The sequence below is a fragment of the Methylophilus sp. 14 genome (assembly GCF_015354345.1).
Taxonomy (GTDB): Bacteria; Pseudomonadota; Gammaproteobacteria; order Burkholderiales; family Methylophilaceae; genus Methylophilus.
The window spans coordinates 1-55,932 of the sequence record NZ_JADKYS010000001.1; the positions used below are offsets into that span (position 1 = coordinate 1).

Sequence of the window (55,932 nt, forward strand, 5' to 3'; positions counted from 1 at the left end):
AATCTGACCGCTTCTTGTTTGAATTCCTCAGTGAATCTTTTATTGCTCATTTAATACTCCTGTTAACCTCAATTATGAGGCTAAAAAGTATCTAATGCAGCCGGGGCGATTCAGCCCAATCGCAAAGACAGTACCAATAATGCTTAAGAAAATCGCTACATTCAGCATGGTTGGCACTCCCTTTCAACAGAATAAATTATTAATATAATCACCTTATCAAGGTAGTCATTTATTGCAAATACAATTAACTCAGCGCAGAAGCTTCTTTAAGGGCGAACATATCTGGCAGATATGAGTTGTCGAGGGGTAAAGAGGTGGCCTCTAACCGTCTATTTTGAGTTGCAGCTTATGTGTAATAAGGTTTGGATTAGTTGCAACTTATTTATGAATTTCGTTGTATCTTTTGCAGGCTTAATGTGAAGCTAAAGTACTGATTTAACTTGATTGCAGATTGCGATATTTGGGGGCAATAACAGCTACTAACTTTTGTATCAAATTTGCGGGAGCGTGTAATTGCTACTACTCATGCAAATGGTGTTACTGCATGGGCATTAGGTGTAGCAATCCTTTATCTGCTTGTTCAAGCATTTCCTAGTATTTCAAGGTTGGTTTTTTCGTTAATTGACCTAAATACATTCATATTATTTTTGGCGCATACACTTGGCTTACTAATAGGTTTGAGGTGGCTGCATATTGGTCTAAAAGGGGATTCTAAGTTTTCTAAGTTTGATTATAGATTTCTAAAGCGTAATCCGACTCAAATAATATCCATTGCATTTAGTTTTCTTTTGATAGAGGGTGTTTATTTTTTATGTTCAATTATTATTGTTTGGACAAGGTTTTCAATAGAGGTAAATGGGTATGAAAAGTGGTTGTTTTTAGTAAGCGCCTATTTTTTTGGAGTTTGCATTGCGGCATTTATTTACTATCTTTTTGAGTCAATAAATGATTATTCGAGAAGTGAAGCACATCCGACAGCTTTTTCATTAAGAACAAGGGCTTACAATACTTGGAAGATTGATTGTGTTTTGATACCGTTGCTTTTATCAAACTTCGTGTATCTTATCTTCCCTACTTCCATCCTAGATATTGAGCAATATAAAGAGCTAGTATTGTTATCTTTTCAGATTGGATTATTACTTTGTTGTGTATCGTATTATCTTAGTAATTTTAATAACTCAAATACTCTTCAGTTATTAAATAAGCTAGAGCGAGACATCGTTTTACATAACCTAGGTGAAAAGGAAATTAAGAAAAGATTACAAGAAGAGTATTTTGGAAATGAGTTTCATACATGGCTCACAGATCAGTTTAATGAAATAAACGAATTGGTGTCGGTTTTAGAAGCTAAACTAAGTAGTTTTAATACTTTTGAGTCGGAGTTGGATCTCATCGATAAGGGTTTAAAGTTTGAGCGTGTAGGTAGAATTGGCAACTACCAAGACGATTTAAATGAAAATCTAAAATCCTTAAATAAGCTCAACACAGAACTAACTAACAGTTTGAGGAATTGTTTATTATCCGTGCGTCGCGACAACTATTTGAAAAGCGTTATAAATGAAAAATTGACTGAGTCTGAGATATTAAATAAGAGATTAAATTCAGAGGTCGAGGCTGTACATTTCAAATTGAATGCTATGCTTTAGCTAATCAATTGGGGTCAGGCTCGTGTTCAGTGATGAGAAGTGCCGCTTTTACCAGCTTGTTTCAATGATAAATGCCCACTTTGGTATCAGGTGTTGGCAAGAAAAACCAAGCATTTGTATATTTGCTTTTAAGTCGAATAATTGGGGTCAGCGAATAATTGGGGTCAGAGTAAATTAATCCTCACAGAAGCCTAATGCCAATGCCTGCAGAATTTTCCCCGTTGCTGAGTTCTGCACAAAAGCTACAACGTTGAGATCACGTTGGCTCCAACCTGATTGAAGTTGTATTTCACGACTTTGATTTATTTTTCCATCCGCCCCAACCTTAAACTCCCCTAACCACTGGCGCACGACATAATCGTGGTGCAACATCTCGCTATGGTTTTCACCGACTGTTGTAAGCATAGAAAAGCTTATTTTATTTTTAGATGGTTTTTACTCTGCCTCATTTATTCTGTGGGGCTTGAAAGAGATTAAATTGCGGAAAGGGGCGTAATGACTGGGCTGTTTTTAATTTTTATTTTGGCTTTGTGGTTTCTTTTTGCTAGGGCAATTTCAAGGTTTATCACGAAAAATATTAGCAATTTCCCTTTAAAGGCGCTGACTAAAACAGTGGTGTTTATATTGATTTTTGTTTGCCCTTTTGCGGACGAGATTATTGGGAGAGTTCAATTTAGAGAAATTTGTGCGACTGATGCTGTTGCTGTTTATGATGAAGTAAAGGTCCGTGGCAAGTCGGTTATATCTAAACCTGGAATTTTGACTAAATACACCAACACCATTCTGCCAATTTATAAGGATACATGGAGTTACGAAGACCCAATTTCTCATGAAGAGATAATTAGCTTTTCAGTGTTACATGCAGACGGTGGTTGGTTAAGCAGGTTGATCAACTTCAATAGTATTCATAGGCCATATACTTTTCACGGTGTGTGTGGTGGTCAATATAGAGAGTATTTTTTCCAAAATTTAAGAGTCAAAGATTTAAATTAGAGGACGGGAATCATTGGGGGTGGAGTAAAGTTAATCTGCACACAACCCCAACGCCAATCCCTGCAAAATCTCCCCGGTTGCTGAATTCTGCACAAACGCAACCACGTTCAGATCACGCAGCTTCCAGCTTGGTTGGAGTTGAATATCATGACTAGCACTTATTTTTCCATCGGCCCCCACCTTAAACGGCCCTAACCACTGGCGCACAACATAATCATGGCGCAATTGCTCGCCACGGTTTTCACCTGCATTGACGGTGGATTGCAGGTTGTTTTCTTGTAGCGCGAGGTAATAGACCAATGGCCCTGCCTCGGCGGTTTTGATGTTTGTGGCTACTTGTACTGACTTAGCTGTTTGTGCGTTAACCATCAGCCGAATCTCGGCTTTGGCTGGTATGCGATTAATGCTGGCGACTTCACTTTTAAAGCGCGCATCGTTTAACCAGCTGCGCGTATCTTGCCCATTAATAGCGAGTTGCGGGGTATATACGCCACGGGCACGCCCTAAGGTGGCCATTTCACGTTGCCGTTTGGCAAATTCAGGGTTGGCAAAGTTGTCTTTCCAGCCGATGTAATCCCAATAATCCACATGCAAGGCAATCGGCACGATGTTGCCAATCGGTTTACTTTGATTTTTTAAGCGGCTTAACCATTGGTCGGCGGGTGGGCAGCTACTGCATCCTTCTGAAGTATAAAGCTCAACCAGCGCATTGGTTTGCGGGCCGCTGACGGCGCTGCATTGTGGTTGTGCAATGGCGTTTGACGTAAATACGATTGCGCATAAAGCGGTGAGCAGGGGGTGTTGTTTCATCACAGGACTCCAATTGGCTGGAGTGGATTGGTCGTGGCAGTGGTGGATGCCTTACACGTATTCCTGCTGGTACCGAAAGGCGTGAATCAATAATTGGGGTCAGAGTACAATAATTGGGGTCAGAGTAAATTAATCCTAATAATTGGGGTCAGAGTAAATTAATCCTCACAGAAGCCTAATGCCAATGCCTGCAGAATTTTCCCCGTTGCTGAGTTCTGCACAAAAGCTACAACGTTGAGATCACGTTGGCTCCAACCGGATTGAAGTTGTATTTCATGACTTTGATTTATTTTTTCATCCGCCCCAACCTTAAACGGTCCTAACCACTGGCGCGCGACATAATCATGGCGCAACAGCTCGCCACGGTTTTCACCTGCATTGACGGTGGATTGCAGGTTGTTTTCTTGTAGCGCGAGGTAATAAACCAATGGCCCGGCCTTGGTTGTTTTGATCCCTAAAGATACTTGCACTGACTTAGCTTTTTATGAGTTTGCTGTCAGGCGAATCTCGGCTTTTGTAATGGCTGTGGTTTGGTGCATCATAACGCGTAACAATAGTCGACACCCCCATTCGAGGGGTGTGTTTTTATTAAACATCAAGATAAATTATGCTATTGTATGCTTTGTGATAAGCGGTAAAATTTAAGGTATATTTCTTTAACAACACTGTTTTTCAAGGGGGTAAGGAAGTGAATACATTTAAGCTAACTTTAATGGCAACACTATTTTTGTCCACCCATTTTGCGCAAGCTGGTGTGCTGGATTTTTCTGGAAACATCTGTGGAGATGGCTCTCAAGCATGCGTGAATTATTCAGCCATCAACCAATCATATGGCGATATTGCAGGGCAACTGGACGTCATTTATGACGGTAATATCAGCGCTCCTTCAACCAGTAATCTTTCATGGTGGGATAACTATAGCGGTCAACCAGGCGTGGCATGGGGTGATAATGGAGCCACTTCAGAAATTTTCTTGAGCCCACTTGCTGGTTATCAGGTGACACTGACCAGCCTGACGTTCGGTTCATATAATAATGCCACCAGAAACAGTCAGTTCACATTGCTGGACGGTAACAATAATGTTTTAAGTGCCAGCAACACTTTTAGTCTTTTGAACCCATTAACTTTTGCATTGAATGTGACCAGTACGAGTGGTATCAAGATTCAATGGGGGCCTGATGCTTATAATGTTGGGATTGATAATGTCAACTTTACAATCACCGCAGTGCCTGAAGCTGAGACCTATGCCATGATGTTCGCTGGGTTAGCGTTTATGGGCTCTCTTGCGCGTCGTCGCAAAGTCTCTTAGCGCGCGGGGATGTTGGGTCCGGTCTTGTCACATCACATGTTTAAATAAATTAAAGCCGCGAATTGCGGCTTTTTTTATTTGAAAATTTCATCTTTTAGTTGTTGAGTAAGTTTATTGTGGCTTGATTGCGATGCCATCTTGAAATAATTGGGGTCAGAGTACAATAATTGGGGTCAGAGTAAATTAATCCTCACACAATCCTAACGTTAATATACGGCGCACCGTAATCGGGTGCGCCCTACATTTTTATGAGTCTGCCGTTGCAATACCATTGTATTCCCCTTGGGATCAGGTCATTGCAAACGACGTTGCTGCCTAAACTAAAGCCGCAAATTGCGGCTGTTTGTTTCACGGGATTGATTGGGGGGGCGTGGGCTACTCAGTGGAAAACGATTTGGGATTCACTTTAGCTTTGATAGAACAGATGCCTGGTGTCAGTTGATCGCGCTTTGTTGGTGAGTCATTCAGGGATGGTCACTGCTGTTTAAGACTGCTTGCATCAGCGCTTGCCTGGTCGGGGCATTGAAGCGGGCAAGCAGTTCGTTGGTATAGCTTTTGAGTGTGCCAACCGAAATGTTGAGGTTTTGTGCGATCTGCTCTTGGCTGTTGTTGCGAGCTGAAATAATCAAGATACGCTTTTCTTGCGGTGACATCGCCCAGCCCCATAGCTTTCTGGCGATGGCGATATCTAATGGTTCGTGGTGACGAATGGTGATGTTCATCACGTCTTTAAGCGTGGGGTGGCGTGCCTGCATTTTCTCAAGCTGAAAATCAAATTTTCCCCATGGCAGCTGATGTGACACGGTTGTTTGTTGAAACGGCTCTGGGTGGTTAAACAAGGCCTGGGCGGCTTGAGTCACGGCTTCTGGCAAGGCGTGCCAATCATCCCGTGCCCATAGTGGCGGCCCCATGCCGGTTTGTCTGGCCAGAAATAATATGTTTTTGGTTGCCGGGCTTTGCGCCAGCATGCTGCCATCGGCGGTTAAGCACAGGCTGGCTGTCACGGCTTCTCTGCGCGCCGGGGGGGCGGTTTCGTCGCCTGATGGCTGCGTGTGCTGGTGATCGTCGAGGGCAGTTAAAATTTCACCCGCGCTGGCCAGCGTTTGCCAGTCTTCTTCTGGGTAGGGCCCAAGCTCGGCTTGCCGATAGAGTGTGATAAACCCTAACCATTGCTTGGTGGTGATGGGGCATGATAATCCCCAGCGCGCACCATAGGCTTGCAACATATCTTTGTAGATGGGCGCCTGTTCATAGCCAGGCGAGGCTTCAATCATTTGCAAAAAACGGCCATGGCTGTCGCGCATCGCCTTAATTGGCACGTCGTCAAAAATATCTTGTGGGTTTGCCAGAAACTGCTCATAGACGTGCGGTTTAAGCGGATATACCCAGGTGGCGAGCGGATGTAGGGTCAGCAAATCGGCCCAGCCAAAATTCATGACGGCACAAGGGAGGTGTGAACGAACAATGGCGCCTATGGCGGGCATCAGTGCCCAGCTAGGGTAGGCCAACTCGACCATCAATCTGAGCTGGTCAAGCCAGGCTCGCTGAGAAAGATAGTAGGAGTTGTGGGGAGTATTTGCGTGGGGGATTGTGCCTGGTGTCATCGACCGTTCCAACCAACTAACTAATCTAACCGGATTGTAGAGTAAGTTCTACGACGCTGCTATCCCCACCCTGGGGTGGGTGTGAAACCAGCTAAACAGCGATGATAATTCTGCTGAAACATGCTGGCATTGCGTATGGATAAGGCATCGTGCAACACAAATGCCATCGGTATTACAGTGTTTAATCAGGAGGGGAGAGAGAAATGGTACAGCAGTGTGTGAAATGGTTATTGATCGCAGCGTGCTACTTGCTTGGCACCGGCAGCGCGAGCGCAGGTGTGGTGACTGCGAGCTTGCCTCTGTTTAATGGCAGTGGCATCAATGAAACGCAAACCTGGGGAACGCTGACATTTACCATCCCGGCAGCAGAGTTCATCAACCCTTTGACGGACACCGCCATGTTCAGCGGGCAGTTTGGGAACGATGATCCATTGTATGGCCCTGTTGGCCAAATCTCTGGCACGTCGATTCATCAAGTCTTTGCCGATGGGATTGAGATTGCGCGTTGTGATTATGCAGACGCCTGCTACACCGGCCCTGGCTATATGTGGAACTATATTTTGAGCGGGGCAAATTTGTCGATTCTGGATGATGGCGAGGTGGTCATCACGACCACGCAGACGGATTGCTGCATTGTGCGTCAGGGGCCGTTGACCTTGATGATAGGCACGACCAGTGTGGTGCCGGAACCGCATCAGTCAAGCCTGTTGTTGGGCGGGTTGCTCATCTTTTATTTACAGAGAAAAAGGCTGGCGGGCGCTCTGTCTCTGTTTCAACACTGAGGTGTCAGGCGGGCCATGTTGGATATTTTCTTGGTGAATTTTTTAAGATAGGTGGTTGATGATGAAAAAAGCCGTCCAAATTTTAATTGTGTTAGTCACGTGTTTGCTGGGGTCTGTGCATGCCTTCGCCACCGTCACTTATGATTATCTGGGGACCCCATTCACCGATGATAATGACCCTATCGGCATGCTGGGAGCCGCCTCACAGCTTTCAGGCTATGTTGTGTTTAAGCATGCGGTGATCAATGGTGTGAGTAGCTTTGGGAATATTCAGGAAATATATTTCACTGATGGTCAATCGATAGCACATTTATTTGACACCGGGTCAGCAGACGGCACCAGCAGCATGACCTCTTATTTTACTTTTGCAGGGGGCAATATTGTCAGTTGGGAGCTGATGCTCAGTCGCCCGTTTGTGGCGGGTAGCTACGGACTGGAATTTGCTACTTTAAATAACGCTGCAGCCCCGCCTGTGAGCGATTACACAGGCTTTACAGATAGTGTGAGTGCAATGAATTACGCTAAATCTAATTTCAACGCACCTGGCGTGTGGACGCAAAGAACGGTAGTCACGCATGTTGTTCCAGAGCCTGGGACGTGGATGCTCATGTTAACCGGCGCATGGGTAGTGTGTCTGCGGCGACGCAATATGGCGTAGGTGCCGCTGCATCCTAGCAGCCTTTGAGCTGCTGGCTATTACATTGCACGGCCAGTTGTTTGGCTACCGTTTTCTGTTCCTCGGTCATTTGCGCAGAAACATAATTGAGCATTTTGGTGTGGCGATTGATAAAGCGTTTGTCTTCGTTTTGGGTGGCGATCATCAGCCACATAGCGGCTTTGACGCTGTCTTGTTCAACGCCAGCGCCTTGTTGGTAGAGTTGGGCCATATAGCCTTGGGCTTCACTATTGTTGTTGCTGGCAGCCAGGCTTAACCATTGCACCGCGGCAGACAGGTCTTGCGCGATGACGTCACCCCGAAAATACAACATGCCTAAATTAAGCTGCGATTTGACGTGCCCCTGTTGGGCTGCTTGCTCGTAATAGGTGACGGCTTGCGGGTAGCTGATGCTGTGAATCTGCCGCTGAAACACCAATGCGCCCAATGTGTATTGCGCCTCTTTATAACCGAGCTCTGCCGACTTGGTGTACCACTTGACCGCTTCGTCCAGGTTTTTGGCCACGCCGTCGCCATCTTGGTACATCAGGCCTAAGTTGTAGCAGGCTTTGGCATCGTTTTGATTAGCGAGTGATAAGTAAATGGCATGGGCGGCGGCAAAGTCTTTTTCGGCGAGTTTTTGCTTGGCCCCTTCTAACGTGTTGGCTTGCGTCAGGCTCGTTGATAGCAGGGCGCATAACATCAAGCATGTGGATATTGTTCTCAATACTACACCCGCCAAACTCATTTTCGCTGCTGGTTTCATGGCTGCTCCTTATGCGTGGTGCGATGGGTCACAATCAATATCAGATATCTTAACGCTTAATTAGGCCAAACCCATCCATTGCGCTGCGCCACGCGATGAGGCTTGCACTGCTTGTTGGTAGGTGGACATGGCTGGCAGATGGTCGGCGAGCTGGTGTAGCGAGAGATAGCCGGGGTCTAAACGAACATCCTTTTCGCGGAAGATGCTGTGCTCTTGGGCATAGGTTTCCGCTAGCGCTCTGAGTGATTCGGCCAAAGGCTTGTCAGGGTCGCTAGGGGTAAAGTCACCTAGCAGCCACAGGTGCACATCTTCTTCCTCGGTATAGCCATTTTTCGGGTCGGCGAGCTGGTAGGCATGCGCGATGTTTGCCTGGTTTTCTACCTTTGTTGGGTCGCCATAGGCCACCTCAAAATATTTCACCGCCTTGGTCAGCAACGAGGTTGGGCCATCAATCGGCACATTGCCAACTGCATAGTAGCCAGCAATCGCGCGCACGCTTTGCAAATGGTGCTCTTTGCCCACAAAGTGGATGGTTTCACCGCCGGTTTGAAGTTCTTTAATGCCAGCCGCCATGTCTTTAGTGGCGGCGTAAATAAGCGCGGCGTAGCTAGGGACAGAATGGTTGCCAGCATCTTTGCGGGCCAGGCTGTAGTTGATCATGGCCGTGCCATTGCGATACAACTCCATTGCGCTGGTGGCGGCCACCTCGCCTTGCGCATCCAGCACCACCGAGACCGCCATTTTGGTGCCGTTGCTATTACTGCCCGCCAACGCTGCAAGCCAGTTTTGCAATTGCTCGGCTGGCCATTCTGGGTATTGTTCTCTAGCCAATGCAAACACTTGCGGCAACAGCCTGGTTTGTTCTGGCACGCTGAGATTTTGTAGCCGAGCTGTTGTGTAGGTTGGCGGTAGGTTGAAGTCGTAGGCCACTAAAATGCCGTCCTCATCTGGTTTTACTTCTTATGCAATCTTGCATTCAACTGATCAATTACCTCTGCCCAATCAGCATCTTTCAAAATCTCTTCACGCAAAAAGGCGGCTTGTGCTGGTGTCCAGTAGGGAGCGTCAGCCAGTGAAATGTAGCCTGCCAAATGGCTATGCGTTTGAATAAAGCTGTCGATTTCTGCATTACTGGCAGGCAAACCAAGTTGGGCGAAAAGGTTGTTCAGTGTGTGTAATGAAGCTTCCATGAGGCTGACTCCTAACGCGGTTAATGCTCAAAGTGGTGAATGTGAGGATTGATTCATTCTGCTACGCATTGCTTTTTATCACAACCAAAGCTGCAAATCGTGGCTTTCTATATTTGAAAAAGCCACTACAAAACCTTATCCACGGCTTGCAAAGATGCGTGTGATGGTTGTTGTTGCAAGCGATTTTCAGCATTGTTTTGAGAGCTCGTTTCATAGGCTCGCCAAGGGTTGAGCACTGACAGGCCTGCCGCTAAAAACGGCGCCGTATCGCGCGTGACGATGATGAAATTGTGAGCGGCAGCGATGGCGGCGATATAACCATCAGGGACAGGGAAACCCTTGCCATGCTGACGGGCGAGCGATGCAAGGGGGCCGTAGGCATCGGCGGCGGCTTGGTCAAAAGGCAGGATACGGCCATGAAACAATTGGGCAATACCATCTACCGCTTGTGATAATGTTTGTTTGCGTTTGCCTTCTGACAGGACGGCAATACCAAAACGGAGTTCTGCCAGTGTGATGCTGGTGAGATGTAGCGACTCGGCTGTCTGATTGTTTAGCCAATCCATCACCTGCGCATCAGGGGTGGGGCGCATGGTTTCGGAGACGACATTGGTGTCGAGAATAATCATGGCTTACTCAAGCGACAGCGGTTGGGCGGGTGCGTTGTTTTGCTGTTGCAAGAGGGTGTCTATGTCGGCATCGGTGATACCTGCATCGCGGGCGAGTTGCATCATGGCATCGCCCATCAGTAGCCGCGAGGGTGGCTTAACCGCTTGTGCGATGATCTCTCGTACCTCTGCCTCTGCACTTCGACCATGTTTCGCCGCTTGGAGCTTGAGCGCCCGGTGAATGTCGTCTGGTAAATTACGGACGGTTAGCATTGCCATGATCATACTCCTCGAGCAGTTAATGCATGCATATTATGATTGTGCATGCATTTTGGCAAGGATATTGTGAGTGCTAACCAGGCCCTAGAGCAATTCTTCCACGTGTTTTTTAATATTCGCGGCCATTTTTGGCGTCGGCAGGTCGTTGGTGTCTGTGCCAAACGGGTCTTCAATTTCTTCGGCGATGAGTTCCAGGCTGGCGAGTACATAGAAAATAAACACGACGACCGGAATCACGTAATAGCCGAGGCTGAACACAAAGCCAAACGGTAAAGTCATCACATAAAAGAAGATGAATTTTTTGATAAACGCGCTGTATGAATAGGGGATGGGCGTATTTTTAATGCGTTCGCAGACACCGCATACGTCGGTAAACGATTTGAGTTCTTCGTGAATAATAAACAACTGGTCGCCAGTGATTTTGCCGCTGGTGTAAAGCTCGTTGGCTTTTTGGAAGATGCGTTGCGCGATCTGGTTGGGGTGGTGTTCGTGGTGGTCGATTTCTAGATCGAGGCCATCAAACAGCATTTTGCTGACGTCTTCATTCATTAAATGTTTCGACAGCACGGCGGCGTAGGTCGGGATGATTTTTTTAAAGAAATCGCGGTCGCTTTCGTCGGTCAAATAAGCCGATAGCTTAATCGACAGGTTACGGCTGTTATTGACCAAGGCACCCCAGGCTTTGCGGCCTTCCCACCAGCGGTCGTAGGCGGTGTTGGTGCGGTAGGCGAGCAATAACGAGAGCACAAAGCCAACGGTGGTGTGGATCAATGAGAGGTTTTTCACATGGCTGCTGTCGGCCAGCTTCCAATACTCGATTTCAAGGTAGGCAATGCCACCTGCGTAAGCGCCGATGAGTGCCATCATGGGCATGAGTTGGCGGAAGGTATCTGACTCGTGAAAGCGGAAGATAAAGGTGAGCCAGTCTTTGGGATTGTATTGAATCATGGTTCTTGTTTGGTTTAATAATGGACTTGAGTGTAGCACGACAGGCGGACAACACTTGTTGCTGCGATTGAACTGACGCTGAAATGTTATGTTTAAGGCAGGCTACGCTGATAAGTGGCAGGGTTGTGCTGGTTTAAAAAAGCGGCAAAGTCATCCGGTGACAGTGGTTTGGCAAACAGGTAGCCTTGCAGCATATCCGCGCCTAGCTCGCGGCACAGGCTGGCTTGTTCCAGGGTTTCTATGCCTTCTACAATCACGTCGAGATCCAGGCTTTTTGCCATGACGATGAGGGCTTTGAGGATACGACTGTCGGCTTCGCTTTCTGGCACGTTTTGCACAAAAGAGCGGTCTACTTTCAACACTGAGGCGGGCAGGCGTTTTAAATAAGACATGGATGAGTAGCCGATGCCGAAGTCGTCCAGCGCGACCTGTACGCCTAAGGCTTTGAGATCATTTAATACGGCAGACGCTTTTTCAAAGTCTGAGACCAGTACGCTCTCGGTGACTTCTATGGACAGGCATGCGCCTGGCAGGCCTGTGGCTGCCAAGTCATTTTGAATGTCCTGGTACATGCTCTCTTGCTGTAGCAGTTGTTCACTGGCATTCACCGCTAATACAAACGCATGGTTGATGAGTCCGTCGTTACGCCATTGCGCGACCTGCATGCACGCCAGCCGCCTGTTTTGGGCGTCGATAGCCGCTAAAAAGCCAAGCTCCTCAACGATGTCGATAAACGCAATTGGCGGTAGCAGGCCTTTGACCGGATGGTTCCAGCGCATCAGCATTTCAGCGCCGCACACCTGGAAATTTTTTGCATCGATGACTGGTTGATAATATTGCACTAACTGGTTTTGCAGGCGTTGCGAGCGCAGTTCACTTTCAAGCATGATTCTGTGCAGAATCTGGTCTTGCAGGTCTTCGCTGTAAAAGTGAAAGCCATTACGGCCTTCGCGTTTGACCTGGTACATGGCCAGATCGGCGTGCTTTTGCATGTCTTCTGCAGTGAGTGCACACTTGGGGTAGGTGGCAATGCCTATGCTACAGGTGACAAAATGTTCGGTGTTGTTGATGATAATCGGCTCGCGCACGCTTTCGAGCACACGTTGAGCCAGCGCGCCAACCGAGGTTTCGGTATCCAGGTCGTGGACGACAATGGCAAATTCGTCACCGCCCAAGCGGCACACCACATCGCCATCGCGCACGACGGCCAGTAATCGCTGTGCAATCTGCTGCAATAGCTGGTCGCCAGAGTCGTGGCCTGAACTGTCGTTGATCAGTTTAAAGTTATCAATATCGAGATAAATCAGCCCGAGCTGGAAGTTGAGGCGATGCGCGCGTTGAATCGCGCCGCGCAAATGCTCTTCAAAATAATAGCGGTTGGATAACCCGGTCATGGGGTCGTTTTCGGCCAGGTATTTGAGGCGTTTGTGCGTATCAATGAGTTTGCTGTTGAGGGCGTGGCGTGCCTGCGCGTGTACCAGGGCCTTGGTCAGGTGCCGCTCAGATAACTCTTTTTTCAGCAGGAAGTCTTGCGCGCCGGCAAAGATGCAGTTGCGTTCTATCACTTCGTTGTCTTCCATGCCGGTGATGATGACGACGGCGGCATGCTTGTCGGTGTGTTGCGTGAGTTGATTTAAGACATCCAGGCACTCCATGTCGGGCAGGCGGTAATCCAGCAAAACGACATCAAAGTGATTTTCATCATAAAGTTTGAGCGCTCTCACCGCGGTATTTGCCTGCACGATGTCTTTGACCAGCTTGGGGTTTTGCAATACGCGGATCACCGCCATCCGGTCCAGTTCATCGTCATCCACCAGTAGCAATCGCATTGTTATTCCTTTGTGACCGGGAGTTCGACCAGCCGCCAGTAGTGCTCAATAAAGCCGATGACTTCAAGAAAATCACGGTCCATGTGTTGCTTGAAGACATAGCCTGCGACGTGGTTGCGATAGGCGGCGACCAGGTCTTCATCGGATTTTGAGGTGGTGAGCACAAAGACTACGGCATGGGTCAGCAAAGGGTCAGTGCGCAAGGTTTGCAAAAACTCCAGGCCGTTCATGCGCGGCATATTGAGGTCTAGCAAAATAATATAGGGTGCGGGCACGGTGCCAGTGCGCAATAGTTCGAGCGCCTCGCGGCCATCGCGCGCCCGCAGCACGGTGTTTAACAGCCGCAATTTGCGCAGCGCACGTTCTAGCGCAATGGCGTCAATGTCATCGTCATCCACAATAAGCAGGGTGACTTCTTTATAGTTTTGCTTCTGCAAGATTTGCACGCGTCAGTCTCTCTTCTATATTGATGGGCCAGGTAAAGCGGATGGAGCAACCTCGGATACCGTCGGACGCAATGCTGGTCTGGCCGCCATAGGTTTCCACTATCTTTTTCACTAGCGCTAACCCCATGCCGCTGCCTTCTACCTCATCACGTGGCCGTAGGGTTTGAAACATGATGTAGACGCGCTCCTGGTATTCTGGCGAAATGCCGGGCCCGTCGTCGGTCACGCTGAATTCATAGTAGTTTTTACCGGCAAGCTTCCAGCTGAGTTGGATGCGGCCTTGCGACTGATCATGGTGTTTGATGGCATTGGTAAATAAATTACGCAGCACTTGTTCCAATGGCGTGGCGAGGGTGGTCAAGGTGGGCAGGTCTGCGGCGACTTCAAGGGTAAAGCCTTCTGGCGGGGCTTGCAGCTCAAAAATGTTTTGCGCCCATTTGCCGAGGTCAACCTGGCTGACGCTGCCTTCCATGCGCCCGGCGCGTGAGTAAGCCAATAGGTCATCCAGCAAGCGTTCCATCCGGCGCAGGCGGCCGCGTAACAAATTCATGTGCTGTGGAATCGCGTCGACCTGGCCATTATTGAGGTCTTCTTCTATCCAGTGTGAAATCTGGAAGATGCCGCGCAATGGCGATTTCAGGTCATGCGAGGCGACGTAGGCAAAGGTTGCCAATTCTTTATTACTTCTCTCCAGCTCATCGCGGTGCTCTGCCAGTTTTTCGCTGGCTTTCACACGGGCAGAAATATCGGTAATCGCCGAGAGTACTTTGACCCCATCATCGGTTTCAATCGGGTTGAGGCCGACCTCTACCGGGAACTCGCTGCCATCTTTGCGGCGGCCAAATAGGTCGCGGCCGGTGCCCATGGCGCGTGGGCTGAGGTCAGAAAAGAAAGACGCTCTGTGATGTGGGTGTTGGTGACGGAAGCGCTCAGGCAACAAAATGTCGATGGCCTTGCCCAGTAACTCGTCCCGGCTGTAGCCAAAAATGCTTTCCGTCTGGTTGTTGACCATTTCGATGATGCCGGTTTTATTCACCATCACCATGGCATTGGGGGCGGCTTCTACCACCTGGCGAAAACGCTCTTCCATGCGCTTGCGGGCGGAGATGTCGGTAATGGCTGATAGCACCTTGATGCCATCATCGGTTTCAATCGGGTTGAGGCCGACCTCTACCGGGAACTCGCTGCCATCTTTACGGCGGCCAAATAAATCGCGGCCGGTGCCCATGGCACGTGGGCTGAGATCAGAAAAGAAAGAAGCGCGGTGATGTGGGTGCTGGCGACGGAAACGTTCCGGGAGAAGGATGTCTATCAGTTGGCCCAGCAGCTCGGCCCGGCTATAACCAAAAATGAGCTCGGTCTGGGTATTCACCATTTCGATGACGCCGGTGTTGTTCACCATCACCATGGCGGTCGGTGCGGCTTCCACCACCTGGCGAAAGCGCATATTTGCCCGTTCAATATCCCCAATGTCATCCTGCATGACAGACCCCTTTTGAACCAACAAAAACTTGTCTGACGAGTGTGAATTTAACTGCGAATGTTTCTGGAAAGCGTGTTACGGATACTTTATTCTATTGATGCTCAAGTATATCCATGTCATCGTTGGAAATGCAATGCGCTGGCCATTGTTTGCCGCGAATTTTTATTAGCAGGGGCGTGGCTGACAGAGTGGTTATGGAATGCCAATAATCTTTAAATACTCCTCCAGGGTCAGGGTGAGTTCCTGTAACGAGTTATTCACTTCGTCCAGGTGCGCATTGCCGTTGAGGTGCAGTTTTTCTAGCAACGCTTTATGTTTATCTACGGCTTCTAAATGCGCTTCCAGTTTGGCTTCTTTGAGTTGGTTGCTCATGATGCATTCCCTTTACAAGATGTGTTTACTCTAACAGGCTTTGACCGTCTGGGTTTAGCTTATATCAAGGCCTTGAAGGTTGGAGTGTGTTGCACTGTGCAAAGTTTTTTCTTAGGGCTGTTGTCGTGCTTCTATCGGGCTATTGTCTGTTAAATAGTTTTAATCTAGAGTGCTTGCTGTTGTCACAGTTTGTTTCTTCATGAAGATTAAAAAAATAGGAGCATTCTATGGGAGTGAAATTAGCAATAGGCAAGTTAGCGGTTGCAGTGTTGGTAGGGGTGTCTGCCAGTGCTGCACAGGCGTTCACGCTGAATGCAGGGAGCTTGATTGGTGTCGATTATGGCACTAATACCTTGTATGCGTATTCAACGGCAGGTGCTGTGACGCAAACACTGGCGTTAAGCAATCTGCAAAGTAATATGGTGGGGGTAGAAGTGATCGGCAGCAATGTCTTTGTGGCTGATGTGGCTGGTGGCTTGGGGCAGATTGATCTGGCAACGGGCGAAGTGACTTCATTATTTAATGTAGGCCTCAGCGGTTTGGAAGGGCTTGCCAGCATTAACGATAACCTGTTGTTCCTGGATTATTCGACGGGTCAGGCGCTGGAGTATTCGGTGGCGGGCGCATTGCTGAACACATTTAGCATCAGCGCGAATAATACCGGTATCACAGGCTATGGTAGCGGCTTTGCGACCGTGAGTTATAACACAGGCGCGGTTGAGTTTTACAATGGCGCTGGCGTGCTGGCTGGCGGTTTTTCTACCTTTATTGGCGGTGCTTCTGGCCTGGCTTATGACAGCACCAGCAATAGTTTTTGGGTGAGCACCGGTTTTGGTAGCGATATGATTTACCAATACAGCACTGAAGGCATGTTGCTGAACGGGTTTAGTGCTGCCAGCGACCAGTTAAACGGCCTGGACTTTATTCCTTCTACGGTACCCGAGCCAGGCAGTCTGGCTTTGTTTGGTGCTGGTTTGGCCGTGGTCGCATTCAGAAAAAAGCAAAAAGCTTAGTGTGATGCTGTTTGTGCTGGCGGCGCATAAATGTTTTGCCGCCAGTCATTTTAAAGCCGCGTCATGCGGCTTTTATTTTAACTCGCTTGCGTGAAGTTTTCCCATTGATTCCCCCTAAGGTCTGCACTAGTCTTGTTGGCAATATCAATACTAGAAAGGCGATTTGCCATGTGGAGGAAAGATGCACTGCTAGTACTGCTGTTGATGGGGGCTTGTATGCAAAGCATCGCTGCAGATGCAACCCGTGACGGCAGGGTGTTTCAGTACTTAAGTGCCAGCGATGTCGAGCAGCTGGATGCTGCAGACAAGTTGGCCTATAAAGATTGGGCAGATGCACAAGCGGCTGAGTCATCATCGACTGAGCAGGCCTCAGATGGGCCGAATACCATGGACCTGTCATCAGATTTTTCGATGTAGAGTCTAAGTGAGTCGCCCATACCATCATTCAGTGTGTCCAGATCGCGTGATATTTAAACCCGGACTCAAGTCGTGACAGGTTGTTTCAACGCGGGGAGCTCTTTAAAATGGCGGCATGTCTGCTGCATTGATTCAACAATATCTCCCTGGTTATCCCGCTCATTTGCGCGCGCAAATCACACAGTTGCATGCGCAGGGGCAATTAGGCGCTTATATTCAACAGCGTTATCCGCAGGTGCATGCGATTCAAAGTGATAAGGCTTTGTATGACTTTTGTATTGAGCTCAAGCAGCGCTATTTAAAAAATGCGCCCTTGCTCGACAAAGTGCATTTCGATAACAAACTGACCATTGAAAAGCAGACCTTGGGTTTGAATACCGCAATTTCCCGTGTGCAGGGCGGCAAACTCAAGGCCAAGAAAGAAATCCGTATTTCTGCGTTTTTTAAAACGGCGCCCCTGGAGTTTTTGCAGATGATTGTGGTGCATGAGTTGGCACATTTGAAAGCGCGCGACCATGACAAGGCGTTTTACCAGTTGTGTCTGCATATGGAGCCCAACTATATGCAATATGAGTTTGATTGCCGCGTGTATTTGTTGTGGCTGAGACTGGATAAGGTTGAGGTGGCGACAGTCCTGCCGCCATCAGCATAAGACGTAATAAAAAAGCCCGCACAAGCGGGCTTTTTTATTATGCAGTGGTGGGTGCGCCGTGTTGTGTAGCAAACCATGATTGAAAGGTTTGTCTGCCTAATATGGCGTGTTGTTTGGGATTGAGCGACTGGTCATTCAGGTGCAAGCCGAAATACAGGGCTTGGCTATCTGCAACCAGGGGGCGGGTATCCCCTTTTTTCGCCAGGTAGTCCGCAATGAGTGCGGCGATGCTGACTTTTTCCGGGCCTGCGAGATCAATGATGCCGTTGACCGGCGCAGCGAGTGCAATGTCGACCAGGGCAGCTGCAACATCCTGTGCAGCGATAGGCTGGAATAAGGCTGTCGGTAAATGAATAGTATTGCCTACGGTGCTCCCCCCTGCAATGGCATCCATAAACTCAAAAAACTGGGTTGCGCGGACAATGGTGTGCGGGGTTTTTGCTTGTGAGGCATGCTGCTCCTGCACCAGTTTGGCGCGGAAATAACCGCTGTCTTGCAAGGAGTCTGTGCCCACCACCGATAGCATGACATAGTGCTTTACGCCCGCCAAGGCTGTGGCTGTTGCCAGGTTGCGTCCGGCATGATCAAAAAACTGCATGACTGCCTGGTCTTCAAAAGAAGGCGAGTTAGACACATCAATCACGATGTCTGCACCCGTTAATACTTGCTCCAGCCCAATACCCGTCACAATGTTGACGCCTGTGCTGGCGGAGGCGGCAATCGCCTGATGGCCTTGTGCCTTCAATAGTTCAACGGTTTTCCTGCCTATCAGGCCTGTGCCACCAATCACAACAATTTTCATATCAATCCTTTCAGTGAGCGATTTAATCGTTTTGGGTTACTGTGTTTTTTGTAGCTGGTTTAACCAAGTGTTTGCTGCAGCATTGAGCGCTGTATACGCGCGGTCTAATGCGGCTTCTCTGGCAGTTTGGTCTGAGAATTGCAGCGGTTGCGCATCGACGAAAACAGGATGCTCAACCCCCATGAAGGCAAAGGGTGCTTTGAGTGCAGGTGTGAGTGCGTCCATGTGTGACCATGGGCTCAGGCCAGGTCGCAGGTCTGCACCACGGCTGGTAATGAAAATGACTTTCTGGCGCGTGAGCGTACCAGAGGTGCTGCCATCTGCGTTAAAGGTGTAAGTGAGGTTGGTGCGCACCAGATTATCGATAAAGGCTTTAAAACAGGAAGGCATGGAGAAGTTATACATGGGCATGGCAAACACCAGCAGGTCAGACATCATGATGCGTGCACAGAGCTGGTCGGAATAGGCCAGGGTTTCTTTCATGGCAACCGTGCGCTGGTCTGCGGGCGTGTAAGTTGCCTTGGCAAAATCACCACTCACATGGGGTGGCGTGTCGATAGATAAGTCCAGGTAATCTATTTCCAGGTCAGGCAGTTGCTGTGTTAACTGGTTAACAAAGTAAGCTGACAGTTGTTTTGAGTTGGACAGGCTCTGTTTGGGGCTGGCGTCCACATGCATCAGTCTCATGACATTGTTTCCTTGCGCTTGGCTTAATGAGTATGGCTGGCATGTTAGGCAATATGGCTTAGGCATCACAGTGCCAAAAAGCGCTTATATGACTAGGCCATATGGAGTGAGGCGCGGGTAGGCTTACGATAATTGTTGGAAGCAGGCCAGTAGTTGCTGCGTTGCGTGTTCTGCGGTGGCGCGGTTTGGAACATTGGTAAAACCAATAATCAGGCCATTATGTGAGGAGGAGGCAGACCAGCGTGAGAGCGCATGGATGCCATAGCCATAACGGTTAAATTGATCGGCAATGACATGGTCTGCATGCGGACTGATAATATTTGCGACAAAATGCATGCCATTTTTATGGGTGTTGATTTCAAGATGAGGCGCTAAATGGTCAACGAGTGTTTGCCGGGTGATCTCCCGACGCTCTGCGTAAAGTGCCCGCATTTTTTTCAGGTGCTTGGAGAAGTACCCTTCCGCCATAAAATCGTTTACGATTAATTGCGGGCCAATCGCACCGCCTGGCTGGAATAACTGTGCTTTTTGCTGGCAAAGTGCAACGAGCGGTTGCGGTAAGACGAGATAGCCCAATCGCAATGCCGGAAACAGGGTTTTACTAAAAGAGCCTGCATAAATGACGCGATCATATTGATCCAGGCTTTTGAGCGATGGGAGTGGATAGCCTGAATACCGGAATTCACCATCATAATCGTCTTCAACTACCCAGGCTTCTGCTTTGCCTGCCCAGTCCAGCAACTGCATTCTGCGCGACCATGACAATGCCATGCCGAGCGGGCTCTGATGGGATGGTGTGACGATGGCCAAAGCTGCTCGTGGGGCGCGGAGAATGCCTTCCGAAATGACCAATCCTTCGTGGTCTACAGGCACTGGAATGCGTTTGGCGCCTGCTGCATCAATGGCGCGTGCGGCAAATAAATAGGCGGGGTCCTCCATCCAGACTTCCTGATGCTGCATAGGCAGGCACTTAAGCAAAAAATCCAGTGCTCCCTGATAGCCGTGCGTGATGCAAATTTGGTGTGCGTCACACACCACACCGCGGGACAGTCGCAAATAGGCGGCGATGGATTGTCGTAATGGCAAATAGCCAAAAGGGTCTCGAAAAGACAATTCGGTCGCGGATAAGCTGCGCGCACGTCGCGACGCCAGGCGAGACCATATTTTTCTGGGGAAGGCATCATAAGCCGGGCTACCAGGCAAAAATACGTGCGATGGAGGACTATTGGCTGTGGCTAATAACGCGGGTTGAGCGGCTGGTTTGCGGCTACCTGCCGTCACTAAAACTGCTGTTTGCTTGTAAGGTGCATTAATGTAACAACCTGCCTGGCCACGCGCATTAAAAATGCCTTCGCCCAGCAACATGGCATAAGCGTTTTCTACGGTGCCTCGTGCCACATTCAATGTGCTTGCCAGCACTCTGGTGGAGGGAACGCGATCGCCATGATTTAATGCACCGCTCTCTATTGCCTGTTTAAAACGGTTGTATATTTGCGCATGTATAGGCTCATCTCTGGACTTGTCTATGTGTAACCAAGAATCGTGTGTCGAAGCTGTCATGGCCTAGTTACTTTTGCAAAATATGGTTCTTATTATTATGCCTTGGCTTGGTTATATTGGCGACCATGTTCAATGTTTGGAGGCCTTTCATGTTGCACTTGCAAACGATGTCTACAGAGGCGCAGATCGTGCAATGTTATCCATTAATGAAGATGCTCAGAGCCACATTGGAAGGTCCACAAGACTTCCTGGCTAAGGTACGTCAGCAGGCTGCCGAGGGATATCGATTAATGGCGTTGCTTGATGAGCATGATGTGGTTGCTCTGGCGGGGTATCGCTGCATGCAGAATTTGGTGCATGGACGGTTTGTATATGTAGATGATTTGGTGACCGACAGCGCATGCCGAGGGCAGCAGTTAGGAAGCCGATTATTTAATGGTTTGGTGGCCGAAGCCAGGCTACATGCTTGTGATACGTTGATTCTCGATAGTGGATTAACTAATGCATTAGCGCATCGATTTTATTATCGACAGGGTATGCTGGCCAAGGCACTGCATTTTAGTCTGTCGCTCAAAGAGGTGTCAGGGTAGCTAGCCAAACAAGTCATCCAGCGGATTTTTGCCGCCGGTTGCAGGTTTGCCAGACACGCGGCTGGCGGTAAACTCTTCTTCGATATTGTCGCGGTAGTAGCTCCATGCTGCGCTGGCGTTTTTTAAATTGCGCCAAATGCTTTCGCCCACATTGGCATACTCCAGCGCGTTGCCATCTTCCAGTTCGACTCTTAAGATGCGCTTACTCGCGTCATAGCCAATGGCACGCAGTTTGCCGGAGTGGGTTTTAATCATGTCCATGCGAATAGCCTAGCAGCAGCCACCCGTTTTGCAGCCGCAGGATTTGCCTGCTGGTTTCAAGCCTTTGTTTTGCCAGGCTTGTAAAAAAGCTTCTTTGCTCATGGGCTGGATATTGAGCGATTGCTGCAGTGCGTCATCGACGACTTGTGACTGGTAGTGTTGAAAGTGCGCCAGGTATTTGGCATAAGCGCGGTCGGCACCACGTATTTTCTGCCATTGCGTCCAGAGCCATTTTTTCAGTGCAAACATACAGCCTCCTGCGGGTTCATTGCGTGACTGACGACATATTAAACTAAATTTTGCCGTCAATTTAATGTGCATAATGATTAGAGCCTGTTTGTTTAGTCGAGTTCATAACGCGTGGCCTGGATGCGTCTGACGGTGGCGGGAATCTCGCTGGCGGGCAATGGTTCTGAAAATAGAAATCCTTGCGCGCCATAGCAGCCTAGGGCAACGAGTTGTTGCAAGCAGGCAACGGCGTGTATGCCTTCGGCAATCACTTCTATCTGCAGGTTTCTTGCCAGCTCTAGGGTGGAGCGCACGATGGCCAGGCTGGAGGCATCGTGATGCATTTCGCGGATAAATTGCTGGTCTATTTTGAGGTAGTGCAGCGAGAGTTGTTGCAGGTACAGCAGTGAGCTATAGCCGGTGCCATAGTCGTCAATACTGATTTTGATGCCGAGGGCAATCAGCGCCGACAACAGCTTTTTCACGCGCCTCGGGTCGGCAATTGCGCTGGACTCGGTAATTTCAACCTCTATGCGGTTGGCAGGCGTAGCGTGTTTTTCCAGCGCTTGTGCCACCTCTTTTTCCAGGTCAAAATTCATCAGGTCACGGGCGGTGACATTCAGGGCCATGGTGAGGTCCAACTGCTGTTGATGCCAGTGTTGCCACTGCCGGGTAGACTCATGAAGCACCAGTTTGAACAGGGTATGGATGAGGTCTGTGTTCTCAATCTGCGGCACAAACTCGCCAGGCATAATCAGTCCGCGCACCGGGTGTTGCCAGCGTACCAGCGCTTCTACGCCCATCACTGTGAGCGTTTGCAAACGCACTTTGGGCTGGTAGTAGACCACAATCTGCCGATAATAAATGGCTTGCCGAAACTCACTGATCACCCAGCTTTTGTCGTTTGTTTTATCGCGGATGGCCTGGTAAAACTCGACTTGCGATTGGCTTTCTTTCGCCCATAGAAGTGCACGCTCACTTTCTCTTTGCATATTGGAAAACGTATGCTTGGTGAAAGAGTCTGCGATGGATATGCCAATGCTGCAACTGACCTTGGCGGTTAAGCCGTTGACCATAAAGGGTTGCTCAAGCAAGTGGTGAATATGCCAGGCCTGTTGTTCCACCATGGATTTGTCTGGCACGTTTAGCATGAGCAAAATAAACTCATCCCCGTCGACGCGAGCAAAGTGGTCACTGTGGATTTGGCTGTCATGATGGAGCCGTTTTGCCACCGCTTTTAGAATCAGGTCGCCCAGGCCAAAGCCGAAAATATTGTTAAAAGCTTTAAAGCCGTCTATGTCCATCAGCAACATGGCGTTCAGGCTGTGCGGCAATGCACGCGTGGAATACAGGCTGTTTTCAACCACTTGCTCAAGATAGTTGCGGTTAGGAATACCAGTCAGGTAGTCGGTGCGATTTTGTTGTAGCAGTTGCTGTTTCACCTCGATGATATTGCGCATGGTGGTTCTGAGTTGATACCAGCCAATGATAAACACAATAAAAAATCCCAACAGAATGCCGATGGTGGCCGGATGCAGCGCCTGGAAATAGCGCAGCAGCAAAGCGACTGGAAACAGCATGGCCAGTGGCAACAGTAGCGTCAGGATATGGTTGGCATGACGGTCGTCTTCGCTGGCACGTGGTTTGCCAAGTTGCGCCAGCTCAGGGTGTAGCGCGACACTGCCAAAACTGACATAGCCTAAGAGCCAGAACATCAGGTTCAAGTCATTTGGCACGGCCAAACTATAGCTGGTGCCATGGAAAATGCATTCGCCGATGGCAAAAAACAGGATGGCCAGGCAGAGCTGTATAAACACCCGCGACGCATAGGCGGCACTACTGATCCATAACCACAGCAACATGCCCAATTCTACAAATGACAGTGAGGGATACAGCATGCGAAAAGCCTGTGGTCGGTCTAGCGAAAAACCGTGCTGCAAGATGGTGGGTAGAAACAAAAACTGCCAGCCGATCAGCATGAGGCTGGTGGCCAGAATCCAGCCTTGAAAAAAACCATGGCGCGGAAATTGTGGCTGTTGGTGACAGGCCAGCAGCCACAAGCTATTGACCAGCGTCAGGTGGCCGGTGAGCAAGCATATATCTGCCAGCGATAGCTGCATGCCAAAGGCGCCGCTGGCGTCAGTGTTGGCTTCTATGAGTCCGCCCAGGCATTGGGCGCTAATGGCGATGGCAAACTGTCGCCATGGCCGGGAGGGCTGCGGGTGTTGTTGCCAAATGCCTAGCCAGATCACACCAGCGCTTAAGAAAGCGATAAAAAAATACCAGCTATCCCTGAGCCCCAACGGGCTGAGTAGTGGCAGGCAGCCCGTTGCTAGCAGGCCCAGCAGCCAGAAGAGCTTCCAGTCTAACTTCATGGCTGCCAAATACTGCGACATGATGACTCCCGGTGGTTAGTGCGCAATACGATAAGAACCTTGGAGCCGCTATTAAACACTGCTTTTATAACATATGTAAATATATGTTTTATTGCGTGTGGCTGGCTATTTGTGCATACCGTGCCTGACGAAAGACAATCATGCTATGGGCAGCGGTTTAAACAGGTTTTACCTGTTTAAATCAACCTCTGCCTATGTTTTCCATTACACTCGTTCAGCGTCTGTAGAGGGCGTCATTTATGTGTGTTTGTCTTTGAAAGTATTGCTGGCTGCCCGCGGGTGGATGCCAGCGCATCCCTAATTTATGTCTAACGAATTCTATTTCAATCTGATTTTATTTTTTCTGGTGGCTATTATTGCGCTGGAAGTCTTGGCGAAGAAATTACGCTGGCCACCTGCCGTGGCGCAACTTATCGGTGGCGCGCTGATTGCGTTTATCCCCGGATTGCCTGCGTTTGAAATTGACCCTGCGCTGGTGCTGGTGGTTTTTTTGCCACCGCTGCTGATGGCGGGCGCCTATTTCACGGTCTGGCACGAATTCAGGCGTCATCTGGCGGGTATTTTGCTACTGGCGATAGGCGCCGTGCTGTTTACCACCTTGGTGGTGGGGTTGGCGCTGCATAGCCTCACCCCGGCGCTGCCGTGGGCGGCCTGTTTTGCCTTAGGCGCCATTGTGTCGCCGCCGGATGCCATTGCCGCCAAGGCGGTGTTGCAACGGGTGGCATTGCCGCGCAAATTGCTGGTATTGCTGGAGGGCGAGAGCCTGCTCAATGATGCCACCGGCCTGGTGCTGTACAAGTTTTCGATTGTCGCCATGCTCACCGGCGTGTTTTCGATGACTGGCGCGATTGAAGAGTTTGCCTGGCTCAGCGTTGGCGGCATTTTGCTCGGTGGTGCGTTTGGTTATTTAGTTTATAAAACCTTGCGCTATCTGCACGACACCGAACTCATGATTCTCGCCTCTGCCTTGCCAGGCTGGATTTGCTATGTGGTCGGCGAACATATTGGTGTGTCGGGTGTAATCGCCACGGTGACTTACGGCATGATGCTGGGCTGGCACCAGCATGAAATCATGACCGCCACCGCTAGGCGTCGTGGGGCCGCTTTTTGGGAAATCATGATTTTTGTCTTTGAGTCGCTGGTGTTTATCCTGATCGGCCTCTCGTTGCGCGGCGTGTGGGATCGCATCGCTGAGGGCAGCAAATCGATTGCCGATTACAGCATGGAAGTGTTGCTGGTATTGGCGGTGGTGATTGTGTCACGCTTTGTCTGGGTGTTTGCCGTTGATGGCCTGGCCAGGTTGTTCAGCAAGCGTGCCTCACAGGCGCAAAGTAGCTGGCGCGAATCGTTTGTCACCAGTTGGGCTGGCATGCGTGGCGTGGTCACATTGGCGGCGGCGCTGGCCGTGCCTGCCGAAGTGCCGGGGCGGGACCTGATGCTGCTATGTGCGTTTGCCGTCATCCTGGTGACGGTGTTGTTTCAGGGCACGACCATTGGCTGGATTATCCGCGTGCTCAAATTAAAAGCCACGGCGCATGAGCGGGTTTATTTAAATGAACCGCAAACCTGGGCGCGCATAGAGCAGGCGCAATATGCGGTGGTGAACAAGCTGGCTTACGACGAACAAGGCGTGCTAAAACACCCGCGTTTGCTGGAGCAATATGGCTACCGGCAGAGCCTGTCAGACAAGCATAAAAATGACGCCATGTTGCCGGACGATATCCGTAAAGCCCACTTTAATGTGGTGCTGGCCGCCGTAGCAGCCGGGCGCGAGGAGCTGCTTAAACTGCATCGCTCCGGCCAGATTCATGATGAGTTGCTGCATATGATGGAACGCGACCTGGATATCCAGGAAATTGCCGCTTTGCACAGCCGCGGTTAAATGTGTGCTGTCCACATTTTTTGTGGATAACTTTTTGGATGTGTTGTGGGTGAGTGCTGTAAGTGGTTGATTTAATAATGTAAAACAGCGGTGATTAAAATCTGTACGCTAAAAATATTTAGCAAAAAACCTTGCTGGACGCTATTTTTTGTGTATTGCCAGCCCGCAGTCGGCGGCGTAGCATAGGCTGATCACTGTTGCAAATCAGGAGGCCATGATGAAACGTCTGTTTTATATCGATTATCCACAAGAGCATTTTGAAGGCCAGGCGCATCGTTATCGTTGTGCGTTTTGCAAACAGGAAACCACGCAGATCAACGGCCGTCTCGAAGGGCATTTGCCCAGTTGTGAATACCGCGTGACGCTGGAAAAGGCAGGCTTTGAATGTAACCGCAACTCGCCCACGCCACATGAAGATATGGCGGATGAAGTGGACTAAACGCTGCACGCCATCGCCAGCGCATTTTTTCTTGGATAACAAGCTAACTTTATGACGACCTTTACACCTTTGCCATCGCTGATTGGCGGTCTGCTAATCGGCTTTTCGACCCTGTTGATGATACTTTGGCTGGGCAAGATTGCTGGCATCAGTGGCATTGTCGGCCAGCTTTGGTCCGCCGCCGCGGGTGACCGTGTCTGGCGCCTTGCTTTTGTCAGCGGCCTGATGCTCGCCCCGCTATTGTATGCATGCTGGGCGCCTTTACCTGCTGTGCAAATAGTTACCAGCACGCCGGGCTTGGTGGTGGCCGGTCTGCTGGTCGGGTTTGGCACGCGCTTGGGCAGCGGTTGCACCAGTGGCCACGGCGTTTGTGGTTTGTCGCGCTTGTCCTTGCGCTCGCTGGTTGCCACGCTCACGTTTATGGCGACGGCGATACTGGTGGTCTGGCTGTTGCGTCACGGCCTGGTGGCCGCATAAGGGGGGAGACATGTCGAGCGTGATTGCATTATTGGCGGGCGTGATCTTTGGCCTGGGCCTGGTTGTCGGTGGCATGACCAACCCCGCCAAAGTATTGGCCTTTTTAGACATTACGGGTGACTGGGACCCTTCGCTGGCATTTGTCATGATGGGGGCGATTGCCGTCAGTTTTTTTGCCTTTAGGTTTGCACGCAGGCAAGCTGTCAGTCAGTTAGGGCTGCCCATGCAACTGCCTGCCACCACCTTGATTGATCGCAAACTGGTGCTTGGGGCCATGTTGTTTGGCGCCGGTTGGGGCATCGCGGGCTTTTGTCCTGGCCCGGCGGTGGCGTCAATCCTTATTGGTGGGCGTGAGGTGTGGATATTTGTGGCCAGCATGCTGGCAGGCATGGGGTTGTATACCTGGGCAGCCAGGCGCGGCTGGTTGTAAGTCTTTATGTCTGATCCTGCCAGAGCTTGCGGTGGCGCCACAAGGTGGTTCGCCCCACGCCTAATTGTTTGGCGGCTTGGGTCAGGTTGCCGTGGTTAGCTGCCAGTGCCTGTAAGATATCTGCTTCTGAAAGCGTTTTTCGGCCCGTGCTGACAGTCGCCGTATTCGGAGTTGACTGCTGTGTGGGTTGTAACTCCGGCGGTAAATCAGTCACCTCTATTTGTTTGCCATCACACATCACCAGGGCGTAGTGCATTACATTGCGTAATTCGCGCACATTACCTGGCCAGTCATAGGTCATTAATTGCTGCATGGCGGCTGTGCTCATCACCGGCAAGCGATCATCACTGAATTGTTGTTTTAACAGGTGGCGGATAATCAAGGGAATATCCTGCTTGCGCGCATTTAACGGCGGAATGAACAACGGGATCACGCGCAGGCGGTACAGCAAGTCCTGCCGGAACCGCCCGGCCTTGACCTCTTCGCGGAGTGCTTTGTGCGTGGCCGCCAGGATACGGACATTCGCCAATAAGGGTTTTTCCGCGCCCACAGGCAGGTATTCTCCGCTCTCTAACACGCGTAACAAGCGTGCTTGCAATGCAATTGGCAGCTCTGCGATTTCATCCAGCAGCAAGCTGCCGCCTTCGGCACGGCCAAACAGGCCTTGATGATCGCGCACCGCGCCAGTAAACGCGCCTTTGACATGGCCAAACAGTTCACTTTCCAGAATGCCCGCGTTCAGCGTGGCGCAGTTAATCGCCACAAATGGTGCTTTGTGGCGCGCACTTTCGCCATGAATGGCGCGCGCCACCAACTCTTTACCAGTGCCCGAATCACCACGGATCAGTACTGGCATATCGGTGTTGGCCACGCGGCGTATCATCTCGAACACTTTGTACATCTCTGGCGCATGGCTGATGAGGCCATATTTTTCTGCCATGTCGCTAACTGCCGGTAGCGCGTTGGATGTGCGCTGTGGTAGCAGGATTTCCAGGCCGCCGTCAAAGCTGCCGTCGGCAGCCTGAAAAGCCATGGCGTATTTGATCACGCCTTGTAACTGGCCATCGTCTCGCTGCAACTGCAGTGGAAACGCTGTGACTTTTCCTGACTCGGTGAGCCCGCAACCACGCATGCATTGTATGCAACGGTTGGCGGTGAGGCAGCTTTCCCCCTGCAAGGCTTGTGCTGCGTAGCCTAGTAGCTTTTCAGCGCCCGGGCTCCAAAAACTGATTTTCTTGTCGCGGTCCACCGTGAACACAGCGGCATCCGGCATGATCAATGCAATCATGCGTGCCAGTGATTCGCCTTGTGACTGGCTGAGTTGCGGCGGGTGCGCAAAAAAATCGATATTGGGTTGTTCCATTTTATATTTTGAAACGTTCCGTGCTGAGGATTTGTGTTTCATTGAAACACTAACTGCATTGAATTTCAATCGATATTTTAGATTAAGTGCATGATTAATTTAAATAATCACACCCTATGGAACATGTGGCACCGATTTTGCCTAGATCATTGTCATTCCCCAAGGAGAGTTCTCATGATATTCCAGCAATTTTTCGATCCGGACAGCAGTACTTTTACCTACTTGCTCGGCTGTGAAGTCACCAGGCAGGCGGTGTTGATTGATACGGTGGAGCACGATATCGACAGGTATCTTGCGGCGCTTGCGCAGCAGGACTTGCATTTGGTGTACACCTTGGAAACACATGTCCATGCCGACCATGTCACTGCAGCTGACGCCCTACGCAGGCGTGTGGGCAGTAAAAGTGTGGTGCATCGTGATGCTGGTGCAATGTGTGGTGATTTATTAGTGACGGATGGCATTCATGTGCAGGTGGGTAGCCTGGATATTGAGGTGAGATATACACCCGGGCATACCAACGGCTGCGTCAGCTATCTGGTGGGTGACCGCATCTTTACCGGAGATGCCTTGCTGATTGGTGGCTGTGGTCGTACAGATTTTCAGCAGGGCAATGCTGGCCAACTCTATGACAGCATACACAAGCAGATTTTCAGTTTGCCAGATGAGACCTTGATTTATCCTGGTCATGATTACAACGGCAACATCGTTTCTACGGTTGGGCAGGAAAAGCGCGAAAACAAGCGCCTGGGTGGCGAGAAATCGCGTCAGGAGTTTGTAGAAATCATGGCGAATTTAAAGCTGGCTTATCCGAAGCATATTGATGTTGCGCTGCCTGCCAATCAGGCTTGCGGCAATATCGCGGTCAAGCAATCCGCTTAACCAGCCATAGGAGAAAAATAATGAAATTGGGGAAGATTAATCAGGAGATCACAGTCGCTGACCAATTGCTGGCCACGGATTTAGAGGCGGTTGCTGCGCAAGGCTTTAGATCGGTATTTTGTCATCGACCAGATGGCGAGGGTGCTGACCAGCCTAACTTTCAGGAGATCGAAACCGTTGCCAAGGTGCTGGGATTGCATGCCGTGTATTTACCCGTGACCAGCGGCAAAATCACCGATGCCGAAGTCCAATCGTTTGCTGAGGCTTTTGCCGCCGCACCTAAACCGGTGATGGCCTATTGTCGATCCGGCATGCGAGCTATTACCTTATGGAGCTTGCAAGCGGCGGGTAAAGTACCCTTATCCGAACTGTTGTTATTTGGTAAGCAAGCCGGCTATGATCTTTCGGGTTTGAGTCTGCGTCTGGTGTCAGGTGGTCAAAGTAAATCTGTGACTCAGCAGTCTCACCAGATCGTGATTGTGGGCGCTGGAGCGGCAGGCATTGCTGTGGCCTCAAGTTTGCTGGCACGTTCACCGGATTTGGATATTGCGATTATCGACCCTGCAGAAACCCATTATTATCAGCCTGGCTGGACACTGGTGGGTGGTGGCGTGTTTGATGCTGCCTACACCGTAAAAACCATGGCCTCGGTGATTCCAAACGGGGTGAAATGGATTAAAGCGGCAGTGGCCGGTTTTGAACCGCAGTCCGACCGTGTGATTCTGGAAGGTTGCCAAACTGTACATTACGAAAAATTAATCGTCTGTCCTGGTATCAAGCTTCACTGGGGTGGCGTTGAGGGACTCATTGAAACACTGGGCAGAAACGGCGTGACGTCCAATTATCGCTATGATCTGGCGCCTTACACCTGGGAGCTGGTCAGTCAGTTCAAGGGGGGTAAAGCGGTCTTTACGCAACCGCCCATGCCAATTAAATGTGCAGGTGCACCTCAAAAAGCCATGTACCTGTCGGCTGACCACTGGTGGCGTAGTGGCTTGTTAAGCAAGGTCGAGATTGATTTTTATAATGCAGGTGCAGTGCTGTTCGGCATTAAGGAATACGTACCCGCCCTCATGGCTTATATCAAAAAGTATGGTACGCAACTCCATTTTAATCACCGACTGACCAAAGTGGATGGTGATCATAAAAAAGTGTGGTTTGCCCGTACGCTGGAAGATGGTAGCCAGGAAACCATAGAAACTGATTTTGACATGTTACATGTCGTGCCGCCGCAACAGGCTCCTGACTTTATTCGTGCCAGTGCTTTGGTGGATGGGGCAGGCTGGATAGATGTGACTCCGGACACGCTTCAACACAAAGTCTATCCCAATATCTACGCGCTGGGGGATGCCGCCAATAGCCCCAATGCCAAAACAGCTGCTGCTGCGCGTAAACAGGCGCCTGTGGTCGCCACCAATGTGTTGTTTGATCTCAAGCTGGACAATCGCCGCGCTGCTTATGATGGTTATGGATCCTGTCCATTAACTGTCGAACGTGGCAAAGTAGTGCTGGCCGAGTTTGGTTATGGGGGCCGTTTGTTACCCAGTTTTCCCAACTGGCTGATTAATGGCCAGCAGCCTTCTCGTCTGGCCTGGATGCTGAAAGAGCGCCTGTTACCGCCGGTTTACTGGAAAGGTATGCTTAAAGGGCATGAGTGGCTGGCGCAGCCACAAGTATTGCAACAATCGCAGGAGCATGTATGACCGCGATTCTGGACAAGACGGCGTGGCTACGTCGTTTGCCGGTACTGGACTGGGGGCGTCGATATCAGCGCCAGCATGCGATTCATGACCTGACAGCAGCCGTGATAGTGACGCTGATGCTGGTGCCGCAAGCACTGGCTTACGCCATCCTGTCTGGCCTGCCGCCGCAGGTCGGGCTTTATGCGAGCATGTTGCCACTGGTTTGCTATGCATTGCTCGGCACCAGCTCGACGCTGGCTGTTGGGCCGGTAGCTGTGGCTGCACTCATGACGGCGAGTGCCATTGCGCCATATTCCGCACAAAACTTGCAGATGGGGTTGCAGGCGGCCATTGTGTTGGCCTGTTTATCGGGACTGTTTCTGCTTTTTGCTGGCGTATTCAGGCTGGGGTTTCTGGCTAATTTTTTGTCACACCCGGTGATTGCCGGATTTATCGGGGCCGCCAGTCTGGTCATTGCCAGCAGTCAGCTACCGACCTTGCTTGGGATTCAGGCCAGTGGTGACAATATGCTAACCCTGTGGCACGGCATATTGTTACAGATTGACGAGGTACATGGGGTCACAGCCCTTTTATCGCTATTGACATTGCTGTTGCTGCTACTGTTCAGGCGCTACGGTGTCCGCGCCTTGCAAACAGCGGGATTGAGCTTGTTTTGGGCACAAACGCTTAGCCGCTCGGTTCCGGCTTTACTCGTGATTTCTGGTACCTGGGCCATCCGTCAGAACTTTACGATACTTGCCGGGGTGCGTACGGTTGGGCAGATTCCAGCCGGCTTGCCGGCGCTCACCTGGCCACACTGGGACGCCCCACTTTGGCAGGCTTTATTGATGCCAGCCATACTGATTTCGATTGTCGGCTACGTTGAGTCTATTTCAGTGGCCCAGAACCTGGCAATGAAGCGACGTGAGCGTATCGACCCTGATCAGGAATTGCTGGCACTGGGTGCCGCTAATCTGGCGGCGAGCTTCAGTGCGGGACAGCCGGTGACTGGCGGTGTGTCACGATCGGTAGTGAATATGGATGCAGGAGCGCAAACCCCCGCAGCTGGCTTTTTCACTGCAGTGGGGATGCTACTGGCCACCCTGTTTCTGGCAGGGTGGCTGAGTGATCTGCCGCGATTCATTCTGGCAGCTACCATCATTGTGGCGGTATTAAGCCTCCTTGAGTGGCAAGTGTTTATTGATACGTGGCGACGTAATCGTAGTGACTTTCTGGCACTGTTGATGACATTTATGATTACCTTGCTGGTGAATGTGGAGAGCGGAATCAGCGCGGGGGTGCTACTGTCGGTAGCCATGCATCTTTATCGTAGCAGCCGTCCACATATTGCTATCGTTGGCCAGGTGCCTGGCACCGAACATTTCAGAAACGTTGCACGGCATGCAGTCAAGGTGTGCCCCGATGTGGTGACCATGCGCGTAGATCAGAGTTTATATTTTGCCAATGCGAGGTATCTGGAGCAGAAGGTGCTGGAAGTGCTAGCTGACAATCCGGCAGTCAAGCATGTGATCCTCATGTGTTCAGCGGTGAATGAGGTGGATAGTAGTGCGCTTGAAGTGCTTGAAACCATTAATCAGCACTTATCTGCTCTTAAAATTGGCTTTCATTTGTCCGAGGTCAAAGGGCCGGTGATGGATACGTTACAAGATTCTTCTCTGAAGCAACAGCTTAATGGCAAGATCTATCTCACACAATATCAAGCCTATGCAGCGCTGGCATGTCATTAATAGATGTATTCTGGGTAACAGTAAGGAGACAAGCGATGGCAAATAACATCAGTCAATTTGAGCGATATTTAAGAGTGATTGTGGGGGCGGGTTTACTGCTATGGACACTGTTTTTCCAGGGAGCGGCCTGGGGCTGGTTAGGCGTTATACCTTTAGCAACCGGGCTGATTGGCTGGTGTCCGGTGTACTTACTGTTTCGCAAGTAACACATCTGTCAATCTTTCCTGAATCTGGACTGGTCATGCACATTAAAAAACTGGTGACGCATTATCGCAACAGCGCCCTTTTTAGACATTTGACATGGGTATTGCTGATTAAAGTGATTCTGTTATGGATGTTGTGGGTATGTATCGTCAAGCCGCAGAAGCAACATCCTGATACTGAAAGCGTGTTTAGGCACTTAGTCAGCGTATCGGCGCAATCCTCTGCAGAGACTGGAGGTTCAAAATGATTTCTCACGAACTGGTAGATTTGTCGCGACTGCAATTTGCAGCCACCGCCATGTACCACTTTTTGTTTGTGCCGCTGACACTGGGCATGGTCTGGCTACTCGTCATCATGGAAAGTGTCTACGTCATGACCGGCAAGTTGATCTGGAAAGACATGACACGCTTTTGGGGCAAGCTGTTTGGTATCAACTTTGCCCTGGGCGTCACCACCGGCATCACTATGGAGTTTCAGTTTGGCACCAACTGGGCTTATTACTCACATTATGTGGGCGATATTTTCGGCGCACCGCTGGCCATTGAAGGCCTGATGGCATTTTTTCTGGAATCCACCTTTATCGGCCTGTTTTTCTTCGGTTGGGACAAGCTGTCCAAACCCAAGCACCTGATGGTGACGCTGCTCATGGCCATAGGCACCAACCTGTCGGCGTTGTGGATACTGATTGCGAATGGCTGGATGCAAAACCCGGTTGGTGCCGAGTTTAACTGGCACACCATGCGCATGGAAATGACCAATTTCTGGGATATCCTGATGAATCCGGATGCGCAGGTGAAGTTTGTGCATACGGTGTCTGCCGGTTATGTTACCGGCGCCATGTTTGTGCTCTCCATCTCCAGCTGGTACCTGCTTAAAAAGAGAAATGTAGAGTTTGCCAAACGCAGTTTTAGTGTAGCTGCCGCGTTTGGTCTCGCCGCTTCAGCCAGTGTGATTGTTCTCGGGGACGAGTCCGGTTATACCGTAGGCGAAGCGCAGCAAACCAAAATGGCGGCGATAGAAGCCATGTGGGAAACCAAGCCTGCCCCGGCCGGACTGACTTTGCTGGCGGGCATCAACGAGGCCGAGCACAAAAACAACTGGGAAATCGAGATGCCTTATGTGATGGGCATTATCGGTACGCGCTCGCTGAGTAAAACCATTCCAGGTATAGACGAGATCAAGGCCAAAAACCGTGAACGTATTCTGAATGGTATCCCCGCCGTGGTGGCGCTGGAGCAATTGCGGGCCGATCGCAATAACAGCGAAGCCGAGGCTACGCTCAAGGCCCATATCCATGACTTGGGGTTTGGCCTGTTGCTCAAGCGCTATACCGATAAGGTCGCTGAGGCCACGCCAGCCATGATTGCACAGGCGGTGGATGACACCGTGCCGCGCGTAGCCCCCATGTTCTGGTCGTTCCGCATCATGGTGGGCCTGGGCTTTGCCATGCTGGCGCTGTTTGCGCTGGCCATGTGGAGCAGTCTCAAAGGCTGTTTTACTGAAAAACTATGGTTGCTGAAGTGGGCGGTGTTGATGCTGCCCATGCCATGGATTGCTGCCGAACTGGGCTGGTTTGTGGCGGAATATGGCCGCCAGCCTTGGACCATTTACGGTGTGCTCCCTACGCATTTATCGGTGTCCACCCTGAGTCCGGCCAGTTTGTATGGCTCATTGATTGGTTTTGTCGGCTTTTACACGGTGTTGCTAGTGGTCGAGTTATATCTGATGGTCAAGTTTGCCCGGCAAGGGCCAGGCTCGCTGGGCACAGGCCGTTATGATCAGGAAGTACACGCTTAGGAGAATGCCATGTTGGATTACACAACCCTGAAAATCATCTGGTGGCTGCTGGTCGGTGTGTTACTCGTCGGGTTTGCCATCATGGACGGCCACGACATGGGCGTGGGCACACTGCTGCCTTTTGTCGGTAAAAACGATGACGAACGACGCGTCGTCATCAATACGGTCGGTCCGCACTGGGATGGTAACCAGGTCTGGTTTATCACCGGTGGCGGGGCCATTTTTGCCGCCTGGCCGCTGGTCTATGCCACTGCCTTTAGCGGCTTTTACTGGGCCATGCTGGCGGTGTTATGGGCTTTGTTTTTCCGTCCGGTGGGCTTTGATTACCGCAGCAAAATTCATAATGCGCGCTGGCGCAGCACCTGGGATTGGGGCCTGTTTGTCGGTGGTGCCGTACCACCGCTGATTTTCGGCGTGGCCTTCGGCAATCTGCTACAAGGGGTGCCGTTCAGCCTAGACAACAATCTGGTTTCGTACTATAGCGGCAGCTTCTGGGCCTTGTTGAATCCGTTTGCGCTGCTATGCGGGGTGGTTTCGAGCGCCATGATCACCATGCAGGGCGGCGTCTATCTGGCGCATCGTACTGAAGGCCGCATCCAGTTGCGTAGCATGATGCTTGCCGGATACGCTGCCTGGGTCATGGTGGCGGCTTTTGTGCTGGCCGGGTTATGGTTGCGGTTTGGTCATATCGACGGCTATGTCATCACCTCCAGTGTGGATGCGGCAGCTTTACCTGATCCATTGGCCAAAACTGTGGCGCGCTCAGCGGAAGGCTGGTGGCAGAATTATCGGGCGCAGCCCATGTTATGGTTGTTGCCTGGTCTGGCGATCTGTGGCGCTTTACTGGCCACCTGGCTGGTGCAGTCTGGCCGGACTTTACGCGCATTTATAACCTCATCGCTGAGTATACTCGGTGTCATTGGGACGGCAGGTGCTGCGATGTTCCCGTTTGTGATGCCTTCTTCCATCCAGCCAAATGCCAGCCTGACCGTGTGGGACAGTGTCTCCAGCCATCTGACGCTGCAACTGATGTTTTTTGCCACGCTGATTTTTATGCCGCTGATTATCTTTTATACCAGCTGGGCCTACCACGTCATGCGTGGCAAAGTCACCGTGGCCGATATCCAGGCCAACAGTCATCAGGCTTACTAAAGGAGAATACATATGTGGTACTTTACCTGGTTGTTAGGCGTGGGTTTTGCCGTACTACTGGCCATCCTCAATGCTATGTGGCTGGAGTCGGGTGGCTGTGATCATTGCCGTCACGATGCTGAATAATACTGCCCGCCTGAGCAAACGCCATGTTTAGCGTGGTGTTTGCTGTGTATGCAAGGACTAAAACGATAAACAGATTTTGCCGACATGGCTGTTGCTTTCCTGGTATTGAAACGCCTGCACGATCTCTTCTACCGCAAATACTTTATCCACCACCGGTTGCATGCCGTTAGCATCTATCGCTTTGATCATGGCTTGTTGTTGCGCACGGTTGCCTACCAGCACGCCTTGCAGTCGTAATTGCTTGATTAAGGCTGTCACTAGCGGAAAGTCGCCCGCCAAGCCAGTCAAGATACCAATCACCGAGATATGGCCGCCGACACGCGCTGCCAGCATGGACTGCTCCAGCGTGGCGGGGCCACCAACCTCTACAATATGGTCGACGCCGCGACCGCCAGATATTTCACGCGCTAGCGTGCCCCATTTCGGCGTGCTTTTGTAATTGATGAGGTGGTCTGCGCCCAATGTGCTAAGTTTCTCCAGTTTGGCGTCGCTGGATGAGGTAGCAATCACCGTCGCGCCTGCCAGTTTGGCAAATTGCAGCGCAAACATAGACACGCCGCCCGTGCCTTGCACCAGCACGGTATCGCCTGGTTTGAGGTGGTCATCTGCCATCAGGGATCGCCAGGCGGTAAGGGCGGCGGTGGTGAGAGTGGAGGAGGCAAGATGGCTCCAGCCTTTGGGCGCCAGGGTGAATGACTCCACACTGGCGGTGACCAGCTCGCGCGCATAGCCATCAACGCCATCGCCAGGCACGGTGGCAAAGCCTTCAACGTGCGGTTCGCCCGACTGCCAGGTGGGAAAGAAGGTGCTGACAACGGCATCGCCCACTTTGAATTCGGTGACGTCCGCACCTACGGCAATCACTTCCCCGGCACCATCTGCCATCGGGATGCGTGGCTCACTCGGCCCCCACATGCCGCTGACCACGGCAAAGTCGTGGTAGTTGAGCGAGTTGGCATGCAGCCTGACGGTGATTTCACCAATCTTGGGCGCAGCAGCTTCACGGCTGCCTATGGTCACGTTTTGATACCCGCCGCCGGGTTGCACAATGATGGCTTTACTCATTGTTGGTCTCCTCAAAAATGTGATGACTATCATCATCGGGTGCGTGTGATCGTTGGATTGTGCCGTGTTGCTGTGGCGATGTAAATTCTTTGCCCTTCGTTATATACGGCCTTATATAGCGTGGTTCTAGATAAAATTTAACATCGTTAAATTTCCTGTTTTATCGTGCAGGAAACACACATACATACAGATGTGTATGTTAGTATATTTTTCACCATAGCCAACATTCAGATTGGTTTAGCCTGCAGGCACAACAGATACTCACAAGGAACCTACCCGATGAAACTAACGATTAATGGCAAAGAGACCGAGCTAAATGTCAGTGAAGACATGCCTATTTTGTGGGCGATTCGCGATGTGGCTGGGCTAACCGGCACCAAGTTTGGCTGTGGCATGGCGCAATGCGGTGCTTGTACCGTGCATCTGGATGGCCAGGCCATCCGTTCCTGCGTGACGCCGGTGAGTGCCGCGGTCGGCAAAAAAATCACGACGATTGAATCCATGCAAGATGACAAAGTCGGGCAAGCCGTGCAGGCGGCCTGGCAGCAGATTGATGTGGTGCAATGTGGCTACTGCCAGTCTGGCCAGATCATGTCTGCCACCTCATTACTCAAACAAAACCCCAAACCCAGCGATGCCGATATCGATGCCGCCATGAGTGGCAATATCTGCCGTTGTGGCACTTATCAACGTATCCGCACAGCGATTCACGAAGCTGCTGCCAAACTGGCTTAAGGAGAGACACCATGAACGATATGATTAATCTCTCGCGCCGCAGCTTTATCAAAAGTACCGCGCTGGTCGCTGGTGGCTTGGTGGTGGCTTTCAGCATTCCACAGGCCAAACGTTTTATGGGCGTGGCCAATGCGGCCGAGGCGATGCCGTTGCCTGCGCCCAATGCATTCTTGCGCATAGGGGCAGATGACAGTATTACCGTCATGTTGGCGCATAGTGAAATGGGACAGGGTGTTTGGACCACCTTGCCGATGCTGATTGCTGATGAGCTGGATGCCGACTGGAATACGATCAAGGTTGAGCATGCGCCTGCGGCACCGGCCTATATTCACACTGCTTATGGCATTCAGATTACCGGTGGTTCATCGACCACCTGGTCAGAGTTTGACCGTTATCGCCAGGCAGGTGCGCTGACGCGCGCTTTGCTGCTGAATGCGGCAGCTAAACAATGGAATGTAACGGTAGCCGAGTTGCGCACCGAAAATGGCGCGGTGATTCATGGCACACAACAATTGCGTTATGGCCAACTGGTAGAAACCGCCAGCCAGCTAGAAACACCCACCAGCGTGACGCTGAAAAAACCAGAACAATGGAAATTTATTGGTAAAGCGACCAAGCGCCTGGATAGTGCAGAAAAAATTAATGGCACCGCCAAATTTGGCCAGGACGTGCAATTTGACGGGTTGAAAGTGGCCATGGTGGCGCGTGCGCCGGTGTTTGGTACCAAACTGAAAAGTGTCGCTGACGGTGACACGCTGAAAGTACCGGGTGTGATCAAGGTGGTCAAAGTGCCTACAGGTGTGGCGGTGATTGCCGAGCATTACTGGGCGGCCAAGCAAGGCCGTGAAGCGCTCAAATTGGAGTGGGATTTGGCCGGGCATGATAAACCGGATTCTGCGGCCTTATTAAAGCAATACCAGGCCTTGGCACAACAGCCAGGCGTGCAGGCCGCCAAGGCGGGTGATATTGCCAGCGGTAGCAAACAGGCCAAGCAGGCCGTGACCGCCGAATATGTATTGCCTTATTTGTCACATGCGCCCATGGAGCCACTCAATTGCGCCGTGAAAATTTCTGAGCAGGGCTGTGATATCTGGACCGGCACACAAATGCAAACCACCGACCAGGCCTCTGCTGCCAAAATTCTGGGCCTCAAGCCAGAGCAGGTGAAAATTCATACCCAGTTTTTAGGCGGTGGCTTTGGCCGTCGCGCCAATCCGCGCGCGGACTTTGTGTCTGAAGCCGTAGAGGTTGCAAAAGCCGCTGGCTTGCCAGTGAAAACCGTGTGGAGCCGTGAGGATGATGTGAAAGGCGGTTTTTACCGGCCGATGTTTGTGCACCGCGCCACGGTGTCCCTGGACAAACAGGGCAAACCATTGGCCTGGCAACACACCCTGGTCGGGCAGTCCATCATCAAAGGCACGCCGTTTGAAGGCGTGATGATCAAGGATGGCATTGATGCCACCTCGGTGGAAGGCGTGGCGGATTCGCCTTATGTAAAAGGCACTGCCAACCACCTGGTGCAATTACATTCGGTGCAGAGCGATGTGCCGGTGTTGTGGTGGCGCTCGGTGGGACATAGCCACTCCGGCTTTGCTATGGAAAGCCTGATCGACGAGCTGGCGCATGCCAGCAAACAGGATCCGCTGGCCTATAGGCGGCAGTTGCTCAAAGACCACCCACGTCATCTGGCAGCGCTCAACCTGGCCGCCGATAAAGCAGGCTGGGGCAAACCATTACCTAAAGGCGTGTTCCGCGGCATTGCCGTGCATGAATCGTTTGGCAGCTATGTGGCGCAAGTGGCTGAGGTGTCGGTGAAAGAAGGCGAAGTTAAAGTGCACCGTGTGGTGGTGGCGATTGATTGCGGCCTGGCGGTCAACCCGGATGGCGTGAAGGCACAAATGGAGTCTTCAGTGGCTTATGCCCTGGGCGCCACACTCAGCAGCGAAATCAGCTTTAAAGATGGGCAAGTGGTGCAATCTAACTTTCATGATTACCAGGTGTTGCGCATGAAAGACATGCCCAAGGTGGACGTGCATATCGTGGCCAGTACCGAAAAAATGGGCGGTGTCGGAGAGCCTGGCGTACCGCCGTTGGCGCCTGCGGTGGCCAATGCCGTATTTGCTGCGACTGGTAAACGTATCCGCCGCCTGCCGATAGGCGACCAACTGGCTTAAGCGTATGCAATCGTCAGATTGGGAAGTGCTGCAACGTGCCAGCGATTGGCTGCAACAAGGCTATCGCGCACACCTGTTCACCGTCATCCAGACCTGGGGCTCGGCACCGCGTTTGCCGGGCGCCATTCTGGTGGTGCGTGAAGATGGCCATCTGGTTGGCTCGGTATCTGGCGGTTGTATTGAGGATGACCTGGCAGATAAAGCCAGGCATCAGCAGTTGCCGACGCAGCCCGCTATTCTGGAATACGGCATCCACCAGGACGAAGCGCAGCGTTTTGGTATCCCGTGCGGTGGACAGCTGAAGATATTTGCTGAGCCGCTCACACAGGCAACGCAGCTGGCACCCATGCTGCAAAGCCTGGCCCAACGCAGTTTGTTAAAGCGTTCGGTCAATTTGCAGAGTGGCGAAGTACGCCACCAGCCTGTGTTGCCAGAGGGCTTGCCTTACCTGGATAACGACTGGTTCCACAGTTATTTTGGCCCGCAGTGGCGCTTGCTGATTATTGGTGCCAACCAGTTAGGATCGGTGCTGGCGGCCATGGCGCAAGCACTGGATTTTCACGTCATGATTTGTGACCCACGTGAAGAAATGCGCGCCGAATGGCATGTGGAAGGCGCGGACTGGTTGCCCGGCATGCCGGACGATGTGGTGCTAGACATTGTGCCTGATCCACACACGGCGATTGTGGCGGTGACGCATGACCCTAAACTGGATGACATGGCTTTGCTTGAGGCGCTCAAATCAGATGCGTTTTATATCGGTGCGCTGGGCTCAGTCAAAAACCAGGAGAAACGCAAACAGCGCCTGCGCAGTTTTGATTTAAGCGAGCAGGAAGTCAATCGCCTGCATGGCCCTGTCGGTTTGCGCATAGGCAGCCGCACGCCAGCTGAAATTGCCGTGTCTATTCTGGCTGAATTGATTCAGGCGCGGTCACAGTTGCAACAGGTCGGACTTGCTCAAGCCAGTGCCAATCTGGCTGCGGCTTGATCGGCATGGTGTTAAACCAGGTCTGCAGGCGTATCAATATCCTTCAAGATGCCTGCATCCTGGCATTCAAATCTTAAAATCTCCGCCTGATGCGCACGCAACACCGCGCGTGCACCCTGGTCTCCTTCAACCAGCAGTAATTCCGGCATCAGGTCACTGGCAAAGCCAACCGGGTGCCCGGGCTGGCCTTGATGCATGGGCTGCACCAGTCCTGCTTGCGTCAGTTGTTGGGCGACGCGTGTAATGGTCGCTGTCTGAATGTATGGCATATCTGCCAGCGCAATGACCAGTCCAGATAGGTGTGGAAAAAGCGTTTGTGCCGTCACAACCCCTAGTTTCAGGCTGTCCGCCATCTGTTGATGCTGTTCTTCACAGGCCACTACCTTAAACCCCATTGACATAAGCTGGCCAGCGAGCGGCGACGCATAGCCACGGATGACCGCAACGCTGTTCGGCAAAGCTTGGATTAAAGCTTGCGCCGCACGTAGCGCCATGAGTTGCCCATCAGCGAGTGGTTGTAGCAGTTTGTTCTGCGCGCCAAAGCGGCGCGAAAAACCACCTGCCAGCAATAAGCCGACGACCGGTTGTTGTGTGGGGGCAAGTGGTGTCATATTTTTGTTCATGCATTGACTGAGGCAGTCAACAACTCACTTCACTGGCGCGTTCATGTATGCTTGCCATGGTCTTATCTGGAGCCGTTATGATGTTACCTAAACGTTTATATTACCCTGTGTTGCTGGGTTTGCTGACTTTTCCTGCGCTGGCGTGGGCCGGTCTTGCGGCGGGCGATGCTGAATTTGCCGTGACGGTGAACGGAGACCAGCGTCCTTATCTGGTGCATGTGCCCAAGCAGGCACTGTCTGAACAAGCCTTGCCTATGGTGCTGGTGCTGCATGGAGGCCTGGGCAATATGCAAGTGCAGGCCAATGAGCGCTTTTACCACCAAGTGTCGGCCGCTGAAAAATACGGTTATATCGTGGTGTTCCCAAATGGCTACAGCCGCCTGCCGGGCGGCAAGTTTGCGACCTGGAATGCGGGCAATTGCTGTGGCCCGGCGGTGAAGAAGCAAAGTGATGATGTGGCCGTCATCCGTGCCATCATCCAGGACATGCAGCAGCGGGCCAATGTGGATCCCAATCGTATCTTTGTCGATGGCATGTCGAATGGCGGCATGATGAGCTACCGATTGGCTTGTGAGCTATCTGATACCATCAGTGCCATCGCCTCGGTCGCAGGCACTGACAATACCCAACGCTGCCAGCCTGCCAAGCCGGTAGCCGTGTTGCATATCCATGCCAAAGACGATGACCATGTGCCGTTTAATGGCGGCAAAGGTCAGCAGTCCATGGTCGATGTGAGTTTTAACTCCGTGCCTGCCACGATACAAAAGTGGGTACAGCTCAATCAGGCCATTCCCCAGGCAGAGCGCATCCTGGATGTGCCCGGCGCTTATTGCGAAATCCACCGTGGTGGGCTGGCGCCAGTGCAATTGTGCGTCACGGAGACTGGCGGCCACTCCTGGCCGGGAGGCCGCAAACCGCGTGGCGGCAGTGCCGGGTCTGATGCGTTGATTGCCAATGAGGTGATCTGGCAGTTTTTTAACGCTAACGGCCGTCGTTAGCGGCCAACTGAGTTAAAACAGCTCAGTTAAAAAGGAATACTGTAGCCGACATACGCCATCGGCTGAATTCTGGTCTCGGTAATCGGGCTGTTATGTTGTGCGTTGCTCAGTCGCGTCACAAAAGCGCCAAACAACAGAGAGTGGTCTTTAAAGGCTGGCATCATGCCGTTGACACCCGCCTGCCATTCGACGCCAGAACCTGCGCGGTAAACCGGGCGGCTGGCGGTCGCTTCGCTGCTGTCAACGCCGAAATAATAGTCGTTAAATTTCTGGTTGTTCCAGGTGGCGCCAATCACCCCGTTCAAGCGTAGTTGTGGAGCGCGCACCAGGCTTTTAATGTATTGCAGCTGAACCTGTTGGCCATTGCTGTTGCCGCTGGCATCTGTGGTCCATTGCGCATTAAACGTGCCATAGTCGGTTTGCCAGCGCAGCAAGGGGCCGACAAAAATCGAAAAATCGCGGTCATGCATGCCACGGGTGCGATCGCCTTTGCTGGCATCCCAGCCAAATTTGGCTTCAGCAGACAGCCCAAAGCGCACACGCTGGTCATCGCTGTCCAGCAGCCAAACGCCCGCTTGTAATGCGTTAATGAAAAAGCGGTCACCGTAGTTGGCATTGATAATTGGCAATGCAAGTACGCGGTACTCATCAGAGCCTGAAGTCTTGGGCAAGACGCCTACGCCTATGCCGTATAAGTTTTGTGCCCTGGGCACGGCTGTTTCAGTTTGGCGGTCTATGCGAGACTCCGCTTCTGCCATGGCGCTAAATAAGGCGATAGTCAGCCCGGTGGTGGTGCGTGTTACTGCGTGTTTCATCATGTGTGTATCCATTATTGTTATGCGCTGCATGCTTGAACAGCATTTTTAAGCGAGAGTTCCCGCAAACCAGACTTTTTCTGGCCTGTTTTGCAAGTTTAACACGGCGTGTTAACTGCCTTGTTTCAGTTGAATAATTTGCTGCGTGACTTTGTCGCCCTGGTCTTTATCCACTGCGCTGATCGCCGGTTGCAGGGACTGCAATGTGCTGAGGTCTTTTTGCGTAAATGCCACGCGTGACAATGCCAGCATGGCGTCATAGTCGCGCTGGTTCAAGTCATAGGCATGCTTGAGGTCTTGTTCGGCCTGCGCGAACTGTTGCAGGCCTTCTTCTGCCAGGCCGAGAAAATACCACGCATCGGCCGAGCTGGGCTCTTTATGCGCCCACTCACTGGCAATGGATTTCAGGTTAGCCCAATCTGCATTCTGGTAAGGAATCACCACCTGCATAAAATAAGGGCGTTGTTCGAGTGGCAGCGCCCAGAATGGCACCTCGTTGGTTTTAAGCGAGATGACTTCAGGCGCCTCCATCAGTTCTTTAATCCACTCCACCGGCAAACTGTAGAAAAACGCCTGATGTCCTGGGCTCTTGAAAGTGGTGAGCCCGATCAGATTAAAGTGTTGGTCAAACAGTGCACCGCCGCTGGAGCCCATTAAAAAAGCAGCATTCGAACGCACAATCATGCTGCCCTCAAAAGGATAAGTCCCTTTGATATTGCCGTAAGAAATTTGTGGTACCGGTGCCCCCGCCGGAAAGCTCAGGCTGAACACCTCTTCTTCGTATTGCAGTGTTTTGCTATCGCGCATGGGGATTGGTTTAAACGGCAGCGGATCAAACTTGAGTAAACAGACATCACGTTTCCAGTTGGCCTTGAGGGCGATGGGCTGGTAGCCATCGCGGAACTTGGCAATATTGGCGCCATTGCTATTGGCAATCACGTGACAGTTGGTCGCGACATACTCAGGGCTCACCACCACACCAGAGCCGCGGCCATTAGAGCCGCCAGGCATATCGGTGGTGACCATGACAATGGAGTGACCGAGCTCCAGTGTATCGACGATGCTGGGCTGTGCATACGCATGACCTGGCCCTGACAATAATATGGTCAATAATAGTAACTGTTTCATACAGGCTCCCAGAATAAAAGGCTAACCGCAGTCATGTTGCATGACTGTATGTCCTCTGACCAGCATATCGCGTAAATGTTTTCTGCGGTATGCATTTTGTAGGTATTTTCTGACAAGCAAATCGGCACCTGCCTACTTATTCATTCTGCCCTGGCCCTCTACCATAGCGCATGAGATAGCCTGAGACGAAATTGAGTATTAACAATGCGAAGAACCAAGTCCTATATGTTACCCAAGCTGATTCTCCTGAACATGCTTGCCTTAATGATGATTACTTTCGAGCACGAAGTCCCCGCCGACAATAACCCTTTGCTGAGCAGCGCTCAGTCTGGGCCGATGGTGGCGGCGAAGCCGGAAGCTCATGCAGTTGCGGTCGCTACGACTACGTTACCGCCTGCGATAAAAGTGGCGGCGGTAGAGGAGAGTAAAGTGGATGAAGATAAACAGACTGCCATGAAAAAACCGGCTGTTTACAAAAAGCGTGTGCAACAAAAGCATTCGGCAATTAAACCGCATGCGATGGTATTAAAGGCGAGTTATACCAGCAATACGCCGTTGGGATGTTGTTTCCGCGGCAACCGCATTTAATGCTCACACATGTTTAAACATATAAAGCCTCCTCGCGGAGGCTTTTTTGTTGCAGGTCTTTTCAAGAGCCAATACACTGGCAGAAAAAAGTTTTCTCATCAACATCTAAACAAAAACCGTCAAAGAAAGCGCTATGTTTAAATCCTTTTTTCCTGATTCACGCTGGTTCTGGCCGTCTGTCATTGTCTGGGCAACCATTTGCTGTGGTGTCTGGTTTGAGTTTTCTAACGCGATGGGGGCAATGTTTGGCTTATCCGTGGCCGAAGAGCAGCCAGTGATCGGCCTGGGCCATTTTGTCACAGATTCATTCAAATTGTTTTACGGCTACTATGCCGTGAGTGTGGCGCTGTTTGCGCTGGCCTGGTTTCAGCTCAAACCCAGCCGCTGGCAGTGGTGGTCTATTGTCGGTTCGTCATTTATCCTGTTTTCGACTTATTACTCGGTGCAGGTGTCCGTGGCGATTAATAACTGGCGCCGACCATTTTTTGATGGCGTGCAGGCCGCTTTGTCGCCCAACTCCAAAGTGACCACCGCCGAGTTGTACACGCTAATGTTGCAGTTTGCCGAAATTGCGTTCGTGGCGATTTTTATCTACGTCATCACACGTTTTTTTGTCAGTCATTATATTTTCCGCTGGCGCACGGCCATGAACGATTTTTATACCAGCCAGTGGACGCAAGTGCGTAAGATTGAAGGTGCCTCGCAACGGGTGCAGGAAGACACCATGCGCTTTGCCACTATTATGGAAGGCCTGGGCGTATCTATGGTCGAGGCGATTATGACTTTGTTTGCGTTCTTGCCCGTACTGTGGAGCTTGTCTTCTTATGTGAGCGAGTTGCCGGTGTTTGGTGCCGTGCCAGCACCGTTATTTACCTCGGCGATTGCCTGGTCAGTCTTCGGTACCTTATTGCTGGCCGCAGTGGGGATTAAATTGCCTGGGCTGGAATTCAGGAACCAACGCGTGGAAGCGGCCTACCGTAAAGAGCTGGTGTATGGTGAGGACAATGCAGAGCGCGCACAACCAGCGACGCTGAGGTCACTGTTTTTAGATGTGCGTAAAAACTACTTCCGCCTGTATTTCCACTATATGTATTTCAATGTGGCGCGCAGCCTGTATTTGCAGGCAGATAATATTTTTGCCTACCTGATCCTGGTGCCGACGATTGCGGCCGGGCGTATCACCTTTGGTATTTTGCAACAGATCCTGACCGCGTTTTCACAAGTCAGCAACTCGTTCCAATACCTGGTTAACTCGTGGACGACGATTGTTGAACTGCTGTCTGTCTACAAACGTTTGACGGCCTTTGAAGCGGCTATCAAGCACGAAGCGCTGCCTGAGATCGAGCAAACTACCGCCTGATAAGCGACCTGACAAAAGCGACCTGACAAAAGCAGCGGTGGCCAGTGTTATCTGGCCACCTGCTGAAAATGATCGAACTTCGGCTGCTGCTCGCGCATAAACTGCGCCAACGCTTCATCCGACAACGGTCTACTGTAATAGTATCCCTGGCCGACATCACAACCACTATGCAGTAAAAACCGGTGCTGGTATTCGGTTTCTATGCCTTCCGCCGTCACCGATTTATGCAGGCTTTTGCCCAGGTTAATCAGCGCCAGTAAAATGTTGCCGTTTGTCACGCTTTGCTCCAGGTCTTGCACAAAGGCCTTGTCGATTTTTAACTCATCAATCGGATAGTTTTTGAGGTAGGCCATGTTCGAATAGCCAATACCGAAATCATCAATCGCAATGCACACGCCCAGTCGCTTTAGCTGCTCCAGCGTGCGCGTGAACATGGCTTCGTCTTTGAAGCGCGCATTTTCGGTGACTTCTAGCGTAATTAAATGTGGCGGTACGCGCTCCTGCCGCAACACGCGCTGCACGGTTTCAACCAGGTTGCCACGCAAAAACTGAATCGGCGACACATTGACCGCAATCGGCACCATATATCCCCACTCGGTTTGCATGGACTTGATCTTCTGGCAGGCGGTCTGCAACACCCATTCGCCAATGGCAAAAATATGGCCGGTTTCTTCAGCTACCGGAATAAACTGGTCGGGCGGAATCAGGCCGCGCTCAGGATGTTGCCAACGGATCAGTGCTTCCAGCGCGCTGATATTGCCATGCTGCATATTGATTTGCGGCTGGTAATACAGCATCAGTTCTTGCCGCTGCATGGCATGGCCCAGGCCATATTCAATTTCGTTGCGCTCGCCCAGTTGCTGGGCCAAGGCGCCGCTAAACATCTGCACTTTGTTTTTGCCCGCGTTTTTGGCGCTGTACAGCGCCGAGTCGGCGCAACTCAGCAAAGCATCTATCTCTTTGGCATGATCGGGGTAAATGCTGACGCCGACGCTGCAGGTCATGTTAAATACATAATCGCCAATCGCAATCGGTTGCGAGATGGCTTCCATCACGCGCTCGAGCAAGGGCTCGGCATCTTCCGCCACGCGCAGGCCGGGGTAAAGCATGACAAACTCGTCGCCGCCAAAGCGCACAATGGCATCAGTCGGGCGCGTACTCTGGATCAGCCGTTGCGCAACGTTTTCCAGCAGTTTGTCACCGGCGCGATGCCCCAGCGTATCGTTAATCAGCTTGAAGTGATCAAGGTCGATAAAGGCAATGGCAATCTTGTTGTGCGTTTTATCCGCCTCGGCAATCAGGCTGGCCAGTTTGCCACTGAAGGCATGGCGGTTGAGCAGGCCGGTCAGGTTGTCAGTGACGGCTAACTGGCGAATTTGCAATTCATGGTTCTTGCGGTCGGTAATGTCTTCTACCGTGCCTTCGTAATAGAGAATATCGCCTTGCGGGTCACACACGGCATGGGCGTTTTCTGAAATCCAGATGGTTTCACCGTTGAGCCGGTAAACTTCAGACTCAAAATTATGTACCCGGCCTTGCGCGCGGATGGCGTCGGTAAACTCACCGCGCCTGCTTTCTGCCACATAGAGCTGGGTGCTGATATTGTTGAGATCGCTGATGAGGGCTTTCGGCGACACATAGCCATACAATTTGGCCAGTGCCGGATTAGCATTCAGGTAAGTGCCGGACTCTGTGGTCTGGAACATGCCCAGCGTGGAGTTCTCGAACATGGAGCGGTACTTTTGCTCGGTACTGAATAATTCGTGCTCTATGCGTTTACGGCAACTGATGTCCTGGATAATGCCTTCCAGCGCCACGGGTTTCCCATCACTATCAAACACGGCACTGCCGCGCTCGGCGACCCAGGTGATGTCGCCGTTGGCGCGCACAATGCGGTATTCCAGCTCAAAACGCTCACCTTTTTTAATCGCAGCATCAATCACGGTGCGCGCTTGATCCCTGTCATCTGGATGCGTGATGATTTCGTAAGAGGTGGTTTTATTGAGCAGCAACTCATGCGCCGGATAGCCAGTGAGGGCTTCGCAGCCCTTGCTCACATAAATCATGGTCCAGTTGCTGTCATACAGGCAGCGGTAAATCATGCCATCCAGGTTATCCAGCAGCGTATCCAGCAATCGCTGTTGCTGCGCGGTGAGTAAGGATTCCATGATGTCGTTTTGCATGAGTCCGAAAAGGGTCGTCTGACTATTCATCAGGCATACACCTGCTCTGCAGCTTGCGAGCGCACAGAAAGCACCTTGTCCCACAGGCTTTGGGCCGTGGTCAGGGTGAGCATGCTGTTTTGGGCGATATTGGCAATGGCAATGCCGGGGTTGTGGCTGGCGCCTCTAAAGAAGGTCGTCATCGGCTGAATCTGCGTCGGCGCCAGGTAAGGGATTTCGCCCAGTGCGGAGACAAACAGGCCGAACCTGAGTGAGGCCGCTTTGTCTTCAATCACAATGATCTGCCGGTAATCAGTGAAATAATGTGGATGCCCCAGCATGCGCGCCAGGTCGATCACCGGAATCACCTCTCCGCGGTAGGCGTGCATTCCGGCAATAAACGGTGCCGACTCCGGCAAGGTGCGCAACTGGTCTTCATCAATGGCTTCGCGCACAAAGCGCGCCTCTATGCCCATCCATGAGTCACCGACGTAGAAGGTGGCATATTCCTGGCAGTCCTGCCCGGATTGCGCAAACAGGTTGGGGTTGAATTTATTGTGGATGACTTGTGCTTCGGCGTGGATGCGCTGGTTAATTTCGTCTACCTTGCCCAACGGCGTGAAAATCAGGGCAACCACTTTATTGCGGTAGCTATCCTGTTCGCTCTTGAATTCACGATAGCCATAGGCCGCACGGGCGCCGACGGCATAATAGGTGTTCTGGTAAATGGCAATATCAAACAGCTGTTCACCTTCTTTCAGCTTGCTAATGGCGGGCATCAGCTCAAAGAGTTCGCCCATGGCAAAGTCTTTATGCGTACTTGAAATCACATTCATTTGTTCATTCACGAACAGGGTGAAACTGCCATTGACCGGCGTATCTGTTTTATCGCGTGGAATCACATCGCGCAGCATGGCCTGGAATTGCGGGGTACTGTCAAACACGATAGCGATGCCACCGATGATGCTGCTACCATCCAGGTGCCGGATAGGCGCGGCATAAATATAAGTGTGTTTGTCGTTGTAGAGCGGGGTGGGTTCAAACGGCGAGACCACATAATCTTGTGTCGAGGCGCAACTGCGCGTTCGGCCTACCCATTCATCCGCCAGCTGGGTGCCGAGCAGATGGTTGTACTGGTGGTTAGACACCGCCATCACCTCACCTTTGCGGTCAAACACAATCAGGTTGTCATACACGGTGTACAGGCTATTGATATAGCGAAGCACCTCCGTCATGGTGCTTTTATCTTCAGCCTGCAGGCTGGTCTTTGCCAGCAAGTCCCTGAATACATGCGTCAGCGCCCACCAACGCACATCGTTGGCGCGTTCATACAGGTTGCGGTCCATGATTTCTACCGCCAGCTGCGCATAAAAACTAGAGTTTTCCAGCATCACAGACACCACGGTCTGGTAGAGCTCTGAGACCATGTTTTCGATGATCTGCTGGGTTTTGTGGCCGGTATGGCTGATTTCAGAAAGCAGGCTTTTGGAAAAGTTTTTCTGCTGTGTATTCACATCATTGCTTTGCCGGATATTGCCGTTCCATACCGATTGATTCAGTTTGCTCTGGATATTGGCGGCCTGCTTGGGAATATTCAGCAGGCTTTCGGAAAAAATCAGCGGGCTACGCATGACTTTGCGCAGGATATCGGCATTAATCGTGTTGACCATGTCGTGGATGGTCTGGTTAAACGCGTGCTCTATCGGAATCATCGCCTGGCCTAACCAGCCTGGCCCCAGGTAACCCTGGTAGCCCTCAGACTGTTTGGTCACGCACAGGTATTCGCGCCCGCTAAAACGCGTAATAAACCAGTCGGTGTCAGTATCCACACATAGCGAAACACCCAGTGGAATCTGGTACGGATCGCTGGAGGCAATGACATGGCGCTCTTCGTCCAGCAACACGCCTATGGTCCAGTCGTTATGCGAAATCAGGTTGTGGAAAATGGTGTCCAGCTCATTGACGAACTTAAAGCACAGGCACAGCACGCCCAGCGTGCGCTGGCCATCTTTGCTGCGTACGGCATGCGCATACACCAGCGATTTATGCAGCTTGCCGCCGATCTCTGTTTCATAAAAACGCTCTACGTATGGCTCTGTCGATTGCCGCGCCAGTGCCACAATCGGGTGGTAATGAAATAAAGTGGTCTGTGTGTCGTCCAGTTGATGCAGTAGCTGGCCCTCTTCATCAAACAGCACAATGTTGTCGTAGACGGTGTATTTTTTCTGGTATTCCTGAAAACGAAACGCAAGCCTGTCCTGGTCGGCATCTTCCACGATGTCCGCAGCCTGTTTTTCGAGATAGTCGCGCACATCATCGTCGGTGGCGAAAAATCCAATATCCGCCGTGCGCTCAAACAGGTTGCGCACCAGCAGGTTAATAATCTCAAACGCTTTTGATGACAGTTGTGCCGCGGTTTTATGCAGCGTTTCCTGCGATAAATGACGTAATACATCATTTGAAATAGTGTTAAACGCACTGCGGGTTTCTTCCATTTCGGAGCCAGTGCCGGAAAGTTGCGCCATCAATGCCAGGCTATCCCAGGCGTGTTGCAGTTGGTAAATGTGTGAACGAAAGTCATTGACCTTCTTGAAGTGGTTAGCCAAGTCCTCGGTTAACGGTTGCGGGTGCATCTTGTTGCCTCTTTCCCTATACATATTTTATTGTTGCCAGGGCATATACAGCAAAAATGGTTCCCGTTTGAGTGGGTCGAATTGAAAAACAATGGCAAGAAAAATGCTTTTATTACAATATTAAGGCCCTAAATGCACTCAATGTGGCTTGAAAATCGCTTATGAATCGTTGAACTAACATTTAAAACGCTATTTTTTCGCAGAATTGTTTTCTTCATGCTTTTTTTTAGTGCATCCAAAACCAAAAGAGTGCGTTTTTGGTGCCTGACTCTCCGTTTGCAAGTGCTCTCCCGCCTATGATTAATACCATGATTGAAATTCACAGTGTGTCTGAAGCCATCCGTGATGCGGTAGCGCCGGTGTTTTTATTAACCGGGATCGGCTCGATTTTAGGGGTGCTGATTGGGCGATTGGGGCGCTCGATAGACCGAGCCCGTTTTTTGACCGATGCACCAGAAGAGAAGCGTGAACGCTTTAAAAATGAGCTGAGGATTATTGTGCGGCGCACAAAGTGGCTGCGGCGGGCCATTGCTGCGGCCACCTTTGCTGCCTTGTGTATTTGTGTCTCGATTGCCAGTATGTTTTTGTCGGTAGAGACCGGTTTACGGTTGCCGCACCTGGTGATGGTGTCATTTATTATTTCGATGGCCTCGCTGATTTTTGGCCTGTTATGCTTTTTGCGCGAGATCGTGCTGGCGTCACGTGAAGTGATTGTGCCGTTTCAGCAGCGCGACAAGCCTGCCCAACCTTAACGGTATAGCGCGCGAATCACGTCTGTTTGCGTCAGGATGCCGACCAGTTTGTTGGACTCATCGACCACCGGCAGCAATTGCAAATGATGGCTGGTCATGAGTGGGATGGTATGCATGAGATGCATGTGCTCGGTGATGGTGATCGCCGGGGTGGTCATGATCTGGCCGACCACTTCCGGTTTGTCGCTATGCGTGGTGGGGGACCAGCGGATCAGGCGTTTTAAGGCCGGTGCCACTTCGCGGTAGCTTTCTGCCTTGGCGTGGCGCATAAAGTCAGACACGCTGAGCAGGCCTATCACCAATTGTGCCTTATTCACCACGGGAATGGCTGGTTCGGTTTGTTTGAGTATGGTTTGCCAGGCGGTTTCCAGTGGGTCGCCAAACTCAAGCATGGTTGAGACCGGGCGCATGATTTCCCTGCACTCAATGGCCTCCAGTTTGCGCCTGTAAGCAATCAGCTCGGTTTGTTCCAGCAAGCTTTGTAATTGTTCTGGGTGGATATCCAGCACCTCATGAAACTGCCCGAGCGCAGTCTGTAAGTCTTCTGTTTTAAACCCAAACTGGTAGTGCATATGGGTAGGCGAATTGGGCGCGTGCTCGTGATGTGCGGCAGGATAGCGATAGCCGGTCAGCGTATGGTACAGCCAGGCCGTGAGTACCAGTAACAGGCTGTTTGCCAACACTGGCCACCAGACAAAACTGTAGCCCAGGCTGTGAATGGCTTCGCCACCTAACACGGCAGTGAGAGCGACCGCACCACTGGGTGGGTGCAGGCAGCGTAGCGCGAACATGAGTGCAATGGCACCCAGCATGGCCAGCGCCGCGGCAAACACCAGTTGTTGCGGTAATAGCTGTGCGAAAAACACGCCTGCCAGTGCCGCCAGGGTGTTGCCCGCTAAAATGGCCCAAGGTTGTGCCAGCGGGCTGGACGGCAGGCAAAACAGGATCACCGCTGATGCACCCATGGGCGCAATTAAAAAAACCGCACTATGCCAGTCCCCTGGCACCACACTCAGGGCAATCAGCCCGGTACACAAAATCCCTAATCCGGCACCGATAGCCGCCCGCGCATAGTCGCGCAAAGTGCCTGTCATTCGGCGGGGCCAATAGGGCTTTAAAAAAGACGGTAACTCTGTCATTGCCTGGTCAAAAAACAAAGAGTGTGAAGTGTATCACGATCAATGCACTTTCCATTTTCTACCGCTGCACGGTCTGTACCGTGAGCGCCAGTGAGCCTGATAGATAGTGCGCCTGATACATCAAGATACAAAAACAGTGAAACTTCGGCACATTTTTACTGCTCATATGCGCAGAGGTTCTTTGAATGAAGTGCCAATATTAAAAAAGCAAGAAAGGATGTTGTGATGCAATCGTTTTTACAATCAAGACTCACGCATTGGGTGACTGTACCGTTAGCCGTGGCCGCTTTGTTCGGCGCAGGCTATTTCATCAAGGGCAATACGCTGGTGAACCATGCGCAGGCCACTGCGCCGGTCTCGGCAAAAGCCATGACGGCGCCGAGTGCGTATATTACCTTGCCTAACTTTGCCAGCATCGCGTCTAGCCAAGGTGCTGCGGTGGTCAATATCAGCGTCACCGGCACGGTGAAAACGGCAGGTATCCCGGGCGTGGACCCTAATGATCCGATGTTTGAATTGTTCCGCCGTTTTCAACCCAACCTGCCGCAAACTGAAACGCCCATGAACGGCCTGGGTTCAGGTTTTATCGTCAAGTCTGATGGTGTGATCCTGACCAATGCGCACGTGGTCGACAAGGCAGATGTGGTCACCGTGAAGTTGTCTGATAAACGTGAGTTCCAGGCCAAGGTGATTGGTGTGGATAAACTGACCGATGTGGCGGTACTCAAAATTGAAGCCAAAGATTTACCGACTGTGCATATCGGCAGCACCAAAAACAGCAATGTCGGCGACTGGGTGGTGGCCATTGGCTCACCATTCGGTTTTGATAACACGGTGACCGCAGGCATTATTTCAGCCAAATCGCGTGCCTTGCCAGACGAAGGCTATGTGCCTTTCCTGCAAACTGACGTGGCGATTAACCCTGGTAACTCGGGCGGGCCACTGTTTAACCTGAATGGCGAAGTGATTGGTATCAACTCGCAGATCTATAGCCGTAGCGGCGGTTACCAGGGGCTGTCATTCGCTATCCCGATTGATGTCGCCATGGGCATTGAGCAGCAATTGCTGGAAAAAGGCAAAGTCAGTCGTGGCCGTTTGGGCATTGGCGTGCAGTCGATCAACCAGGACCTGGCGAGCTCGTTTGGTTTGCAGTCGCCGAGCGGTGCGCTGGTGAGTAATATTGAGAAAAATGGCCCGGCCGACAAAGCAGGCCTGGAACCTGGTGATGTGATTGTCAAATTCAATGGACAAAGCATAGACCGCTCCAGCGATTTGCCACCGATGGTGGCCAGTGTCAAACCGGGTAGCACCGTCAGCATGGAGGTCTGGCGTAACAAGCAGTTGAAGAAACTGTCTGTGCGCATTGATGAAATGCAAACGGCTCAAGCCGGTCCGGCGGTCGTGCCAGACAGCCAGCAATCCAAACTGGGCGTCAGCGTGCGTCCGCTAACGTCGCAGGAGCTGGCGCAAACGCAGCTCAAGCAAGGCTTGCTGGTCGAAGAAGTGGCTAAAGGGCCAGCGGCCACCGCAGGCATACAACCAGGAGATGTGATCCTGGCGGTGAATGGCGACCAGGTGAAGAATGTGGGCCAGTTGCACGACAAGCTGTCGCAAAACGGCAAGAACGTGGCCTTGCTGGTGATGCGTGGTGAAAGCAAGATTTATGTGCCGGTCAAAATCAGTTAATTTTTGCGTGTGATCCTTCGAGCTTGCCCCGCTTAGGCGGGGCTTTTTTGTGTGCTGGGTAAATTCAGGCCAGACACTGCATAATTCTGCTACGCTTTCGTTTTCGCTCGTTAAAATAATAAACTATGCAAACCTTTCATATTGAGCCTACTCATGACGCGCTGTTGCAAACTGCGCTGGTGAGTCAGATTAATCAAAAGACCAAACCACTTGGCGCATTAGGCCGTCTGGAAACTCTGGCTATGCAATTAGGCATGGTGCAGCAGACCGAGCGTCCTGTGTTGCAGCAGCCGACCATGCTGGTATTTGCCGGCGATCATGGCATTGTGGAAGAAGGGGTGAGCCCTTATCCGCAGGCAGTCACCGCGCAAATGGTGCTGAATTTTCTCAATGGTGGCGCAGCGATTAATGTGTTCGCACGCCAGCATGGTTTTGATTTGCATGTGGTGGATAGCGGCGTGAATGCCGTGTTTCAGCCGCATCCGCTGCTGATAGATGCCAAAATTGGTATGGGCACGGAGAATTTCCGGCATCACCCTGCCATGACGGCTGACCAATGTACGCAAGCCATTACGCGTGGTGCGCAAATTGCGCGTAATGCGATTGCGCAGGGCTGTAACGTCATGGCGTTGGGGGAGATG

Annotated in this window: 58 protein-coding genes (1 of these 58 only partly in view); 30 read left to right on the forward strand and 28 right to left on the reverse strand. The window is 51.3% G+C overall.

All coding sequences use genetic code 11. The features are described 5' to 3' along the window. Positions 1-497: 497 nt before the first annotated feature. Positions 498-1,646, forward strand: coding sequence for a hypothetical protein (locus INP78_RS00005; protein ID WP_194740212.1), 1,149 nt, complete (start codon positions 498-500; stop codon positions 1,644-1,646). A 174-nt stretch (positions 1,647-1,820) separates the two neighbouring features. On the opposite strand, the gene INP78_RS00010 is transcribed toward INP78_RS00005, so the two are convergent. Then, positions 1,821-2,051 carry a hypothetical protein gene (locus INP78_RS00010; RefSeq protein ID WP_194740213.1) on the reverse strand — a complete coding sequence of 77 codons (231 nt, stop codon included), beginning with the start codon at positions 2,049-2,051 and terminating at the stop codon, positions 1,821-1,823. Positions 2,052-2,141: 90 nt separating this feature from the next. On the opposite strand from INP78_RS00010, the gene INP78_RS00015 reads away from it, so the two are divergent. Beyond that, positions 2,142-2,639, forward strand: a complete 498-nt coding sequence (locus tag INP78_RS00015) for a hypothetical protein (RefSeq protein WP_194740214.1) — start codon at positions 2,142-2,144, stop codon at positions 2,637-2,639. 30 nt (positions 2,640-2,669) lie between these two features. Here INP78_RS00015 and INP78_RS00020 read toward each other — a convergent pair whose 3' ends face one another. Together INP78_RS00020 and INP78_RS00025 are read right to left on the reverse strand one after the other, a co-directional pair. Continuing rightward, complete coding sequence (locus tag INP78_RS00020; RefSeq protein ID WP_194740215.1) at positions 2,670-3,449, reverse strand: thioredoxin family protein; 780 nt, start codon at positions 3,447-3,449, stop codon at positions 2,670-2,672. 158 nt (positions 3,450-3,607) lie between these two features. After that, complete coding sequence (locus INP78_RS00025; protein WP_194740216.1) at positions 3,608-3,919, reverse strand: DUF1223 domain-containing protein; 312 nt, start codon at positions 3,917-3,919, stop codon at positions 3,608-3,610. A 218-nt stretch (positions 3,920-4,137) separates the two neighbouring features. On the opposite strand from INP78_RS00025, the gene INP78_RS00030 reads away from it, so the two are divergent. Then, complete coding sequence (locus INP78_RS00030) at positions 4,138-4,758, forward strand: PEP-CTERM sorting domain-containing protein (RefSeq protein WP_194740217.1); 621 nt, start codon at positions 4,138-4,140, stop codon at positions 4,756-4,758. Positions 4,759-5,222: 464 nt separating this feature from the next. On the opposite strand, the gene INP78_RS00035 is transcribed toward INP78_RS00030, so the two are convergent. After that, entirely contained in the window at positions 5,223-6,362 is a 1,140-nt protein-coding gene (locus tag INP78_RS00035) for a LuxR C-terminal-related transcriptional regulator (RefSeq protein WP_194740218.1), read from the reverse strand. 203 nt (positions 6,363-6,565) lie between these two features. Here INP78_RS00035 and INP78_RS00040 point away from each other — a divergent pair, with 203 nt between their 5' ends. Then, positions 6,566-7,144, forward strand: coding sequence for a hypothetical protein (locus INP78_RS00040; RefSeq protein WP_194740219.1), 579 nt, complete (start codon positions 6,566-6,568; stop codon positions 7,142-7,144). Between the two features lie 58 nt (positions 7,145-7,202). Next, a complete protein-coding gene (locus tag INP78_RS00045; protein WP_194740220.1) occupies positions 7,203-7,802 on the forward strand; it encodes a PEP-CTERM sorting domain-containing protein in 600 nt (199 codons plus the stop codon). A gap of 13 nt (positions 7,803-7,815) precedes the next feature. On the opposite strand, the gene INP78_RS00050 is transcribed toward INP78_RS00045, so the two are convergent. The 10 genes from INP78_RS00050 to INP78_RS00095 form a co-directional block, all read right to left on the reverse strand. Next, positions 7,816-8,565, reverse strand: coding sequence for a tetratricopeptide repeat protein (locus tag INP78_RS00050; protein ID WP_228522566.1), 750 nt, complete (start codon positions 8,563-8,565; stop codon positions 7,816-7,818). Between the two features lie 60 nt (positions 8,566-8,625). After that, positions 8,626-9,435, reverse strand: a complete 810-nt coding sequence (locus INP78_RS00055) for a hypothetical protein (protein WP_368667950.1) — start codon at positions 9,433-9,435, stop codon at positions 8,626-8,628. Positions 9,436-9,518: 83 nt separating this feature from the next. Beyond that, positions 9,519-9,755, reverse strand: a complete 237-nt coding sequence (locus tag INP78_RS00060) for a DUF2789 domain-containing protein (RefSeq protein WP_194740222.1) — start codon at positions 9,753-9,755, stop codon at positions 9,519-9,521. Between the two features lie 125 nt (positions 9,756-9,880). Further along, the gene (locus INP78_RS00065) at positions 9,881-10,384 is read right to left on the reverse strand and encodes a type II toxin-antitoxin system VapC family toxin (protein ID WP_194740223.1); all 504 of its coding nucleotides are present in this window, start codon (positions 10,382-10,384) and stop codon (positions 9,881-9,883) included. A gap of 3 nt (positions 10,385-10,387) precedes the next feature. Then, positions 10,388-10,642 carry a plasmid stabilization protein gene (locus tag INP78_RS00070; protein WP_194740224.1) on the reverse strand — a complete coding sequence of 85 codons (255 nt, stop codon included), beginning with the start codon at positions 10,640-10,642 and terminating at the stop codon, positions 10,388-10,390. Positions 10,643-10,726: 84 nt separating this feature from the next. After that, on the reverse strand, positions 10,727-11,590 hold the full coding sequence (locus INP78_RS00075) for a bestrophin family protein (RefSeq protein WP_194740225.1): 864 nt from the start codon (positions 11,588-11,590) through the stop codon (positions 10,727-10,729). A 92-nt stretch (positions 11,591-11,682) separates the two neighbouring features. Next, the gene (locus INP78_RS00080) at positions 11,683-13,419 is read right to left on the reverse strand and encodes a bifunctional diguanylate cyclase/phosphodiesterase (RefSeq protein WP_194740226.1); all 1,737 of its coding nucleotides are present in this window, start codon (positions 13,417-13,419) and stop codon (positions 11,683-11,685) included. A 2-nt stretch (positions 13,420-13,421) separates the two neighbouring features. Then, positions 13,422-13,865, reverse strand: coding sequence for a response regulator (locus INP78_RS00085; protein WP_194740227.1), 444 nt, complete (start codon positions 13,863-13,865; stop codon positions 13,422-13,424). Continuing rightward, the gene (locus tag INP78_RS00090; protein WP_194740228.1) at positions 13,837-15,348 is read right to left on the reverse strand and encodes a PAS domain S-box protein; all 1,512 of its coding nucleotides are present in this window, start codon (positions 15,346-15,348) and stop codon (positions 13,837-13,839) included. The genes INP78_RS00085 and INP78_RS00090 overlap by 29 nt, the downstream gene beginning before the upstream one ends. A gap of 192 nt (positions 15,349-15,540) precedes the next feature. Next, positions 15,541-15,720, reverse strand: a complete 180-nt coding sequence (locus tag INP78_RS00095) for a hypothetical protein (protein WP_194740229.1) — start codon at positions 15,718-15,720, stop codon at positions 15,541-15,543. A 227-nt stretch (positions 15,721-15,947) separates the two neighbouring features. On the opposite strand from INP78_RS00095, the gene INP78_RS00100 reads away from it, so the two are divergent. From INP78_RS00100 to INP78_RS00110, 3 genes are all read left to right on the forward strand, one after another. Beyond that, entirely contained in the window at positions 15,948-16,733 is a 786-nt protein-coding gene (locus INP78_RS00100; RefSeq protein ID WP_194740230.1) for a PEP-CTERM sorting domain-containing protein, read from the forward strand. A 168-nt stretch (positions 16,734-16,901) separates the two neighbouring features. After that, a complete protein-coding gene (locus INP78_RS00105) occupies positions 16,902-17,150 on the forward strand; it encodes a hypothetical protein (protein ID WP_194740231.1) in 249 nt (82 codons plus the stop codon). A gap of 115 nt (positions 17,151-17,265) precedes the next feature. Further along, a complete protein-coding gene (locus INP78_RS00110) occupies positions 17,266-17,802 on the forward strand; it encodes a M48 family metallopeptidase (RefSeq protein ID WP_194740232.1) in 537 nt (178 codons plus the stop codon). Positions 17,803-17,839: 37 nt separating this feature from the next. Here the strand turns inward: INP78_RS00110 and INP78_RS00115 are convergent, their stop codons facing one another. From INP78_RS00115 to INP78_RS00125, 3 genes are all read right to left on the reverse strand, one after another. Further along, the gene (locus tag INP78_RS00115; RefSeq protein WP_194740233.1) at positions 17,840-18,604 is read right to left on the reverse strand and encodes an SDR family oxidoreductase; all 765 of its coding nucleotides are present in this window, start codon (positions 18,602-18,604) and stop codon (positions 17,840-17,842) included. Positions 18,605-18,640: 36 nt separating this feature from the next. Continuing rightward, positions 18,641-19,291 (reverse strand): FMN-dependent NADH-azoreductase, encoded by a 651-nt coding sequence (locus INP78_RS00120; RefSeq protein WP_194740234.1) that lies wholly within the window; start codon positions 19,289-19,291, stop codon positions 18,641-18,643. A gap of 123 nt (positions 19,292-19,414) precedes the next feature. Next, complete coding sequence (locus INP78_RS00125) at positions 19,415-20,851, reverse strand: PLP-dependent aminotransferase family protein (RefSeq protein WP_194740235.1); 1,437 nt, start codon at positions 20,849-20,851, stop codon at positions 19,415-19,417. 89 nt (positions 20,852-20,940) lie between these two features. On the opposite strand from INP78_RS00125, the gene INP78_RS00130 reads away from it, so the two are divergent. Further along, positions 20,941-21,381 (forward strand): GNAT family N-acetyltransferase, encoded by a 441-nt coding sequence (locus INP78_RS00130; RefSeq protein ID WP_194740236.1) that lies wholly within the window; start codon positions 20,941-20,943, stop codon positions 21,379-21,381. On the opposite strand, the gene INP78_RS00135 is transcribed toward INP78_RS00130, so the two are convergent. The 3 genes from INP78_RS00135 to INP78_RS00145 form a co-directional block, all read right to left on the reverse strand. Next, entirely contained in the window at positions 21,382-21,642 is a 261-nt protein-coding gene (locus tag INP78_RS00135; RefSeq protein WP_194740237.1) for a KTSC domain-containing protein, read from the reverse strand. Between the two features lie 9 nt (positions 21,643-21,651). Beyond that, a complete protein-coding gene (locus tag INP78_RS00140; protein ID WP_194740238.1) occupies positions 21,652-21,891 on the reverse strand; it encodes a hypothetical protein in 240 nt (79 codons plus the stop codon). Positions 21,892-21,983: 92 nt separating this feature from the next. Then, complete coding sequence (locus tag INP78_RS00145) at positions 21,984-24,266, reverse strand: bifunctional diguanylate cyclase/phosphodiesterase (RefSeq protein WP_228522567.1); 2,283 nt, start codon at positions 24,264-24,266, stop codon at positions 21,984-21,986. A gap of 304 nt (positions 24,267-24,570) precedes the next feature. On the opposite strand from INP78_RS00145, the gene INP78_RS00150 reads away from it, so the two are divergent. The 4 genes from INP78_RS00150 (at position 24,571) to INP78_RS00165 (ending at position 27,494) form a co-directional block, all read left to right on the forward strand. Further along, entirely contained in the window at positions 24,571-26,148 is a 1,578-nt protein-coding gene (locus INP78_RS00150) for a Na+/H+ antiporter (protein WP_194740239.1), read from the forward strand. Between the two features lie 217 nt (positions 26,149-26,365). Next, positions 26,366-26,587, forward strand: coding sequence for a hypothetical protein (locus INP78_RS00155; RefSeq protein WP_194741055.1), 222 nt, complete (start codon positions 26,366-26,368; stop codon positions 26,585-26,587). A gap of 51 nt (positions 26,588-26,638) precedes the next feature. Further along, on the forward strand, positions 26,639-27,064 hold the full coding sequence (locus INP78_RS00160) for a YeeE/YedE family protein (protein WP_194740240.1): 426 nt from the start codon (positions 26,639-26,641) through the stop codon (positions 27,062-27,064). A gap of 10 nt (positions 27,065-27,074) precedes the next feature. Next, the gene (locus INP78_RS00165; protein ID WP_194740241.1) at positions 27,075-27,494 is read left to right on the forward strand and encodes a DUF6691 family protein; all 420 of its coding nucleotides are present in this window, start codon (positions 27,075-27,077) and stop codon (positions 27,492-27,494) included. Between the two features lie 4 nt (positions 27,495-27,498). On the opposite strand, the gene INP78_RS00170 is transcribed toward INP78_RS00165, so the two are convergent. After that, positions 27,499-28,857: a sigma-54-dependent Fis family transcriptional regulator gene (locus INP78_RS00170; protein WP_194740242.1), complete on the reverse strand. Its 1,359-nt coding sequence runs from the start codon at positions 28,855-28,857 to the stop codon at positions 27,499-27,501. A 174-nt stretch (positions 28,858-29,031) separates the two neighbouring features. Between INP78_RS00170 and INP78_RS00175 the strand changes: the two genes are divergently transcribed. Genes INP78_RS00175 through cydX form a run of 8 tightly spaced genes read left to right on the forward strand, consistent with a single transcriptional unit; the run spans position 29,032 to position 36,445 of the window. Continuing rightward, positions 29,032-29,736, forward strand: coding sequence for an MBL fold metallo-hydrolase (locus INP78_RS00175; RefSeq protein WP_194740243.1), 705 nt, complete (start codon positions 29,032-29,034; stop codon positions 29,734-29,736). 20 nt (positions 29,737-29,756) lie between these two features. Then, positions 29,757-31,439 (forward strand): bifunctional protein tyrosine phosphatase family protein/NAD(P)/FAD-dependent oxidoreductase, encoded by a 1,683-nt coding sequence (locus INP78_RS00180; RefSeq protein WP_194740244.1) that lies wholly within the window; start codon positions 29,757-29,759, stop codon positions 31,437-31,439. Further along, a complete protein-coding gene (locus INP78_RS00185) occupies positions 31,436-33,166 on the forward strand; it encodes a SulP family inorganic anion transporter (protein ID WP_194740245.1) in 1,731 nt (576 codons plus the stop codon). Before INP78_RS00180 ends, INP78_RS00185 begins: the two co-directional genes overlap by 4 nt. A 35-nt stretch (positions 33,167-33,201) precedes the next feature. Continuing rightward, positions 33,202-33,372 (forward strand): DUF2892 domain-containing protein, encoded by a 171-nt coding sequence (locus tag INP78_RS00190; RefSeq protein ID WP_194740246.1) that lies wholly within the window; start codon positions 33,202-33,204, stop codon positions 33,370-33,372. Positions 33,373-33,407: 35 nt separating this feature from the next. Continuing rightward, on the forward strand, positions 33,408-33,617 hold the full coding sequence (gene cydP, locus INP78_RS00195) for a cytochrome oxidase putative small subunit CydP (protein WP_194740247.1): 210 nt from the start codon (positions 33,408-33,410) through the stop codon (positions 33,615-33,617). Then, positions 33,614-35,167, forward strand: coding sequence for a cytochrome ubiquinol oxidase subunit I (locus INP78_RS00200; RefSeq protein ID WP_194740248.1), 1,554 nt, complete (start codon positions 33,614-33,616; stop codon positions 35,165-35,167). The genes cydP and INP78_RS00200 overlap by 4 nt, the downstream gene beginning before the upstream one ends. A 9-nt stretch (positions 35,168-35,176) precedes the next feature. Further along, positions 35,177-36,319, forward strand: coding sequence for a cytochrome d ubiquinol oxidase subunit II (gene cydB / locus INP78_RS00205; RefSeq protein ID WP_194740249.1), 1,143 nt, complete (start codon positions 35,177-35,179; stop codon positions 36,317-36,319). A 12-nt stretch (positions 36,320-36,331) separates the two neighbouring features. After that, positions 36,332-36,445, forward strand: a complete 114-nt coding sequence (gene cydX / locus INP78_RS00210) for a cytochrome bd-I oxidase subunit CydX (RefSeq protein ID WP_194740250.1) — start codon at positions 36,332-36,334, stop codon at positions 36,443-36,445. A 57-nt stretch (positions 36,446-36,502) separates the two neighbouring features. Here the strand turns inward: cydX and INP78_RS00215 are convergent, their stop codons facing one another. Next, entirely contained in the window at positions 36,503-37,510 is a 1,008-nt protein-coding gene (locus INP78_RS00215) for an NAD(P)-dependent alcohol dehydrogenase (RefSeq protein WP_194740251.1), read from the reverse strand. Between the two features lie 279 nt (positions 37,511-37,789). Here INP78_RS00215 and INP78_RS00220 point away from each other — a divergent pair, with 279 nt between their 5' ends. Genes INP78_RS00220 through INP78_RS00230 form a run of 3 tightly spaced genes read left to right on the forward strand, consistent with a single transcriptional unit; the run spans position 37,790 to position 41,407 of the window. Then, positions 37,790-38,245, forward strand: a complete 456-nt coding sequence (locus INP78_RS00220; protein WP_194740252.1) for a (2Fe-2S)-binding protein — start codon at positions 37,790-37,792, stop codon at positions 38,243-38,245. Between the two features lie 11 nt (positions 38,246-38,256). Then, positions 38,257-40,419, forward strand: coding sequence for a xanthine dehydrogenase family protein molybdopterin-binding subunit (locus INP78_RS00225; protein ID WP_194740253.1), 2,163 nt, complete (start codon positions 38,257-38,259; stop codon positions 40,417-40,419). A gap of 4 nt (positions 40,420-40,423) precedes the next feature. Beyond that, positions 40,424-41,407 (forward strand): XdhC family protein, encoded by a 984-nt coding sequence (locus tag INP78_RS00230; protein ID WP_194740254.1) that lies wholly within the window; start codon positions 40,424-40,426, stop codon positions 41,405-41,407. 11 nt (positions 41,408-41,418) lie between these two features. Here INP78_RS00230 and INP78_RS00235 read toward each other — a convergent pair whose 3' ends face one another. Further along, the gene (locus INP78_RS00235) at positions 41,419-42,018 is read right to left on the reverse strand and encodes an NTP transferase domain-containing protein (protein ID WP_194740255.1); all 600 of its coding nucleotides are present in this window, start codon (positions 42,016-42,018) and stop codon (positions 41,419-41,421) included. A gap of 89 nt (positions 42,019-42,107) precedes the next feature. Between INP78_RS00235 and INP78_RS00240 the strand changes: the two genes are divergently transcribed. After that, the gene (locus tag INP78_RS00240; RefSeq protein WP_194740256.1) at positions 42,108-43,028 is read left to right on the forward strand and encodes a PHB depolymerase family esterase; all 921 of its coding nucleotides are present in this window, start codon (positions 42,108-42,110) and stop codon (positions 43,026-43,028) included. A gap of 26 nt (positions 43,029-43,054) precedes the next feature. On the opposite strand, the gene INP78_RS00245 is transcribed toward INP78_RS00240, so the two are convergent. Then, positions 43,055-43,846 (reverse strand): MipA/OmpV family protein, encoded by a 792-nt coding sequence (locus INP78_RS00245; RefSeq protein ID WP_194740257.1) that lies wholly within the window; start codon positions 43,844-43,846, stop codon positions 43,055-43,057. Between the two features lie 108 nt (positions 43,847-43,954). Then, positions 43,955-44,971, reverse strand: a complete 1,017-nt coding sequence (locus INP78_RS00250; RefSeq protein WP_194740258.1) for a serine protease — start codon at positions 44,969-44,971, stop codon at positions 43,955-43,957. Positions 44,972-45,175: 204 nt separating this feature from the next. On the opposite strand from INP78_RS00250, the gene INP78_RS00255 reads away from it, so the two are divergent. Together INP78_RS00255 and sbmA are read left to right on the forward strand one after the other, a co-directional pair. Next, positions 45,176-45,559: a hypothetical protein gene (locus INP78_RS00255; RefSeq protein ID WP_194740259.1), complete on the forward strand. Its 384-nt coding sequence runs from the start codon at positions 45,176-45,178 to the stop codon at positions 45,557-45,559. A gap of 133 nt (positions 45,560-45,692) precedes the next feature. Next, entirely contained in the window at positions 45,693-46,919 is a 1,227-nt protein-coding gene (sbmA, locus tag INP78_RS00260) for a peptide antibiotic transporter SbmA (RefSeq protein ID WP_194740260.1), read from the forward strand. 47 nt (positions 46,920-46,966) lie between these two features. On the opposite strand, the gene INP78_RS00265 is transcribed toward sbmA, so the two are convergent. Both INP78_RS00265 and INP78_RS00270 read right to left on the reverse strand, forming a co-directional pair. Further along, complete coding sequence (locus tag INP78_RS00265; protein ID WP_228522569.1) at positions 46,967-49,132, reverse strand: GGDEF and EAL domain-containing protein; 2,166 nt, start codon at positions 49,130-49,132, stop codon at positions 46,967-46,969. Beyond that, positions 49,132-51,738, reverse strand: a complete 2,607-nt coding sequence (locus INP78_RS00270) for a chemotaxis protein CheW (RefSeq protein WP_228522570.1) — start codon at positions 51,736-51,738, stop codon at positions 49,132-49,134. The genes INP78_RS00265 and INP78_RS00270 overlap by 1 nt, the downstream gene beginning before the upstream one ends. Positions 51,739-52,022: 284 nt before the next feature. Here INP78_RS00270 and INP78_RS00275 point away from each other — a divergent pair, with 284 nt between their 5' ends. Then, on the forward strand, positions 52,023-52,466 hold the full coding sequence (locus INP78_RS00275) for a DUF2721 domain-containing protein (RefSeq protein WP_194740261.1): 444 nt from the start codon (positions 52,023-52,025) through the stop codon (positions 52,464-52,466). On the opposite strand, the gene INP78_RS00280 is transcribed toward INP78_RS00275, so the two are convergent. After that, positions 52,463-53,560 (reverse strand): HPP family protein, encoded by a 1,098-nt coding sequence (locus INP78_RS00280; RefSeq protein ID WP_228522571.1) that lies wholly within the window; start codon positions 53,558-53,560, stop codon positions 52,463-52,465. The genes INP78_RS00275 and INP78_RS00280 overlap by 4 nt on opposite strands. 270 nt (positions 53,561-53,830) lie before the next feature. Here INP78_RS00280 and INP78_RS00285 point away from each other — a divergent pair, with 270 nt between their 5' ends. Beyond that, complete coding sequence (locus tag INP78_RS00285; protein ID WP_194740262.1) at positions 53,831-55,291, forward strand: DegQ family serine endoprotease; 1,461 nt, start codon at positions 53,831-53,833, stop codon at positions 55,289-55,291. A 125-nt stretch (positions 55,292-55,416) separates the two neighbouring features. Continuing rightward, positions 55,417-55,932, forward strand: partial view of a nicotinate-nucleotide--dimethylbenzimidazole phosphoribosyltransferase gene (gene cobT / locus INP78_RS00290; RefSeq protein WP_194740263.1) — the start only. The gene runs 531 nt beyond the window's last position; 516 of the gene's 1,047 nt are visible here — the first part of the coding sequence; the start codon lies at positions 55,417-55,419; the stop codon falls past the right edge of the window.

What these genes read in the sequence shown, in the direction of transcription:
- INP78_RS00010 (WP_194740213.1), bottom strand. Translation starts at nt 2,051, where the DNA reads ATGCTTACAACAGTCGGTGAAAACCATAGCGAGATGTTGCACCACGAT.
- INP78_RS00015 (WP_194740214.1), top strand. Translation starts at nt 2,142, where the DNA reads ATGACTGGGCTGTTTTTAATTTTTATTTTGGCTTTGTGGTTTCTTTTT.
- INP78_RS00020 (WP_194740215.1), bottom strand. Translation starts at nt 3,449, where the DNA reads ATGAAACAACACCCCCTGCTCACCGCTTTATGCGCAATCGTATTTACG.
- INP78_RS00035 (WP_194740218.1), bottom strand. Translation starts at nt 6,362, where the DNA reads ATGACACCAGGCACAATCCCCCACGCAAATACTCCCCACAACTCCTAC.
- INP78_RS00040 (WP_194740219.1), top strand. Translation starts at nt 6,566, where the DNA reads ATGGTACAGCAGTGTGTGAAATGGTTATTGATCGCAGCGTGCTACTTG.
- INP78_RS00045 (WP_194740220.1), top strand. Translation starts at nt 7,203, where the DNA reads ATGATGAAAAAAGCCGTCCAAATTTTAATTGTGTTAGTCACGTGTTTG.
- INP78_RS00050 (WP_228522566.1), bottom strand. Translation starts at nt 8,565, where the DNA reads ATGAAACCAGCAGCGAAAATGAGTTTGGCGGGTGTAGTATTGAGAACA.
- INP78_RS00060 (WP_194740222.1), bottom strand. Translation starts at nt 9,755, where the DNA reads ATGGAAGCTTCATTACACACACTGAACAACCTTTTCGCCCAACTTGGT.
- INP78_RS00065 (WP_194740223.1), bottom strand. Translation starts at nt 10,384, where the DNA reads ATGATTATTCTCGACACCAATGTCGTCTCCGAAACCATGCGCCCCACC.
- INP78_RS00070 (WP_194740224.1), bottom strand. Translation starts at nt 10,642, where the DNA reads ATGGCAATGCTAACCGTCCGTAATTTACCAGACGACATTCACCGGGCG.
- INP78_RS00075 (WP_194740225.1), bottom strand. Translation starts at nt 11,590, where the DNA reads ATGATTCAATACAATCCCAAAGACTGGCTCACCTTTATCTTCCGCTTT.
- INP78_RS00080 (WP_194740226.1), bottom strand. Translation starts at nt 13,419, where the DNA reads ATGCGATTGCTACTGGTGGATGACGATGAACTGGACCGGATGGCGGTG.
- INP78_RS00090 (WP_194740228.1), bottom strand. Translation starts at nt 15,348, where the DNA reads ATGCAGGATGACATTGGGGATATTGAACGGGCAAATATGCGCTTTCGC.
- INP78_RS00095 (WP_194740229.1), bottom strand. Translation starts at nt 15,720, where the DNA reads ATGAGCAACCAACTCAAAGAAGCCAAACTGGAAGCGCATTTAGAAGCC.
- INP78_RS00100 (WP_194740230.1), top strand. Translation starts at nt 15,948, where the DNA reads ATGGGAGTGAAATTAGCAATAGGCAAGTTAGCGGTTGCAGTGTTGGTA.
- INP78_RS00105 (WP_194740231.1), top strand. Translation starts at nt 16,902, where the DNA reads ATGTGGAGGAAAGATGCACTGCTAGTACTGCTGTTGATGGGGGCTTGT.
- INP78_RS00110 (WP_194740232.1), top strand. Translation starts at nt 17,266, where the DNA reads ATGTCTGCTGCATTGATTCAACAATATCTCCCTGGTTATCCCGCTCAT.
- INP78_RS00115 (WP_194740233.1), bottom strand. Translation starts at nt 18,604, where the DNA reads ATGAAAATTGTTGTGATTGGTGGCACAGGCCTGATAGGCAGGAAAACC.
- INP78_RS00120 (WP_194740234.1), bottom strand. Translation starts at nt 19,291, where the DNA reads ATGAGACTGATGCATGTGGACGCCAGCCCCAAACAGAGCCTGTCCAAC.
- INP78_RS00125 (WP_194740235.1), bottom strand. Translation starts at nt 20,851, where the DNA reads ATGACAGCTTCGACACACGATTCTTGGTTACACATAGACAAGTCCAGA.
- INP78_RS00130 (WP_194740236.1), top strand. Translation starts at nt 20,941, where the DNA reads ATGTTGCACTTGCAAACGATGTCTACAGAGGCGCAGATCGTGCAATGT.
- INP78_RS00135 (WP_194740237.1), bottom strand. Translation starts at nt 21,642, where the DNA reads ATGGACATGATTAAAACCCACTCCGGCAAACTGCGTGCCATTGGCTAT.
- INP78_RS00140 (WP_194740238.1), bottom strand. Translation starts at nt 21,891, where the DNA reads ATGTTTGCACTGAAAAAATGGCTCTGGACGCAATGGCAGAAAATACGT.
- INP78_RS00145 (WP_228522567.1), bottom strand. Translation starts at nt 24,266, where the DNA reads ATGTCGCAGTATTTGGCAGCCATGAAGTTAGACTGGAAGCTCTTCTGG.
- INP78_RS00150 (WP_194740239.1), top strand. Translation starts at nt 24,571, where the DNA reads ATGTCTAACGAATTCTATTTCAATCTGATTTTATTTTTTCTGGTGGCT.
- INP78_RS00155 (WP_194741055.1), top strand. Translation starts at nt 26,366, where the DNA reads ATGAAACGTCTGTTTTATATCGATTATCCACAAGAGCATTTTGAAGGC.
- INP78_RS00160 (WP_194740240.1), top strand. Translation starts at nt 26,639, where the DNA reads ATGACGACCTTTACACCTTTGCCATCGCTGATTGGCGGTCTGCTAATC.
- INP78_RS00165 (WP_194740241.1), top strand. Translation starts at nt 27,075, where the DNA reads ATGTCGAGCGTGATTGCATTATTGGCGGGCGTGATCTTTGGCCTGGGC.
- INP78_RS00170 (WP_194740242.1), bottom strand. Translation starts at nt 28,857, where the DNA reads ATGGAACAACCCAATATCGATTTTTTTGCGCACCCGCCGCAACTCAGC.
- INP78_RS00175 (WP_194740243.1), top strand. Translation starts at nt 29,032, where the DNA reads ATGATATTCCAGCAATTTTTCGATCCGGACAGCAGTACTTTTACCTAC.
- INP78_RS00180 (WP_194740244.1), top strand. Translation starts at nt 29,757, where the DNA reads ATGAAATTGGGGAAGATTAATCAGGAGATCACAGTCGCTGACCAATTG.
- INP78_RS00185 (WP_194740245.1), top strand. Translation starts at nt 31,436, where the DNA reads ATGACCGCGATTCTGGACAAGACGGCGTGGCTACGTCGTTTGCCGGTA.
- INP78_RS00190 (WP_194740246.1), top strand. Translation starts at nt 33,202, where the DNA reads ATGGCAAATAACATCAGTCAATTTGAGCGATATTTAAGAGTGATTGTG.
- cydP (WP_194740247.1), top strand. Translation starts at nt 33,408, where the DNA reads ATGCACATTAAAAAACTGGTGACGCATTATCGCAACAGCGCCCTTTTT.
- INP78_RS00200 (WP_194740248.1), top strand. Translation starts at nt 33,614, where the DNA reads ATGATTTCTCACGAACTGGTAGATTTGTCGCGACTGCAATTTGCAGCC.
- cydB (WP_194740249.1), top strand. Translation starts at nt 35,177, where the DNA reads ATGTTGGATTACACAACCCTGAAAATCATCTGGTGGCTGCTGGTCGGT.
- cydX (WP_194740250.1), top strand. Translation starts at nt 36,332, where the DNA reads ATGTGGTACTTTACCTGGTTGTTAGGCGTGGGTTTTGCCGTACTACTG.
- INP78_RS00215 (WP_194740251.1), bottom strand. Translation starts at nt 37,510, where the DNA reads ATGAGTAAAGCCATCATTGTGCAACCCGGCGGCGGGTATCAAAACGTG.
- INP78_RS00220 (WP_194740252.1), top strand. Translation starts at nt 37,790, where the DNA reads ATGAAACTAACGATTAATGGCAAAGAGACCGAGCTAAATGTCAGTGAA.
- INP78_RS00225 (WP_194740253.1), top strand. Translation starts at nt 38,257, where the DNA reads ATGAACGATATGATTAATCTCTCGCGCCGCAGCTTTATCAAAAGTACC.
- INP78_RS00230 (WP_194740254.1), top strand. Translation starts at nt 40,424, where the DNA reads ATGCAATCGTCAGATTGGGAAGTGCTGCAACGTGCCAGCGATTGGCTG.
- INP78_RS00235 (WP_194740255.1), bottom strand. Translation starts at nt 42,018, where the DNA reads ATGACACCACTTGCCCCCACACAACAACCGGTCGTCGGCTTATTGCTG.
- INP78_RS00240 (WP_194740256.1), top strand. Translation starts at nt 42,108, where the DNA reads ATGATGTTACCTAAACGTTTATATTACCCTGTGTTGCTGGGTTTGCTG.
- INP78_RS00245 (WP_194740257.1), bottom strand. Translation starts at nt 43,846, where the DNA reads ATGATGAAACACGCAGTAACACGCACCACCACCGGGCTGACTATCGCC.
- INP78_RS00250 (WP_194740258.1), bottom strand. Translation starts at nt 44,971, where the DNA reads ATGAAACAGTTACTATTATTGACCATATTATTGTCAGGGCCAGGTCAT.
- INP78_RS00255 (WP_194740259.1), top strand. Translation starts at nt 45,176, where the DNA reads ATGCGAAGAACCAAGTCCTATATGTTACCCAAGCTGATTCTCCTGAAC.
- sbmA (WP_194740260.1), top strand. Translation starts at nt 45,693, where the DNA reads ATGTTTAAATCCTTTTTTCCTGATTCACGCTGGTTCTGGCCGTCTGTC.
- INP78_RS00265 (WP_228522569.1), bottom strand. Translation starts at nt 49,132, where the DNA reads ATGAATAGTCAGACGACCCTTTTCGGACTCATGCAAAACGACATCATG.
- INP78_RS00270 (WP_228522570.1), bottom strand. Translation starts at nt 51,738, where the DNA reads ATGTATAGGGAAAGAGGCAACAAGATGCACCCGCAACCGTTAACCGAG.
- INP78_RS00275 (WP_194740261.1), top strand. Translation starts at nt 52,023, where the DNA reads ATGATTGAAATTCACAGTGTGTCTGAAGCCATCCGTGATGCGGTAGCG.
- INP78_RS00280 (WP_228522571.1), bottom strand. Translation starts at nt 53,560, where the DNA reads ATGACAGGCACTTTGCGCGACTATGCGCGGGCGGCTATCGGTGCCGGA.
- INP78_RS00285 (WP_194740262.1), top strand. Translation starts at nt 53,831, where the DNA reads ATGCAATCGTTTTTACAATCAAGACTCACGCATTGGGTGACTGTACCG.